The sequence below is a fragment of the Nostoc sp. genome, assembly GCF_036916655.1.
Lineage (GTDB): Bacteria > Cyanobacteriota > Cyanobacteriia > Cyanobacteriales > Nostocaceae > Nostoc.
In genome coordinates this window covers 1-57671 of the sequence record NZ_JBALFY010000011.1, presented here as the reverse complement: position 1 = coordinate 57671, position 57671 = coordinate 1, and the positions used below count along the sequence as shown (strand labels likewise).

The 57671-nt window shown below is 42.3% G+C and carries 47 protein-coding genes, 2 tRNA genes and 1 pseudogene; 18 read left to right on the top strand and 32 right to left on the bottom strand.

The annotated features are described in order from the left end of the window. Positions 1-289: 289 nt before the first annotated feature. Together V7L31_RS02855 and V7L31_RS02850 are read right to left on the bottom strand one after the other, a co-directional pair. Positions 290-931, bottom strand: a pseudogene (locus V7L31_RS02855) (S-layer homology domain-containing protein); the annotation flags it as partial. A gap of 1654 nt (positions 932-2585) precedes the next feature. Then, a complete protein-coding gene (locus V7L31_RS02850) occupies positions 2586-3308 on the bottom strand; it encodes a conjugal transfer protein TrbI (protein WP_334694851.1) in 723 nt (240 codons plus the stop codon). 665 nt (positions 3309-3973) lie between these two features. Here V7L31_RS02850 and V7L31_RS02845 point away from each other — a divergent pair. Continuing rightward, entirely contained in the window at positions 3974-4195 is a 222-nt protein-coding gene (locus V7L31_RS02845; protein WP_334694850.1) for a hypothetical protein, read from the top strand. A gap of 653 nt (positions 4196-4848) precedes the next feature. Here V7L31_RS02845 and V7L31_RS02840 read toward each other — a convergent pair. From V7L31_RS02840 to V7L31_RS02810, 7 genes are all read right to left on the bottom strand, one after another. Further along, a complete protein-coding gene (locus tag V7L31_RS02840; protein WP_179063897.1) occupies positions 4849-5577 on the bottom strand; it encodes an ABC transporter ATP-binding protein in 729 nt (242 codons plus the stop codon). A 69-nt stretch (positions 5578-5646) separates the two neighbouring features. Beyond that, a complete protein-coding gene (locus tag V7L31_RS02835) occupies positions 5647-5874 on the bottom strand; it encodes an indolepyruvate ferredoxin oxidoreductase subunit alpha (RefSeq protein WP_292717925.1) in 228 nt (75 codons plus the stop codon). A 187-nt stretch (positions 5875-6061) separates the two neighbouring features. Further along, complete coding sequence (locus tag V7L31_RS02830; protein ID WP_334694849.1) at positions 6062-7276, bottom strand: ATP phosphoribosyltransferase regulatory subunit; 1215 nt, start codon at positions 7274-7276, stop codon at positions 6062-6064. Beyond that, complete coding sequence (locus V7L31_RS02825) at positions 7276-8238, bottom strand: J domain-containing protein (protein ID WP_334694848.1); 963 nt, start codon at positions 8236-8238, stop codon at positions 7276-7278. Before V7L31_RS02825 ends, V7L31_RS02830 begins: the two co-directional genes overlap by 1 nt. Before the next feature lie 74 nt (positions 8239-8312). After that, a complete protein-coding gene (locus tag V7L31_RS02820; protein WP_334694847.1) occupies positions 8313-9125 on the bottom strand; it encodes an inositol monophosphatase family protein in 813 nt (270 codons plus the stop codon). Between the two features lie 110 nt (positions 9126-9235). Then, positions 9236-9781 (bottom strand): thermonuclease family protein, encoded by a 546-nt coding sequence (locus tag V7L31_RS02815; RefSeq protein ID WP_334694901.1) that lies wholly within the window; start codon positions 9779-9781, stop codon positions 9236-9238. Positions 9782-9879: 98 nt separating this feature from the next. Then, a complete protein-coding gene (locus V7L31_RS02810) occupies positions 9880-10248 on the bottom strand; it encodes a 2Fe-2S iron-sulfur cluster-binding protein (RefSeq protein WP_334694846.1) in 369 nt (122 codons plus the stop codon). 106 nt (positions 10249-10354) lie between these two features. Between V7L31_RS02810 and V7L31_RS02805 the strand changes: the two genes are divergently transcribed. Next, positions 10355-10439: transfer RNA gene (locus V7L31_RS02805), tRNA-Ser, on the top strand. A 667-nt stretch (positions 10440-11106) separates the two neighbouring features. Here V7L31_RS02805 and V7L31_RS02800 read toward each other — a convergent pair. The 6 genes from V7L31_RS02800 to V7L31_RS02775 all read right to left on the bottom strand — a co-directional run bounded on the left by V7L31_RS02800 (position 11107) and on the right by V7L31_RS02775 (position 18976). Continuing rightward, entirely contained in the window at positions 11107-12585 is a 1479-nt protein-coding gene (locus V7L31_RS02800) for an alpha-amylase (protein ID WP_334694845.1), read from the bottom strand. Between the two features lie 113 nt (positions 12586-12698). Beyond that, entirely contained in the window at positions 12699-13325 is a 627-nt protein-coding gene (locus V7L31_RS02795) for a DUF1003 domain-containing protein (RefSeq protein ID WP_334694844.1), read from the bottom strand. A gap of 330 nt (positions 13326-13655) precedes the next feature. Beyond that, positions 13656-15890 carry a glycoside hydrolase gene (locus V7L31_RS02790; RefSeq protein ID WP_334694843.1) on the bottom strand — a complete coding sequence of 745 codons (2235 nt, stop codon included), beginning with the start codon at positions 15888-15890 and terminating at the stop codon, positions 13656-13658. 138 nt (positions 15891-16028) lie between these two features. Then, the gene (locus V7L31_RS02785) at positions 16029-16259 is read right to left on the bottom strand and encodes a NifU family protein (protein WP_012408256.1); all 231 of its coding nucleotides are present in this window, start codon (positions 16257-16259) and stop codon (positions 16029-16031) included. A gap of 544 nt (positions 16260-16803) precedes the next feature. Continuing rightward, the gene (locus V7L31_RS02780) at positions 16804-18567 is read right to left on the bottom strand and encodes a sensor histidine kinase (RefSeq protein WP_334694842.1); all 1764 of its coding nucleotides are present in this window, start codon (positions 18565-18567) and stop codon (positions 16804-16806) included. Positions 18568-18739: 172 nt separating this feature from the next. Beyond that, positions 18740-18976, bottom strand: coding sequence for a hypothetical protein (locus tag V7L31_RS02775; protein WP_334694841.1), 237 nt, complete (start codon positions 18974-18976; stop codon positions 18740-18742). Between the two features lie 602 nt (positions 18977-19578). Between V7L31_RS02775 and lepA the strand changes: the two genes are divergently transcribed. From lepA to V7L31_RS02730, 9 genes are all read left to right on the top strand, one after another. Further along, positions 19579-21390 (top strand): translation elongation factor 4, encoded by a 1812-nt coding sequence (gene lepA, locus V7L31_RS02770; protein WP_179068671.1) that lies wholly within the window; start codon positions 19579-19581, stop codon positions 21388-21390. Positions 21391-22037: 647 nt separating this feature from the next. Next, positions 22038-24704: a PAS domain S-box protein gene (locus V7L31_RS02765; protein ID WP_334694840.1), complete on the top strand. Its 2667-nt coding sequence runs from the start codon at positions 22038-22040 to the stop codon at positions 24702-24704. Positions 24705-24926: 222 nt separating this feature from the next. Then, positions 24927-26114, top strand: coding sequence for a glycosyltransferase family 4 protein (locus V7L31_RS02760; protein ID WP_334694839.1), 1188 nt, complete (start codon positions 24927-24929; stop codon positions 26112-26114). Positions 26115-27011: 897 nt separating this feature from the next. After that, a complete protein-coding gene (locus V7L31_RS02755) occupies positions 27012-27140 on the top strand; it encodes a hypothetical protein (protein WP_334694838.1) in 129 nt (42 codons plus the stop codon). Continuing rightward, entirely contained in the window at positions 27130-28203 is a 1074-nt protein-coding gene (locus V7L31_RS02750; RefSeq protein ID WP_334694837.1) for a gluconate 2-dehydrogenase subunit 3 family protein, read from the top strand. Before V7L31_RS02755 ends, V7L31_RS02750 begins: the two co-directional genes overlap by 11 nt. Positions 28204-28226: 23 nt before the next feature. Continuing rightward, complete coding sequence (locus V7L31_RS02745; RefSeq protein ID WP_334694836.1) at positions 28227-30068, top strand: GMC family oxidoreductase; 1842 nt, start codon at positions 28227-28229, stop codon at positions 30066-30068. A 4-nt stretch (positions 30069-30072) separates the two neighbouring features. Continuing rightward, positions 30073-31215: a cupin domain-containing protein gene (locus tag V7L31_RS02740; protein WP_334694835.1), complete on the top strand. Its 1143-nt coding sequence runs from the start codon at positions 30073-30075 to the stop codon at positions 31213-31215. Positions 31216-31381: 166 nt separating this feature from the next. Further along, positions 31382-32632 (top strand): cupin domain-containing protein, encoded by a 1251-nt coding sequence (locus V7L31_RS02735; RefSeq protein WP_334694834.1) that lies wholly within the window; start codon positions 31382-31384, stop codon positions 32630-32632. A 493-nt stretch (positions 32633-33125) separates the two neighbouring features. Continuing rightward, the gene (locus tag V7L31_RS02730; RefSeq protein ID WP_334694833.1) at positions 33126-34169 is read left to right on the top strand and encodes a cyanophycinase; all 1044 of its coding nucleotides are present in this window, start codon (positions 33126-33128) and stop codon (positions 34167-34169) included. A gap of 424 nt (positions 34170-34593) precedes the next feature. Here the strand turns inward: V7L31_RS02730 and V7L31_RS02725 are convergent, their stop codons facing one another. Next, positions 34594-35523, bottom strand: coding sequence for a M48 family peptidase (locus V7L31_RS02725; protein WP_334694832.1), 930 nt, complete (start codon positions 35521-35523; stop codon positions 34594-34596). A gap of 87 nt (positions 35524-35610) precedes the next feature. Beyond that, a complete protein-coding gene (locus tag V7L31_RS02720) occupies positions 35611-36549 on the bottom strand; it encodes a 1-aminocyclopropane-1-carboxylate deaminase/D-cysteine desulfhydrase (protein ID WP_334694831.1) in 939 nt (312 codons plus the stop codon). Between the two features lie 219 nt (positions 36550-36768). Between V7L31_RS02720 and V7L31_RS02715 the strand changes: the two genes are divergently transcribed. The 3 genes from V7L31_RS02715 (at position 36769) to V7L31_RS02705 (ending at position 40932) form a co-directional block, all read left to right on the top strand. Continuing rightward, positions 36769-38499, top strand: coding sequence for a diflavin flavoprotein (locus V7L31_RS02715; RefSeq protein WP_334694830.1), 1731 nt, complete (start codon positions 36769-36771; stop codon positions 38497-38499). Between the two features lie 76 nt (positions 38500-38575). Then, entirely contained in the window at positions 38576-39088 is a 513-nt protein-coding gene (locus V7L31_RS02710) for a phosphate-starvation-inducible PsiE family protein (protein WP_334694829.1), read from the top strand. A gap of 107 nt (positions 39089-39195) precedes the next feature. Then, on the top strand, positions 39196-40932 hold the full coding sequence (locus V7L31_RS02705; protein ID WP_334694828.1) for a diflavin flavoprotein: 1737 nt from the start codon (positions 39196-39198) through the stop codon (positions 40930-40932). A 305-nt stretch (positions 40933-41237) separates the two neighbouring features. Here V7L31_RS02705 and V7L31_RS02700 read toward each other — a convergent pair whose 3' ends face one another. The 7 genes from V7L31_RS02700 to V7L31_RS02670 form a co-directional block, all read right to left on the bottom strand. Further along, positions 41238-41840 (bottom strand): hypothetical protein, encoded by a 603-nt coding sequence (locus tag V7L31_RS02700; RefSeq protein WP_334694827.1) that lies wholly within the window; start codon positions 41838-41840, stop codon positions 41238-41240. 45 nt (positions 41841-41885) lie between these two features. Then, the gene (locus V7L31_RS02695; RefSeq protein ID WP_334694826.1) at positions 41886-42911 is read right to left on the bottom strand and encodes a glucokinase; all 1026 of its coding nucleotides are present in this window, start codon (positions 42909-42911) and stop codon (positions 41886-41888) included. A gap of 84 nt (positions 42912-42995) precedes the next feature. Next, positions 42996-43643 (bottom strand): histidine phosphatase family protein, encoded by a 648-nt coding sequence (locus tag V7L31_RS02690; RefSeq protein WP_334694825.1) that lies wholly within the window; start codon positions 43641-43643, stop codon positions 42996-42998. A 269-nt stretch (positions 43644-43912) separates the two neighbouring features. Then, entirely contained in the window at positions 43913-44476 is a 564-nt protein-coding gene (locus V7L31_RS02685; protein ID WP_334694824.1) for a Uma2 family endonuclease, read from the bottom strand. 38 nt (positions 44477-44514) lie between these two features. After that, positions 44515-44907: a type II toxin-antitoxin system VapC family toxin gene (locus V7L31_RS02680; RefSeq protein WP_334694823.1), complete on the bottom strand. Its 393-nt coding sequence runs from the start codon at positions 44905-44907 to the stop codon at positions 44515-44517. Then, the gene (locus tag V7L31_RS02675; RefSeq protein WP_118169736.1) at positions 44904-45143 is read right to left on the bottom strand and encodes a type II toxin-antitoxin system Phd/YefM family antitoxin; all 240 of its coding nucleotides are present in this window, start codon (positions 45141-45143) and stop codon (positions 44904-44906) included. The genes V7L31_RS02680 and V7L31_RS02675 overlap by 4 nt, the downstream gene beginning before the upstream one ends. 35 nt (positions 45144-45178) lie before the next feature. Continuing rightward, entirely contained in the window at positions 45179-45910 is a 732-nt protein-coding gene (locus tag V7L31_RS02670; RefSeq protein ID WP_334694822.1) for an ABC transporter ATP-binding protein, read from the bottom strand. 177 nt (positions 45911-46087) lie between these two features. Here V7L31_RS02670 and V7L31_RS02665 point away from each other — a divergent pair, with 177 nt between their 5' ends. Then, positions 46088-46963 carry an Rpn family recombination-promoting nuclease/putative transposase gene (locus V7L31_RS02665; RefSeq protein WP_334694821.1) on the top strand — a complete coding sequence of 292 codons (876 nt, stop codon included), beginning with the start codon at positions 46088-46090 and terminating at the stop codon, positions 46961-46963. A 2-nt stretch (positions 46964-46965) separates the two neighbouring features. Here the strand turns inward: V7L31_RS02665 and V7L31_RS02660 are convergent, their stop codons facing one another. The 7 genes from V7L31_RS02660 to V7L31_RS02630 all read right to left on the bottom strand — a co-directional run bounded on the left by V7L31_RS02660 (position 46966) and on the right by V7L31_RS02630 (position 52998). Further along, positions 46966-47757 (bottom strand): ABC transporter ATP-binding protein, encoded by a 792-nt coding sequence (locus V7L31_RS02660; RefSeq protein ID WP_334694820.1) that lies wholly within the window; start codon positions 47755-47757, stop codon positions 46966-46968. Positions 47758-47808: 51 nt separating this feature from the next. After that, on the bottom strand, positions 47809-48747 hold the full coding sequence (locus V7L31_RS02655; RefSeq protein ID WP_334694819.1) for a branched-chain amino acid ABC transporter permease: 939 nt from the start codon (positions 48745-48747) through the stop codon (positions 47809-47811). 54 nt (positions 48748-48801) lie between these two features. Then, positions 48802-49425 carry a Uma2 family endonuclease gene (locus tag V7L31_RS02650; RefSeq protein ID WP_334694818.1) on the bottom strand — a complete coding sequence of 208 codons (624 nt, stop codon included), beginning with the start codon at positions 49423-49425 and terminating at the stop codon, positions 48802-48804. Positions 49426-49439: 14 nt separating this feature from the next. After that, positions 49440-50390, bottom strand: a complete 951-nt coding sequence (locus V7L31_RS02645; RefSeq protein ID WP_334694817.1) for a branched-chain amino acid ABC transporter permease — start codon at positions 50388-50390, stop codon at positions 49440-49442. 7 nt (positions 50391-50397) lie between these two features. After that, on the bottom strand, positions 50398-51660 hold the full coding sequence (locus tag V7L31_RS02640; RefSeq protein ID WP_334694816.1) for an ABC transporter substrate-binding protein: 1263 nt from the start codon (positions 51658-51660) through the stop codon (positions 50398-50400). A 278-nt stretch (positions 51661-51938) separates the two neighbouring features. Beyond that, positions 51939-52262, bottom strand: coding sequence for a DUF6464 family protein (locus V7L31_RS02635; protein ID WP_334694815.1), 324 nt, complete (start codon positions 52260-52262; stop codon positions 51939-51941). Between the two features lie 229 nt (positions 52263-52491). Continuing rightward, positions 52492-52998, bottom strand: coding sequence for a hypothetical protein (locus tag V7L31_RS02630; protein ID WP_334694814.1), 507 nt, complete (start codon positions 52996-52998; stop codon positions 52492-52494). A gap of 202 nt (positions 52999-53200) precedes the next feature. Here V7L31_RS02630 and trmFO point away from each other — a divergent pair, with 202 nt between their 5' ends. Next, on the top strand, positions 53201-54517 hold the full coding sequence (gene trmFO, locus V7L31_RS02625) for an FADH(2)-oxidizing methylenetetrahydrofolate--tRNA-(uracil(54)-C(5))-methyltransferase TrmFO (protein ID WP_334694900.1): 1317 nt from the start codon (positions 53201-53203) through the stop codon (positions 54515-54517). 67 nt (positions 54518-54584) lie between these two features. Here the strand turns inward: trmFO and V7L31_RS02620 are convergent, their stop codons facing one another. Further along, entirely contained in the window at positions 54585-55226 is a 642-nt protein-coding gene (locus V7L31_RS02620; protein ID WP_334694813.1) for a ferritin-like domain-containing protein, read from the bottom strand. A 552-nt stretch (positions 55227-55778) separates the two neighbouring features. On the opposite strand from V7L31_RS02620, the gene V7L31_RS02615 reads away from it, so the two are divergent. Both V7L31_RS02615 and V7L31_RS02610 read left to right on the top strand, forming a co-directional pair. Continuing rightward, positions 55779-56984 (top strand): murein hydrolase activator EnvC family protein, encoded by a 1206-nt coding sequence (locus V7L31_RS02615; RefSeq protein WP_334694812.1) that lies wholly within the window; start codon positions 55779-55781, stop codon positions 56982-56984. Positions 56985-57042: 58 nt separating this feature from the next. Beyond that, positions 57043-57115, top strand: a tRNA-Arg gene (locus V7L31_RS02610). Positions 57116-57671 lie beyond the last annotated feature (556 nt).

Sequence of the window (57671 nt, the reverse complement as noted above, 5' to 3'; positions counted from 1 at the left end):
CTCCATGAGCCAGAGTAGATAATAGAAGTAGTATCATCACCCTATTACCTCTTGACAAAATTAGTATTCCAAATATTTATACTTAGTAAAGACGATACAGAGATAGAATAGTTGCCGAAAAATGGATTTTTTAGGGTTAAAAATTTAGGCGATCGCACACTATATTTAAAGTGGCGATCGCCTATTGAATAGCTATCTAAGTCAAGAGATTCTAATTGTGACCGATACAGGTGTTGAAGTAGTAGACCCAACACCCACTATATACAGCGAGTTAATTGCTGAGTCTTAACACAACATAAGGCGAGTTAATTGCTGAAGCTTGATTAGAACTGACTAATGCTTGGTAGATAAAAGCTGCTACTTGCGCCCGTGTAGCATTTGCAGTTGGCTTCAGTAACTTCACATCAGGATAGTTGACCACAATTTGCTTTTCGGTTGCGGCTGCGATCGGGCTACGGGCATAGCTAGCAATGTTAGAGGCATCGTTGAAATATTGCAGAGTACTTTTAGTATTGCCGCCAGGAGTATATCCCAAACCATTAGCGAGAGAAACTAAAACCTGTTCGCGGGGAATAGCTTGGTTAGGCTGAAAGCGATTACCAGGATATCCTGATAAGAAACTAATCGCATAAGCTTGCTGAATGGCACTAGATGCCCAATAGTTGCTAGGCACATCAGTAAAATTGATTGCCTGCCGTTGCTGTGCTTTTTGGAAAGCTTTATCGATCATCGCGGCAAATTGAGCGCGTGTCACCGGGTCTTCTGGGCGGAAAGTGCCATCAGGAAATCCAGCAATTACACCTCGCTGAGATAATTGCTGAATAAATTGTGCTGCCCAATAGTCAGATGAAACATCAGAAAAAGCAGTTTGAGCTAAAGATAGCGGGGAACATCCCACTTTGGTAACTTTCTCTTGTGAAGGATAAGTCACTGGTTCACAAACAAAACTTGCCAACTTAGGCTCTACATCAGTCCGTGTAGGCGGATTTTGTTTATCTAGTTGCGATTTCCAATCACCAGATATTTTTTCTATAGTGGGATGCTTACTTAAAAAGTCTGAGTCTGCAACAATATCGTGAGGCCCTTTAACACTGATATTAGAACTATTTAGGTAGATATTATAATCATAAACAACGTTTTGATTTTTAGTGTTGTTATTAATATCCTTCCCAGGAAAAGCATAGAGAATGTTCCTGAGAATTCTGACATCAGATGATGTATGAGCAAATATTTGTCCACCTTTAATTTCTGGACTCTGATTATTTAAAACCGCTGTGTTATTTACAATATCAACATGATCGCTGAAAAAGGCATGAATACCCGATCCACCATTGTTAAATGCAAGATTATTTTGAACTAAAGTACGTCCTTTATATTCACCTAATTTGGGGTTGCCATCATTTCTTGTACTATCAATAATAATGCCATTCCCGTCTGTGATCTTTCCAACTGCAATCCAAGGGATGTACATACGATTGTTGTAAGTCTTATTGTTAGTAACAAACATTTTGTATCCTTGGTTGTTGTCAAAATTCCAATTGCTCAACATCGAAATGCCACTGCAACCATAAACGCTATACCAGGCATTATTAAATACCACGTTATTATCTACTGTCACATAATCTGATTGAATCGCTGAAATACCTGCTCCTCCGCAGTCATGCACTTTGTTGTTGACAATACGGATGTGATGAACATGACCATTAGTTCGTCCATCAACGTTGATACAGTTTCCACTTGTCAGCGGATTTTGTTTGTTAGTCTTCTCACTCATCGCATAATCAAGGGTTATATTGGCATTGTTTCCAACTACTTCCAACCCGTTGATCTCGATATACGAAGCTCCACTTGAAATTAGGATACCGTTCCATGTATTGTGTTGGATTTTCGGGAAATGCCCAGGATATGCTTTATACCTAATCCAGGCATTTGCAGTTCCAGAACGTTTAATACTTATTACACTCCCATCTTTGGGTGAATTTTTGTATATTCCGTTCATAATCAAGACTGTATCGCCAGGGTTGGTAAGGTCTGCTGCCTTTTGAATTGTCCTAAAGGCGGATGATGTAGAGAGTCCGTTATTTTTGTCGTTTCCGTTACCACTAACATAGTATGTTTTTGGTGTTGAATTCGCGCTGATTAGCTCACGACTGGATAAGTTAATTTCCTTGTTAGTGGAAACCTGACGGTCGTTTTCAGCTAAAGATACTTTTATCCTTTCTCCTGGAGCTAAAATATTTAATACTATGGGAATTGCCAAATATGCACTTAAACCGAAACCTTGAAGTACCATAATCAAAGACTCCTTTATCGTCACTACTTAATAAAAGTACCAGGATATTTCGTAAGTTTGAATACTCTTTTGGATAGAGAATACAATAGAGTCAAATTTACTAGTTTTCCTATAACATACTTAAATAAGTATTCCAATAAATATTGATACTAAATTAAGACGATATAGAGGTAAAAGAGTTGCTGGTAAATATAATTTTTTAGGTTTAAAAATGAAGGCGATCGCACACTATAGTTAAAGTGGCGATCGCAGATAAGGGATGATTAAACTCACGACTTGAATGAAGCTAAATCTAGTAGCGAGATGATGGTACTAAATTCAAGTTAGAATTCAGTGTCAGTCTTAAATCCTGTGCAGGTCTAATGACAAAAACATTTGCTTCTTTTTTCCGCAATAGCACACTCGCACCAGCACCCGCAGCTGCACCGAGAACAGGTTTTAAATCGTCAATTCTGCGATTACCAGTAAGTAGCGAACCTAAAAGACCAGCACCCCCACCAATAGCTGCGTCAGTTAAAACCTGATTGGTGCTAGGCCCTTGTGTGACTTTTTGAGTTGTGGTGTATGTCCGAGAAGTTGCATTAATCGACTGACGCTGACCGTTAGAAAATTCTAATTCTTGAGCTACAAACCTTACGCCTTTTCCTTGGTTATCATCTGTATTTCTTGTATCTCTTGAATAACTATCTAAGTCAACAGATTCTAGCCGTCCATTAACTTTAGTACCAGCAGGAATTAAGACATTTCTATTTCTGTCGATAATGTCATTGGCTATTCTCAAGGTTATAGATTTACTTTCCCCAGGAGCAATAGTAATTGTCTCTTTTTCGTAGGTGACAGGAAAAGCAACCCCAGAAGGAATGGTCACGTTTCCGTATTGACTATTTCTGTTTTGCCCAATGTTGTATTGAGCATTAGCAGGAGCCAAGCTGAATAGAGGGCTAATGGTGCTTGTAGTAACGGCCATTGCCATAAATGCAGCGGTTCCATATTTCCATTGATGTAGGCGAGTCATAAGAGCATTATCCTTTGTGTATGTGATGTATTTAATGACGAGGATTCACTGAGTTTGTTTCTGACTGTTTTTAAACCTCTCTATAAGCGTATTCCGAAGATAAAAGTACTTATGATGATGGGAAGTCTGTGCGATCGCAATCACTCTTCAGAATTTTTATCCTGCTAATGTGCGTCATTCCAAATTAGAGGCGAGACACTTAGAAGCTGTTGTGATTATAGTTTGCACATTGTGGCAGCAGGGTGCAGGGAGCAAGGGAGAGGATTTAGAGGTTTTGTCTAATCATGCTTGTGATGCAATTTGCAGGCGCAACAGCTTAAAACGTAAATGAGTATCATTTTGTTCCCAAATACTGTTTTACTACTCATGTCCACATACCTAAGCCATTGAATAGAGGCGAATCGGCTGACTGCGAACTCTTATTTCAGGATAACTGAAACTTTTTGCAGCAGGGTGGACAAAACAAGTTTCTTCCTACCAATTTGAGTTCTGATATGAGGCTAATTTAGGTCAAGTTCAGGTTAGACGGCAAGCTGAGGCGGATGCCGTGGAGGCTTTGCCTGGAATTTCTCACTTGTGAGAAATCCAAGGGGTGTGGGAGGATGGGGAAGAAGTCTTACCCCCTACACCCCCCAACCCCCCACATTCCTCCGCCTACACTATGCGTGAGAAATCCGGGTTTGGAGGCAGCGCAACGAGAAATCAAAAGCTTGTCGGCTTCAATTCCTACGGATGCTGATGATGGAGAGCGCAATCGTGTGTTGAGTCAATTGCAAAGTATTATTAATCAATTAGAAAAGGTACAAAATGGCACAACAACCTATTTGAAAGCTCAAGAATTACTACTATCGGCAAATAATAAAATAAAGCGATTACAGATTAAATAAATGGTAGCGATCGCCTGAGTATGTTAATATCTCCGCCAAAAATATTTACAGCAGAATGAATCGACTGTAGGCCCCTACATCCATTTCAGGAAATACCTGATATGGCATAAGTCCATTTGTACTATGTGTTTTCTGTTTGATTTCTAGCCAGTTGTAGTGAAGCGGAGACGTTGGCGCTGCATCCACCTTAAGGTGGTTCGGAGAGCGTCAAGGTCAACAACTGGCCATTGGGTGGGGTTTTTGAGACGGGAATTAATCCCTTGTAGAATTTTCTCAATTTCCCTGTAACCCTGCTGATATATCAATTAAAACTGCAACAAAAAAATTTTGGATGCCAAATTGCCGAAAGCGCTCAACATAATTACAAATTGCTAATGAGGGTTCTGGCAAATAGGGTAATTTACGTTTTGGTCAATTTTTCCTCAATGAATGTCCTGTTTTGTCTTTTGACTAGCTGTAGATGTGATTAGAAACGCAAGGATTATTGGGGAGAATTCTTTGAGCATCGAAAACGACGGACGCGGCAGTGGCAGGATTTATATTAGTTATAGAATAGCGTAGGCGCAGCCTAAGCTAGGCATCGCTATCGCCTAGTGAAGCTCCTATCTTAAGCTGGTGTTATGTTGAATGGGGTCAAGAGTGATTAAGAAGGATTAATGTCTCTTACCCGCTCCCAGATATAGCTCACCCACTTTCGGGTCATTCAACAATTCTTCACCGGGGCCGGAGATCGCATCACGTCCCGACTCTAATACATATCCACGATTAGCCATCTCTAAAGCCTTACGGGCATTTTGTTCTACTAATACGATCGCAGTACCAGCCTGATTAATTTGTTTAATCTGCTCAAACACTTGTGTCACTAAAATCGGCGACAAGGCAGCAGATGGTTCATCTAAAATCAGCAAACCAGGTTCCAACATCAAAGCTTTGCCCATCGCTAACATCTGGCGTTCTCCTCCAGAGAGAGTACCAGCGCGTTGACGACGGCGATCGCTTAGTCTGGGGAACATGGTAAATATTTTATCTTTAATTGGCTTCAGGGGAACGTTAAGCACAAAAGCACCCATCTCCAAGTTCTCTTCAACACTGAGAGAGGGGAAAACATTGGCGATTTGCGGTACGTAGCACATTCCTCGCTGGACAATTTGATTAGACTTTAGCCCCACGATATTTTCACCTTTGAAGGTAATTGTGCCTGTGTGGGGAATCAAAAGCCCAAAAATTGCTTTTGCTAAAGTAGATTTCCCCGCACCGTTGGGGCCAATCACTGTCACCAATTCTCCTGGTGAAACCTGAAAATTCACACCTTGCAGGATATCTACATCTTTGATGTATCCAGCGTGGACATTTTGAACATCTAGTAAATAGTCATTTGTCATTGGTCATTTGTCATTGGTCATTTGTCATTGGTCAACAGTCAAACATAACTATTGACTGTTGACTATGGACTATTGTGGGGTTTTTTGCAACTCTGGTCGTTCTTCTGCAAGAATTGCCCCTTCTACTGGGCAAACTTGGAGACAGATACCACAGTCGATGCAAGTGGCAAAGTCAATCCAGTACCAATCAGTTCCCTTGGCGTTTTTGCCTGGACCATCATGAATACAAGCTACTGGACAGGCATCTACGCAGTCAGCAACGCCTTCACAGACTTCTGTAACAATTGTGTGCGGCATGTTCTCGATTCCCTCTTTTCTGTATCGGCTATTTCTAGCCTAGCAGGGAGGAGGGAGGAGAGAGCAGGGGAGCAGAGGGGCAGGGGAGACAAGGGGACAAGGGGGAATTATTGGACAAGTCTCTCCGTTGTCTCCCCTCTCTTCCTTGTCTACCTTGTCTCTTCTCGATGCCCAATGCCCAACTCACTTAACGCAATGATTCAATTTCTGGTGAGCCGTCAGCTTTGATCCAGGCAATTTGGGCTATGCTGCGATCGCCTGCATATTGACGAATAGCCTCAGCATCCCTTCCTCCTAAATCAATTTCTACCCGCACCAAATCAGTTGAATCTCTGAGTTTTTGCGCGTAGGCAAAAGCGGCGGCGTTAGCACTGGCTGTCTCTGGTGCTACTAACCAGTCACTCGCTGGAGTTACCTGTGGTAATTGCTGGGTAGATAATAAAACCTGGTATAAATCTTCGATATTCAGTCCAAAACCAATTCCGGGAATGTTTTCTCCTTGAGGATGATATAGACCCAAAAGCTGGTCATAGCGACCACCACGCCCTAAAACTCTGGCTTGGGATTCGGTATCGTTGACAACCTCAAAGACGATACCAGTGTAGTAATCTATAGTTTGGATGAGGCTGAGATCGAGGATTAACGGCAGTTTTTTCTCGGATTCTAGTAATTCTACTAGGGATTTGAGGTTATTCACTGCCTCTCGCTGTTCTTCATCGAGATCCAAACTACTGACTTTTTGCAACACGTCTGCACTTGACCCACGTAAATCCAAGATGATTTGGGCACGATCGCGTAGTTTGTCACTCAGAGGTAAATTATCTATGGCAATGCGATCTAGATGAGCGATCGCACTGCGAACTTGATGTTGGAGATTGTCAGGAAAGGCACTCAGGAGCGATCGCGTAATTCCCGCCTCACCTAAAATTAAATGCCATCCCTGTAAACCCAGTGCTTCTAAACAGTCTGCTACTAACAGCAAGACTTCGGCGTTTGCTAGCAATCCGCCAGCACCTAGCAACTCTACTCCAGCTTGATAAAACTCTTGTTGGCGATTGTGTCTACTTTCCCAAGTGCGGCGAAACACATTGGCATTGTAGTACAGCCGTTGTGGATAACGCAGACCTGCCATCCGAGTGACAACAGTACGAGCAATAGAGGCTGTTAATTCTGGACGTAGCCCTAACTCATCATCTTCGCCATTTTGCTGTAGTTGAATCACCATCTGACGCTGGATTGCTTCCCCCGCCATCAGGGTATCCATCCGTTCTAAAGTCGAGGTGATAATCCTGTGATATCCCCAACGATGAAACACTTGTTGTAACCGATCTTCAATCCAGCGTTTTTTCTCCACATCCAAGGGCAATAAATCCCTGGCTCCCGCTGCTGGTTGATACACCATTATTTTTTCTTCCCACCAAACAAACCACCGAACAAACCACCACTACCAGATTTATCTGGTTGCTTATCTCCATTATTGGGGGATGAAGTCACCTTATGATCGCTAATTTGTTGTCCTAAAGCCTTATCTATTTTAGGTTTCCATTGCAGAGCCGTTTCGTCACTAGGGTCTAGTTTTAAAGCATTGTCAAAGTGGATTTTGGCCATTTTTAGCTGATTTTGCCTCAAATACACCATTGCAATTAAGCTATGGCAGCGACTATTTTTAGGTTCTAGCTTTAGGGCCTCTTGCAACTCTACTTTGGCTTGGGCAAACTGGTTTTTCTCAATCAAAGATTGAGCGCGACGAACATACTGTTCTACAACCAAGCCATCTTTTGCTGGCGCTGCTGCTGGCGCTGGTAAGGGATTTTTTGGTGTATTTGGCTGAGGCGTAGCAGCTGATTGGACTTTGGATTGAGCCGATGGCGATGCTGTGGGTAATTTGCTCACGCTCCGCATTAAATATACTAAATTCAATTCGCTAGCTTGGGCAATGACTTGCAGCGCTTGTTCTAAAGAATCATATTGAGTTTGGGCTAGTTTTGCGATCGCAGTTTTATAGAAATGATCGGTATTAGCCGCCTCAACTAACTGTTTAGCCAAGTCGGTGTTGAGAGTTACCGAAGTAGACTCTTGTACCAGGCGCTTGCCAATTTGCGACAAAATTAGAATATATTCAGTGCGAGTGCGATCGCCGACAAGTTTTTCGTAAGCTGGGTTAACCAACTTTGATAACAATTCGTTACCTAGCTGTTTTTGAGCAGCCGTTTCAGTAAAACTACTATCTGGGTGCAAACGGCGGGCGACTTGGAGATAGCGTTTGCGAATCTCTTTGACATCCGCATCAACTGGAACGCACAATACTGCGTGATGATCTATGAAATCATATTTAAATAGTCCGCGGTCTATTTTAAAAGACATATAGAGGTTTTACACTAAAGGAGCAGTTAGATTGCTTTTAGTGTACCCAAAGTCGTAGAGAAAGCCCCCATCTGTTACACCCAGGCTGACAGTGGTGGAACCCGTAAAAGTTCGTTACTGAGGGAGTCGTGAATATAACTATTTGTGGCAAGAAGTCTACCTGACTCAATTTTGACAGGAGTACCATCGTAGGCGGTGATTTTGCCCCCACCTTCTTGTACCAAAATTATTCCGGCGGCAATATCCCAAGGGGAAAGCCCCCGTTCCCAGTAACCATCCACACGTCCACAGGCAACATACGCCAAATCTAACGATGCCGAACCACTGCGTCTGACTCCTTGGGTAAGATGGGTGAGATGACTAAATTCTGCGTAGTTGTTATCAGAGGTTTCACGGCGATCGTAGGCAAATCCTGTTACTAGTAGGCTTTTACCCAGTTCAGATGTTGCTGAAACCTTGATGGGCTGATGATTACGCGTTGCCCCTAAGCCAGCAGCAGCACTGAATAGCTCATTATGAAAGGGGTCATAAATGACACCAACTTGGGGAATGCCATTAATTAACAGCCCGATGGAAACAGCGAAAAATGGGTATTGATGAGCGTAGTTGGTTGTGCCATCTAAAGGATCTATTGCCCAGAGGTATTCATTTTCTTGATTACCTAATTTCCCTGATTCTTCAGCGAGGATAGAGTGCTGAGGAAAGTGACGACGCAAAATTTCTAAAATCAACTCCTCTGAGGCTTTATCAGCAGCAGTGACTAAATCACCAGGGCGTCCTTTTTCAATAATTGCGTCTTCTAACTTACCCAAGTAACCTTGCAAAATAGCACCAGCAGCTAAGGCTGCTTCTGTAGCAATATCTAGAAAAATTTGTAAATTTGTCATTAGTCATTGGTCATTAGTCATTGGTCATTGGTCATTGGGGCATCGGTTATTCTTCTTGTCTCCCTGCCTCCTGCGCCCTGCGCCCTTGCTTCTTCCCCAGTCCCCATTCTTCAAAGATTTTGGCGGCGAAACTCGGCGGGAGTGAGGCGCATGGGCTTTTCTGGGTTCCAGATTCCTTGCCCCATAAGTCTCGCCCATTGTTGGGCACGTTCTAAACGCTGATCGTACTTGTGGTTAGGCGATCGCCCCACAAACATTGCATTCCCTTGTTTGACTAGTTCTTCATTTAACAACACCTTATTTTTCCACACATAAGCTAGAGTTCGTCCGATTTTGTCTTTTGCTTCTAAATCAAACTCCAGCGTTACCAATTGTTCTACACCACCAATTAGATTCTCTAACTGTTCTTTTGCTGCTTCCCCCCAAGGGCGCTGTCGCAAATCTGGTGCATCAACACCCACTAACCGCACTTGGGAAATCAAATTTGGTTGTTCAGCCATACCTAACACTTCTAAGCTTTGCCCACTAACTACCCGTGCTACTTTCACCTGGGCTTCACTGTTCGGCAGTTGGTTTTTAGCTTGGCAACTCACCAAGAGCAATAAGCAAGCCAAAATCGCTATTTTTCGCACCCAGCCACCAAAATTTACAGGCATCAGAAATTCGGTGATTTTGAATTGTTTATCGAGACAGAATTCTGAATTCTGACTCCTGTTAGCGGTAGCGGGGCGTTTAGCCCATTCTGAATTCTTCTTCATTCCTCATCTAAGGGTAAACCCGCTTTAATTTTCCCCCTAGCAAAATAGCGTCCAAACTGGAGTTCGTAGACTTCATCTTCATCTTGTGTCTCCACTTCCAAGTCAGAACGGGGATAACTCACACACAACAAGGCATAACCTTGCTTACGTAAATCTGGCGACAACCCGATCGCCTCTGGTTGATAAATTTCTCCTGACAAAACTCTCACTGCACAAGCGGTGCAAGCCCCGTTGCGGCAGGAAAATGGTAGTTCTACCCCTTGTTTTTCGCCAGTGTGCAAGATGTAGCGGTCTTCTGGCACTTCTAAGGTGTATGTTTTATCAGTGGCGCGATCGCGAACTTTAATTGTGTATGTACGAGACATCTGGATTTGCGTTTTGGGATTAGGACTTTCAGATTCAATCTAGAATATCTTTCTTTATCTTTGCATTTTCTAGGATTCTATAGTATAATCGGAACTTGTGGCACCTGGAGAGGTGGCCGAGTGGTTTAAGGCGCAGACCTGGAAAGTCTGTTTAGGGAAACTTAACGGGGGTTCGAATCCCCCCCTCTCCGTTTTCAGACCTAATTCTAAATATATAGTTTGAACCATAGTTCTACAAATAGTCAGGTTCAGTAAGAAGCATATATGAAATTTAAACTAAACATTGCCTAAATTGAATCTTTTTAGGCAATGTTCAATTGCTTTATAACGGAATAATAAGGGTTGTGGCTTATCCACAAAATACTGCTTAATTTCTCTTTTAGGGAACTCCAAGAAATAGAATATCCAATATTGTGGGGTGGGCAACATGAGCATTGGTGTCAACTTAAGCTGGAAATAGCTTATCTGTTGGCTTCCATGCCCGCCCGGAAATAAATAAATGAGTAATGAGTAATAAGTAATAAGTAATAAGTGATACCCATTACTCATTACTTATTACTTATTACTTCAAAAATAAATTTTCGGGCTAATAGCTTAAGTCTACTGAAGTAGACTGGAGATTTTTGGCGATATTTAGTTATCTTCAGATGACTTTAGCTATTATACGGGAATTTCAATTTCCGGCGGACAAGCGGTTTCGCGTTAAGTTGACACGTATGGGAACATGAACGTCCTATGAACTGGGCGGGCGAGACGCCCACCCCACAAGAGTTATTGGATATTTTTTTATTTGGAAGTCCCTTAAGCAGTATTTTGTCCAGTGCGTAACTTTCTGCGCGAATGCAACTAAAACCTCGACTAAGACTGTGGAACCCACACAGAAACAGAACCAGCATCGCATCGAAAATCAGCCCAGCCCTCATCATTCGTTGTCACAGGTTCGCTGATATGTTCAGTAATATCAATGTAAGTGGTGTTGGGTTGCCCAACTTCCATCCACTTAGTTCCTTCTCCTCCATTACTCAGAACAACCGCGATACCGCCAGGATGTTCTTCATCTCCTAAGCGTGTCCAGCCGATTGTATTGGCGTGATCGAAATAATCGTATTGGTCGCCATAGGCATAGGTTTGACGAACGTGCAAAAATTTATCAATTAGCCATTTGTGACTATCGAGCCAAATCTCATGCTCATTGCCATCGCTGCCCGTATCCTTGTAATTAGCACCATAGTAATCCGCATAGAAGATACAGGGATAACCATCACTTCGCAGTAGAATCAACGCATAAGCTAACGGTTTAAACCAGCTTTCTACTACAGACTCCAACGACTGCAAGGGTTGAGAATCATGATTCTCTACTAAGGTGACGGCTAAAGCAGGTTGCTGTTGCACCAAGGTGTTATCAAATATCTGCCGCAGATCGTAGTCATTGCCTTGTTTGCTGGCAGCGCTAAAGTTATAGTGCAATGGCGCATCAAACAGCAACACATCGCCACCGGTGATGCTAATGAAATGGTGCAGCGCTTCAACTTCATAAGACCAATATTCACCGACGGCAAAAAGATCGCGACCAGCCTTTTGGCGACAGTGTTGCAGCCATTCTGGGAAAAAGCCTGCTCTGACGTGTTTAACCGCATCAAAACGAAAGCCATCTACATCAGTGGTTTCTACAAACCACTCACCCCAGCGATTCAACTCCTCGCGCACTTCTGGACTTTCCATATCCAGATCGCATCCCATGAGATAGTCGAAAGCGCCTTTTTCCAGGTCAACGTTATCATCAAATTTTTTATCTTTGAATAGATAAATTGCGTTCTCACCTTCGTTGTAAACGTTGTAATCAACCGCATCGAAGTGCCACCAGTGCCATTCCAGATCGGAGTATTTGCCTTGGCGACCTGGAAAGGTAAAGTGAGTCCACACTTTAATTGTTTGCATCTCACCGATGGGCTGGGTGCGATCGTCTGGACTATAGGGCGTTGCTTCCACTTCTTCTTCTTTGTCTGCACCTAACTTGTGGTTAAGCACAACATCAGCATATACTCGAATGCCAGCAGCTTTAGCCGCTTTAACAGCAGCGATATACTCGTCTTTTGTGCCGTACTTTGTCCGAACCGAGCCTTTCTGGTCAAACTCGCCTAGATCGTATATATCATAGACTCCATAGCCGACATCGTAGCCACCCCCTGTTCCTTTGTAAGCTGGGGGTAGCCAAACAGATGTAACACCTGCATCAGCTAACTCTTTGACTTTATCTTTAAATTCATTCCAAAGATTGCCATCTGGAGGGATATACCAATGGAAGTACTGCATCATTACACCATTCAGTTGAGCCATATCTATCCCTCTAATAAAATTTACGATAAATTGTGATTTGCGACACAATGACTGTACATTAAGTTTTATTTTTTGTCTTTTAATAGAAACAAAAATCTACTAAAAAACTGCGCTCAACTCATATTGTTTTCTTCTGTGGGTGAGAGTTCTTCAGCCAGGTTTTTCTGGAGTGCTTCCAATACTGCGATCGGGTCAGCCGGTTCCTGCATCGATTTCGCTTCCGAATCAAGCCGATTTATCACATCAGGTAAATCGGTACGGAGTTCTTCTAATAGAGCAATAATCTTGGCAATTTTTTGCTCGGAGAGCAGGTTAAGCTGTAGCATCAATTGCGCCCGTTGTTCGGCAAAGTTTTCCTGGCGAGTTTGTCGTACCAGTACTCCGGTTGAGATTACCAATGACGCTGCGTCTAAGCCTTGACCTGACCAGCTAAAGGAGGGGAGATTGAATGGCAAAAAGCGATCAAAAAAACTGCTAAAAATCCAGATGGCCAGTATGATTAGCAAACTATACATAAATATCGATCGCCCAAAGAATGTTGCGATCGCTTCTAGTATCCGCTGGTGGACGGGAATATCTCGAACTTCCTGGTTATGAAGTGAAATAATCGCTTCAATATTTTTTGCAATCGGGTCTGGTAATGGAGCCGTGATCACTTGATTTCGAGAAGCTTTGTCTTTGATTTTTTTAGTACCTGAACTGAAGTGTCTATTCGCTGTACTATCTGCGTTATCGGTCATGCACCAACTCCTGAATCTGGATGTTACTCGATTATTGCTTATCTTCCACCAAGGATGACGTTTTACCCCACCGTAGCCTGGATTTCTCACAGGTGAGAAATCCAAGGGGTGTGGGAGGATGGGGAAGAAGTCTTACTCCCCACACTCCTCTTCCCCTGAGGCCTACACTATGCGTGAGAAATCTGGGCGTAGGCGATCGCATCCCAATACTGCTCGATTATTTAGATATAGAACTAGAAAAATTAAATATGATTTCCAAATAAATCAACTTTAGGGGTATACATCTGTATGCCCCTAAAAGGTATTTCGTAAAACCAAGGGTATTGAGTTCTAAGGCACCTCAATGTGAATCAAAGCATTTTCTGGCAAGTAGTTGGAAAAACGCCCTTCATCAGCAAGCACTAAAATCAGGCGCAGAGGATAATCTGGCGGCACTTGCAAATCTGCCCACGGCACCGCCAACTCTAAACAATTATTTAAAGCTACTTGAGCGCGACTAAAACGGGGCTGCCATTGATAATTGTCTCCAGCTTCCCGAAACTGAATCGATTGCGTCAGCAAGTTAACTTCCAGAAGATGGTGGAAATGGTAATTAAGTGGGGCTGCATCTGGTACATCTGCCAAGGGAATTGGGCTATTGACCATTGTTTTTTCTGGATAGAACCACAGCAAATTTAACTCTGCTGGCAAATCTTGTCCTGGTGCAACGCCACCTTTAAAGTCCAGTCGCAAATAAAAATTTAAGTGATCGACTCCATACCAAAGTCGCTGGATGACGCTGCTATTGTGCATTGTCCCCCGCGCCCCGCCGATTTCTATACGCCCAGCTTTATCCCAATCTTGCTCATCACCCTTACCATCAATGACGGGATGAATAAATCCTTGTGGTGTCTGGTTTCCCTGTGCTTCGTGGTTTTCCACTGGTTGCTTAAGATAGGGTGGTACAGGTTCATTCAATGCTTTGTAAATACCAAACAGATGTTCTCGAAACAACCGATCAAAGATGGCATCCTGATTTGACGAGTGTCCTGCACCAAACCACCAGAACCAGTCGGAACCCTCGGCGGCATACAATGCTTCCCACGCTTCCGGGTTGTTTTCTTCCGTCGCTTCGGGATGACTTGCCAGCAGTTTTCTTGCTTCTGTTAAATAATCCCAAGCACGATTTTTGGCGGGATCGCCGATCCAAGTTGTGAAGCTGCCATCTACCCAAGAACCGCTATGTAGTTGTCCTCCGGGGATGGTGGCTGTAGCTGGAAATTCTTCGAGGAATTCGGAGACAGTGACGAGTTTGAGGTGGGGTTCATCGCTCAAGCTTTGATATAAAGCTTCTAGAAAGGGTTTGCCATCTTGGGGATAAAATTCCCAGCAATTCTCCCCATCTAAGGCGATGGTAACTAACCAAGGTTGTTCGCTTTGACTATCTCTTTGCATTTTAGCGATCGCTTGCAAATGTCCCACTAAATCCGCGGCTGCCTGTTTTGCAGGCATTGCACCATAAGTAAAACCAATCAAGTCTGATAATCTGTGGTCGCGAAACACAATTGACAAGTCACCCTCGGCGGTTTGTAGGCGATAGGGTCGATACAACAATTCTGGTTGCTCCACATTCCCCGCCCCATCCCGATGAAAAAGGTGTTTCAGCGTCCACCCTAAGACAGCTTCATCTGAGCATATCCACTTAAAACCTTGGTTAATAATATGTGGAAGAACCGCCGGACTTACTGATTGTTCCGAAGGCCACAAACCACGAGGTATCTGTCCAAAGCGCTCTTTATATAAGTCCCAAGCTTTTCGCAAGTGGCGGGGAATATCTTCTGCCCACTCAAAACGTTGCTTTGGTAGTGTCATATTGGGCACAGCTACCCGACCGGAGTTAGTATCAGCTAGCAAGGGTAAAATCGGGTGAGTGTAAGGCGTGGTAGTAACTTCTAGCTGCCCCGCCTCCTGCATTTTCCGATGTTGGGGGATAATCCGACTGAGAATTTCTCGCTGTTTGGAATAAATGCGCTGGCGATCGCTTAAAGTAAAATTCCATCCCTGTTTTAACCAAGCAGCAATTTCTGGGTCATCCCAAAACAGAGGATCGATCCAAGCCAAATTGTGCCAAGCTAGCAAATCGCCATAATCTGGCAATTCCCAATTTGCTAAACACCAAGCTTGCCCTTTTTCCTGCCTTTGCTGGTACAACTCGGCATAGCGGGGATGAGGGTCAATCAGCGTATGGTGATTGGCATCGAAAAAGTGTTGGATGATGAATTCCCGCTGTTGGTAGGTAAGTTGCTCATCCGGTGTCAAACTGGCTGTGAGGTAAGGGTCAAAAGCAGTGCCAGCAATATAATCTTCGAGTTGCAATATCAACGATGGAACTAAATTCACCGTTTGGTGTAACTTAGGATATCGCTCTAACAGCAATACCAAATCCAAATAATCTTTAGTGCCATGCAAACGTACCCACGGTAGACGGTACTGCTGACTCTGAGATAGCGAAACACCGCTGCCAGGAGATTTGTACAGCGGTTGATGTTGATGCCAGATAAAAGCAATGTAGAGAGGATGGGACATAGCAAGTGATTAGGAGTTAGGGATTGGGGATTACAAATTAGGGATTAGGTATTAATGATAAATTATGAATGAAAAAATCCATTCTTCCCCAATCCCCAGTCCCCATTACCCCAGAGGGGGCCCCACCTTCCCCAATCCCTAGACTACTTGCTCAATTTCTGCAATTTCGGGAATCATTTCCTTAAGACGGCGCTCAATACCCATTCTTAGGGTCATTGCAGAACTGGGGCAAGAACCACAAGCACCTTGCAGCCGCAGTTTTACAACAGGCCCATCGAGTTCTACGAGTTCTACATTGCCGCCATCAGACATAAGATAAGGGCGCATTTCATCTAAAACTGTTTCAACGTTGTCAATTGTGAGTTCCATAGTTTAGACCTGCTAAGTTAAGGATGGGCATTGGGGAGGCAGTGCGGTCTTGGGCATTGGGCATTGAATAATCATGATCCCTTGACCAAATGCGCCATTACTCATTTACCATTATCCAAAATTTTATTTTTCAGCTTTGTTAAATCGCTCCTAAATCTAATTGCCGCTAGATTGTCAGGTGTCAGTTTTTAATGACTTTTGACTCAACCACTGCTGATTTTAGCAATTTGATATTAGATTAGCTGAACAATTTGTAGTGCAAGCCCTCCTACTCTACTTTAGCGTTTAAAGTACTGAAGAGAACGCCAGGAGGTGAGGACAAGGAAGGTTTTTTCCCAATACCCCTCAAGAGTGCTGAGTAATGAGTGCTAAGTAATGAGTAATGAGTGCTGAGTTTGGATACTTGGTAATACTGGGTTTTGAGTTTTAAACTTTAAAGTTTTTTAGTAATTATTATTTAATAACCATACTAGGCATGGGGCAAAACAGTTCCGAGTTGTGAGTAAGGAATTCTACTCATTACTCATTACTCATTACTCATTACTCAACATTCAGCACCACTTGTTGAGTCGCTATCATTAGACGAAACCATAACTGGTTGTTGATATAGTGGCACGGTGAATGTGACTGTTGAGCCAAGTCCTTCGCCCAGACTGTAAAAATGTACCTCGCCACCCATTGCCTCTACTAGCTTCTGGGATATTGCCAGTCCTAAACCTGTGCCGCCGTACTGGCGAGTGCGGGAACCATCCACCTGAGAGAATAATTGAAATAGTTTATCTTGTTTGTCTAAAGAAACACCGATGCCGGTGTCTGCTACACGTACTCTCACCATGCCAGGAAATTGCTGATCTTGAAAGTTCGCCTTTTTGAGTACTAAATCGGCGCTGACGGTGACACCACCCTCATGGGTAAATTTGATGGCATTACCTACTAAATTGATCATCACTTGTAGCAACCGTTGATAGTTGCTTTGGACAATGATTTCATCAGAGGTAGCAGGCATTTGCATCCGAAAACTGAGGTTTCTCGCTTCTGCTTGGGGACGCATAAAACCTTCTACATGACTGAATAGCTCATCTAGCTTGACTGGAGCGTAAGCTAGCTCCATTTTACCAGCTTCGATTTTGGCAATGTCCAAAATGTCGTTGATGATATTGAGCAGATGTATCGATAATTGATGAGCTTCTGTCAAAAACTGGTTTTGTTCTTCTGGATCATCTGCCATACCTTCTAAAATCAGCTTCAAAAAGCCAATCATCCCGTTGAGGGGGGTACGAATTTCATGGGATACATTGGCTAGAAACTCACTTTTGAGGCGGGAAGCTTCTTCGGCTTTTTGACGCGCTATTTCTAATTCTTCATATAAAGTAGCATGTGCGATCGCAGTTCCCAATTGATCTGCTGCTTCTTTGGCTAGTTCTAATTCCGATTCTGTTAATGTGTAGCATTCATCTTGCCAATTCAAGGCAATCAATCCATTCGCTTGATCTTGATAGCAAGTAGCAACCACCAAAGTTTTCTGCCGCCCAGACCCCATATATCCAGCCACTTCCATCACAACTGGTTCTAGAGTTGCCAAGGCTTGAGCAAAGGCAGCCTCAGAAACGATATCTATGTCTGAGCCAAGCATTGATTTGAGGTCTGGTTGGCGATACTCAGCCTTCACCTGCACTTTTGAGCTTGAGGGCTGATAAGGACAAATAATGCAGCGTTCTAGTCGCAGTGCTTTCCCTAAACTGTCAACTGTTTGCTGCCAAATAATATTTAAATCTAATGTCCGACGAATATTTCTGGTAATGCGATTTACCAGTTTTTGGTGTTGCTGCGAACGTAGAGCCAACTCTATTTGTGTGGGCGTTTTTGATGCCACACGCGCTTGTTTTTTGTTGAGTGTCGCTTGCACTAAGCGTCCCATCACTAAAACTGTAGTGGCAGTGGTTCCCAAACTCGGCATAATTGGACTAATCACTAAGTCCAACTCAAATAATTCCTGGTGGTAGCTAAACCAGCACTGAAACCTTTCTGGCACTAAATTTGTCAAAATTCGGTGCAATCGTTCCAAATAACTAACCTTATCCACCGGGGCAAAGGTTTGAGTCTGGTTCAGATCGTCAACTATTTTTTCAGTATTTAACCCCAGAAGTTCGCTGTACTGCCAACAAAAGGTCAGATAGCGCCCTGCCCCATCTTGCGTATAAATCAACTCGGCTCCTAGAGTTGGTAATAAGCCGTCAGTCTTACTGGTAATAGATTCCAGATTTTGGGAAAATACATTCGGCAATTGGGAATTGGCAGTAATAGTCATTAATTGAGTTGGATAGACAAAGGGTGTCCGACCGTAATTTTACTAAAGCCGCTCAAATTTATACATAAATTTTTACAGCTTTTTTGTGTTTGATTGGGTATTTTTTGGCGTTCTGGAAACCAGATTGGCAAACTTTACTTTTTTGACTTGCATTGACAGTTGACTAATGGCGTCAATCGTTCCATTCACCGCGAGGAGGAACAGGAGTACGCACAGGTGTGCGCGTTAGTTCGTCATCTCTGAGGATTTCACCCCGCAACCACTGGCGAATTGCCACTTCAATCACCTTACTTGGATCATTCGTAAGATGCTGGATTTGCTCTAGTAACTCTGAGTCCAAGCGGACAGCAATTTCTACCTTATCGGTTTGTGTGTTTCCCGCTTCGGTAGTTTTTCCTTGCATATTCATAGGTTTATATACTCTGAATTCTCTGAATTGGTTTGGTCTAAAGTTTTGTAAAGTAGTTATATTCATTATTTGGGCTAATTTACGGAGAAATCTTTAAGGGCACAGTTAAATAGTTCCCTGAAATAGCACCAAAGTAACAGCTTAAAGTTTCAAATCGCATTTTTCATATAACTGACTAGACAATGACTTTAGATGTTTTGCCGATCAATCAGTGATTCTGAGCAATTACAGGTTGCAATTGCTCGCGATCGCTACACGATCCCTACATGTACTTATTTACATTTATTGTACGCTCCTAGCTGTTGAATACTAGCAACGACAAATAGACTTTCATAATATTCTTAAAAGTCCACCTATTGAGATCGAAAGTTAAAGATGGGGTGAAGGGAGTGCTGAGTAATGAGTGCTGAGTAATGAGTAATGAGTAATGAGTTAAGGGTTATTTCCCCTCTGCCCCACTCAGCACGGGTTGAACGCCCCGCTACTGCTAACGTAACTCCTAACTCAGCACTAAAAGCGGAGCGTCTTGGCTAAGAAAGCATTAAAATACATTAAGTAAATTGCCCTTTTAACTTTGGTTGCTGCTAAGGCAAAGATAGTATATGACTGACGTTCCCGCAGTTCGCATTCGCAATTTTTGTATTATTGCTCACATCGACCACGGGAAATCAACCCTCGCCGATCGCTTGCTACAAGCTACTGGCACTGTTGAAGACCGACAGATGAAGGAACAGTTTCTCGATAACATGGATCTGGAACGGGAGCGCGGCATTACGATTAAGCTGCAAGCTGCCCGGATGAATTACACAGCTAAGGATGGCCAGCAGTATGTACTGAATTTAATTGACACTCCAGGGCATGTGGATTTCTCGTATGAAGTTTCTCGCTCTCTTGTTGCTTGCGAAGGAGCGCTATTGGTAGTAGATGCATCCCAAGGTGTGGAAGCACAAACTTTGGCGAATGTATATTTAGCGTTAGAGAGTAACCTGGAAATTATTCCGGTTTTGAATAAAATCGATTTGCCGGGGGCTGAACCAGAACGGGTAATTGGCGAAATTGAAGAAATTATCGGTCTAGATTGTAGTGGTGCAATTCTGGCTTCTGCTAAAGAAGGAATTGGAATTGATGAGATTTTAGAAGCAGTTGTGGAACGGATACCGCCACCGCCCAATACCATAAATGAGCGCTTACGAGCGTTAATTTTTGATAGCTATTACGACAGTTACCGGGGAGTGATTGTCTATTTCCGGGTGATGGATGGCACAGTGAAAAAAGGCGATCGCATCCATTTAATGGCATCTGGTAAAGAATTTGAAATTGATGAGTTGGGTGTCCTTTCTCCGACTCAAAAGCAAGTTGATGAACTGCACGCTGGCGAAGTAGGCTATTTGGGTGCGGCAATTAAAGCTGTCGCTGATGCACGGGTAGGAGACACAATTACCTTAAGTAAGGCGAAAGCAGAGTCACCCTTACCAGGTTACGCAGAAGCGAACCCGATGGTTTTTTGTGGGATGTTCCCCATTGATGCCGATCAATTTGAAGATTTGCGGGAAGCTTTGGAAAAGCTGGAACTCAATGATGCAGCGCTGCACTATGAACCAGAAACTTCCAGCGCGATGGGTTTTGGCTTCCGTTGTGGGTTCTTGGGTTTGCTGCACATGGAAATCGTTCAGGAACGCCTAGAGCGAGAGTATAACCTAGATTTAATCATTACAGCCCCATCGGTGGTTTATAAGGTGATTACCCTCAAAGGTGAGGAACTGTACATCGATAATCCTAGCCGTTTACCTTCTCCCAACGATCGCGAAAGAATTGAAGAACCCTACGTCCAAGTAGAGATGATTACGCCAGAAACTTATGTTGGCAGCTTGATGGAGTTGTCACAAAATCGCCGTGGCATCTTCAAAGATATGAAATATCTCACTCAAGGACGAACCACCCTTACTTATGAGTTACCTTTAGCGGAAGTTGTAACTGACTTTTTTGACCAGATGAAATCGCGATCGCGCGGTTATGCCAGTATGGAATATCACATCATCGGCTACCGTGAAAATCCTTTGGTGAAGCTGGATATCATGATTAACGGCGATCCTGTGGATTCCTTGGCGATGATTGTGCATCGAGATAAAGCTTACAACGTCGGGCGGGCAATGGCAGAAAAACTTAAGGAACTAATTCCCCGTCATCAATTCAAAGTGCCAATTCAGGCATCTATCGGTAGTAAAGTTATTGCCAGCGAACATATCCCGGCTTTGCGGAAAGATGTGTTAGCCAAATGCTACGGTGGTGACATCAGTCGGAAGAAAAAACTTTTACAGAAGCAAGCAAAAGGTAAAAAGCGGATGAAATCTGTAGGGACTGTAGATGTACCCCAGGAAGCCTTTATGGCAGTACTGCGGTTAGATCAAAACTAATAGGAGTCAGAATTCAGGAGTCAGAATTCAGGAGTCAGAATTCAGGAGTCAGAACGAATTTGAGTCCGAGTGGCGGATATCGCTACGCAAAGCGAGTCCGCGTACTCCTGCAAAGAAGCAAGCTAGTACCGCAAGGCGGAAGTCAGCGAAGAGGAAAGGGGGCAGGGAGCAGGGGGGAGAACCCCATAAATAAATTTATGGGCTTGAAAACGGACGCATTATTTCTCGTCCTACGCATCTCGAAATAAATATTTTAGATGAGGGCATAAATAAATTTAGGGGCTTGAAACCCTTTGAGCAGGGGGCTTGGAGAATCTTTCTCCCCTGCCTACTGCTCCCTGCTCCCCTGCCTCTTGGTCAAAAGAATTGTATTCCAAGCTCTTACACTATTTGAAATGGTCTGTTTATTTACGCCGTACTGTACTAGCAATGTCTAAATCTACTATTTTCAGTCCCCCACCAAATTTCTTATTCTGAATTCTGAATTCTGAATTCTGTATTCTTCTTCAACATTCATTAATTTTCGTTACAAAAGCCTCAAATGAGTTCCAGCCTGCTGTTGGCAGGTTTAACTATTCTTAAGTGTGTCTCTCGTGCAGGATTTCTAACAGAAAAAATGATAATTTATTTTAGAAATTCAAAACATCATGAGTCGCAAGCAAGCCCAAGAACAACTCTCTGAGGCAGAACAAAAGTATCGCACTCTGGTAGAACGAATTCCCGGTGTTGTTTATGTCTCACCCATTAATGACACAACTAAAGAAGCTTATATTAGTCCACAACTGCAACAATTATTAGGCATTGCCCCCGAAGACTGGAATTCTGGTTTATTCAAAAGTTGGTTAGATTTCACTCATCCAGACGATCGCGATCGCTTTTGGCAAGCTGTAAATACTACAATTGACACCGGAGAGCTTTTGAGTGTCGAGTATCGGATGATCAGGCGCGATGGCAGAACAATTTGGGTACGAAACCAAGCCAATCTCGTTTTATGTGCCGATGGAGAAACTCAGGTACTTCAGGGTTTAGTGTTTGATATTAGCGAACGCAAACAGGTAGAAGCCTCACTGCAAGAAAGCGAAGCGCGTTATCGTGCCATACTTGAAGACCAAACAGAACTGATTGCTAGATGCTTGCCCGATGGCATTTTTACCTACGTTAATGAAGCTTTTTGTCGATTTTTTGGACTGAAGCAAGAAGAGATTATCGCCCAGCACTACGAACCGATTGTGTTTGAAGAAGATCGGGAACGTGTGTTTAGTCTGGTAAATTCCATTAGTTTAGAAAATCCCATGACTACCCTGGAAAATCGGGCCATAACTTGCCAAGGGATACGGTGGACACAGTGGATTGTTCGTGGGATATTTGATGACCAGGGAACAATTGTAGAACTTCAATCTGTTGGACGAGATGTTACTGACCTCAAATTGGTAGAACAAGCTTTAAGTGAAAATGAGCAAAAATTCCGGGCGATCTTCAATCAAACCATTCAATTTATCGGATTGCTTCAGCCGGATGGTATTGTATTAGAAGCTAACCAAACAGCGCTAGATTTTGCTGGAATCGATCGAGAAGAAGTAGTTGGCAAGCTATTTTGGGAAGCAAAGTGGTGGATAAATTCTCCAAATACCCAAGCGCAATTAAAAGCTGCGATCGCATCTGCTGCTAATGGTGAATCGGTTCGCTATGAAGTTGAAGTTTTCGGTCGAGATCGGGAAGCGATCGCAATTGATTTTTCAGTACGTCCGATACTCGATGAAACTGGGCGTGTGACATTACTCATCTCAGAGGGACGAGATATTACTGAATATCAAGCCGCCCTGCACGAACGCTACCAAGCTGAAGAAGCATTGCGCTCAAGCCAAGACTTTCTGCAAAAGGTTGCTGATAGCGTACCGCATATTTTGTATGTGTTTGACCTTTTAAAAGGAACAAGTGTTTATCTGAACGAGAAGAGTGTGACAGTTTTAGGCTACTCTCCAGAGGAATTTTGTAACGCCGATCCCCAGTGGATTATAAATTGCTTTCATCCAGACGATCAACACCTCTGCCATAGCTTATCAAATCGCTTCGTCCACCTTCAAGACAATGAAGTACTTTCTACCGAATACCGATTCCGACACAAAAATGGAGAGTGGCGTTGGCTGAATACACGAGAAGTAGTATTTGCCAGAGATGCTAACGGCACTCCAACGCAGATTCTTGGTTCGGTAGAAGATATTAGTACTCGCAAAGAAGCTGAAGTGATGTTGCGACAGCAGGCTGAGGGAGAACGGCTAATTACTGAAGTAACTCAACAGATTCGACAATCGCTGAATTTGGAAGAAGTTCTGAATACAACAGTCAACAGTATTCGCCAGTGCTTGGGTTCAGATTCGGTAGCTATCTACCAGTTAGAATCTGACGGAAGTGGACATTTTGCGGCCGAATCAGTTCGTGATGACTATCCTCAAAGATTAGAACTGACAATGCACCCATTTTCGCTCAACCGAGATTTTAGCGACTATTACCAGGGATTACCGAAAGTCTTCCATGAGATTCAGGAGTCTGATTTTTCAGCCAATCTTTTTGAGTTATTACAACTCTATCAGATTAAAGCTGCTATAATAACCCCTATTTTGAATAGAGACCATCTATGGGGCTTACTCATTGTTCACCAGTGTGTAGCACCTCGTTACTGGCAAGAATTTGAAGTTAATTTATTGCAGCAGTTAGCAAGTCAGGTAGCGATCGCGATTCATCAATCAGTACTCTACCAGCAAGTGCAAGCTGCCAATGAAGAATTGCAAAGATTAGCTACCCTAGATGGCTTGACTCAAATAGCCAATCGCCGCCGATTTGATGAGTATCTGGAAGCTGAGTGGCATCGACTCAAACGCGAACAAGTGTCACTGTCTTTAATTTTGTTCGATGTCGATTTTTTTAAACTCTACAATGATACTTATGGTCATTTAGCGGGGGACGATTGTTTGCGGCAATTAGCAAGTGCCCTGAAAAATATTGTCAAGCGTCCAGCCGATTTAGTCGCCCGTTACGGTGGGGAAGAATTTGCGGTCATTCTGCCTAATACAAATATTCAAGGAGCAATCTGTGTAGCTCAAATTATTGGACAAACAATCCGCGACTTAGCCATTCCCCATGCTCAGTCTCGCGTGTGCGATCGCGTTACCGTTAGTCTAGGCGTTGTCAGCATTGTACCAAATTCCGAAATTTCGCCGCCAGACTTGATTAATGCAGCAGATAAAGCACTTTATATCGCTAAACAGCAAGGGCGCGATCGATTTCATGCTGTTTCCGTCGTTACTCCTTCTTAAAGCCTAAGTTGCAAAACAGACAATAGTCCTAATTACGAATTACGAATTAGTAGCATATTACTTCCTATCCTTAGCCTACGGTTGATAACCTTTAATGAAATCACTGTTAAAAAATCTAAAAATTTTAGTAAAAGTACTCACTACATTCGCTAGACCTGTATTTTTAGGTAAATGTAGTTGTTTAGATATTAGATATTTGTAATGCGTCGGGGAGTCTAGTAGATGAAGATACTGGTATTGAGTTGGGAATTTCCACCAAGGATTATTGGGGGAATTGCGCGGCATGTAGCGGAATTGTACCCGGAATTGGTAAAGCTAGGACATGAAATCCACCTGATTACAGCGGAGTTTGGTCAAGCGTCGATGTATGAGGTAGTTGAGGGAGTAAAAGTACATCGAGTACCAGTAGCACATAGTAACGACTTTTTCCACTGGGTAGTCAATCTCAACCTGAGTATGGGAGATCATGGTGGGAAGTTGATTTTGGAGGAAGGGCCCTTTGATTTAATTCATGGCCATGATTGGTTAGTCGGAGACGCTGCGATCGCTCTGAAGCATAATTTTAAAATACCACTAATCGCCACAATTCACGCTACAGAATACGGACGCTACAACGGTATTCACACAGACATCCAAGGCTATATAAATGGCAAAGAAACCTTGCTGGCTTACAATGCTTGGCGGATTATTGTTTGTAGCGACTATATGCGCCAAGAAGTAGAACGAGCGCTACATAGTCCTTGGGATAAAATCGATGTTATTTATAACGGTATCCGTGCCGAAAAGAAACAGCATCATATAGATTTCCATGCTCTAGATTTTCGTCGCCAATTTGCCGCAGACGAAGAGAAAATCGTTTACTACCTCGGTCGCATGACCTACGAAAAAGGTGTACCTGTATTGCTCAATGCCGCACCTAAGATACTTTCAGAAATGGAAGGTAATGTTAAATTTGTGATCGTTGGTGGCGGCAATACTGACCATCTCAAACGTCAAGCCTGGGATTTGGGAATTTGGCATCATTGCTATTTTACCGGTTTTCTCTCCGATGAATACTTAGATAAATTTCAAACTGTCGCTGACTGCGCGGTTTTTCCAAGTCTTTACGAACCCTTTGGAATTGTGGCTTTAGAAAGCTTTGCTTCTCGTGTTCCTGTCGTAGTTTCTGATACTGGTGGTTTTCCTGAAGTCGTGCAACATACCAAAACAGGTATTGTAACTTGGGTGAACAATCCCGATTCTTTAGCTTGGGGAATTTTGGAAGTGTTGAAAAATCCAGGTTATCGCCAATGGCTGGTAGATAACGCTTATGAAGATTTAGAACGGCGCTTTAGCTGGCCAAAGTTAGCCAAGCAAACCGATCGAGTTTATCAGCAAGTTGTGCAAGAGCGATCGCAAATTGCGTGGTAGTCAATCAAGTACAGCAGTTTTCTTTTGCATGAAGGACAAAAGCTACTGGTTTTGAGTCAGGAGACAGGGGATTGAAACCGTTTATATCTCAATACAGTTCAGATCAACCCAAAACACTTGTAGAGAGGGCGATTTATCGCGTCTCGAAAACCCAAAATTGTTGCCAGTAGCCCTTAACCCAAGCATATTGGTTTATATCTGAATCTGGAGTCCAGCATTTTGTACCTCATTTACTTGCAAACTGCTGTAAGTGAATAAATGTAAACTTTGTTAAAGCCTGCATAAATTCTTAATCAGCTTTTGATAATTCTACAAGAGGCACTGCTGTAATTTTTTCAGCAGTACAAATTTCACCTGGTTTTGACGTTGCTCAATTGCAGTATGAATCTACATATAAAAATGTGATATGGGACTCCTATTTAATTTTTGAACAAGACTCACTATTCGTAATATTTACGGCAAGAACAACGAGCCTGAAAATAATATTCCTGAAGGCTGGAGTTTGATGCAATCGATCAATCTGGTTATGATCCCTTTGCAGATCGCAGCAATCCCAATGATTCCGATGGTATGCCCTTCCGTGCCAATGTTGGGATTGGGGCTTATGGCGTCTTGATTTTCTCTTAACCATCGGACTGACGCAAAATTATGAAAAACATAGATGCGTTAGCGTAGATATCCGAAAGAGAAAGCTACCGCAAAAGGCACATATATAGCGGTTCTCATTCACGTGAAATACACCCGTAGTGGCAATACCCTGCGGTCAGCCACAATTCGACGCACTCGCGTTCGCGTCTACATGAATTGCCCCTACACCTTGCGATATAATTTTGTACCGCATTTGAGTGGGAACCGCTATATACAAAAAAATCAGAGTTTCAGAAAGTTCTTGTGTAAGTGAGTAGTACACTCATAAAAGCGATCGCCATAGATGAAATAGGGGGTGTAAAAGGACTACACTACAAAACTTTTCTGACGCCAAAACCCATTGATAAATATCTACCACGAAAAAATAATGGCTATTGAAATTCTCCAAACAGATGACCAATACGTACTTAACCACTGCACTAAATTTATCGCCAGAGATAATAAAGATCCCCGTCATAATTTTGGACAATTGACTGACGATGATCCCCGTTCTCGGATTGCCGAAAATTGGCGATTTCCGATTATCGATAGTTACAGCGATGGCAAAGATTTTGTTAAAAGTTATTCTTCCAACGTAGTAACTTTCGTATATCAGCAACTAGGAGCAACACCACCAAAAGATGTTGCTGTAATCGGTACTTTTGCCAACCTTTACGAGCCAATTCCACTTAAGCCTGTTAACTTTGTTGGGGAACCTACAGGATATTATGCTTTATCGATTGTCGTACCGAAAGCACAATTTCACACCTATAAATTTATCGTTGATGGGCAGGCGATTATAGACCCAATCAATCCCCAGCGCGCCCAGCTTGATAACGGTCAATCATGGTCACGGTTTTTTACCCAATTATGCACTGAACCATTGAACTTTGAAGATTGGGAATTTGACATTGTAGCTCGATTAGTAGATCATATTTTACCTTTCCGAACCAAGGAAGGGGAAAACTTTTTGAACCGTTATTATAATTTTTTGGGTAAACAAGATAAACAAGTGCAATATGCCTATGCTTATCGTCTAGATGAATCTGTAGGAGCAGCAAACTTTATTGACAACATTTTAGCTAGAGAAGAAAATCATCATTTAATTGATTACAAAATTTGCTTAGGTCAAATTAACCAAATATTGAGACAGCGCAATCCCTACGTTGAACCAAAAGATGTCTCTAAAGAGTTGTACATCGATCTGTATAACGAAATGGCTAGTAACAACGTCAACGGTTGGAATTATCAGCAATACCAAGAACCCCGTTTCTTCCTCCAATTACTGCGCCGTCACACATTTACAGGTGCATTTTCTCATCCGAAATATGGCGGAAATGTGGGAGGAACAGGTTGGGCTTATCTCTCAGAAAGATATACAGATCAGAACGGCAAAACCTTATTTGATTGGCGCAGGGCGATAGAAGCGCCCCTTGGACTTAACAGCGATTATCGGGGCTAATTGATTTCCTCAGGAGAAGATATATGCAAACTGAATTTGATGTAGTGATCGTTGGTAGTGGCGCTGGGGGTTCGCCCATAGCCTACACTTTAGCCAAGGCTGGGAAATCAGTGCTGATCCTGGAAAAAGGCCCGCTATTTAGACCCCAATATCAGAGTCCTCAGGGGTTAAGTGACTTTAAGCGGGACGAATTGTTTGCTGATGGCCCAGAAAAGCGCATCCGCATTCCGGGAGTTGCTAACTTCAATGAAGCCTTTTATTCTAGCCACGTTGAACCAGATATTAACGACGAACCGCATATTTACCGCGATCCCAATGGACAAGATAGAGCCACAATCGAAGGCTATACAGCCCAAGTAGTAGGCGGTGGTACTCAACTTTATGGTGGTGTTTCCCTGCGATTTACGCCTACCGATTTACGCCTACAAAGCTTTAATGCTGGACGTAATGACTTAAAAAATGACCCGAATGGCGATGTCCAGAGAGAAGCGCGTGATTGGCCTGTTAGTTACGACGAATTAGAACCGTACTATGTGAAAGCTGAATTCCTTGTAGGTCTTAACGGCACTGCTGACAACCAACTCAAGCCTTTTAGTAAAGATAGCTATCAACCGCCCCTAGAACCTAACCCAATTAGTAACTATGCCAAAGCGGGTATGGACAAGCTAGGTGAACAATTGGGTGCTGGTAAGCCGATTAAGCCCTACCGCACACCCCTGGCGGTGATTACCCGCGACCATGAGCCCAGTGGGCGCAAAGTTCCCAAAGACCCCGAAACCCTCAAAACCAGTTATGTGAACCGCTTTGGCTGTCCTTTGGGTGTGAAATCGAGTACTTGGGTATCTTTACTCAGCCCGATCGCTAATTTACCAAACTTTGAAATTCGCACAAACTGCGTAGTTACCCATTTAGAAAGTGAGGGAGCGAAAATCAGCCGAGTCGTGTACCGCGATCCTAGTGGCAAAACCCGGTTTGTTCAAGGAAAGTTGGTAATCGTAGCCTGTTCTGCCATTGAATCGATTCGCTTGCTGAAACTGTCAGCCCAGCTAAGTTCCGAATTCAATAAACGCATCAACCAAAATGATTTACTGGGTAAATACTTCCTTACCCACTGTTTTGGAGGTGCTAGCGCCCTCATGCCCACCCGTAGCGATAAAACTTTAGCTCTCGATGCTGATTGGGCAACCGATGCTTGCGCCACTGACGACTTTCTCAAAAGCAGAGGACTTTGGGCAGGTGGAGCAGTCTATAACAATACTTCCGATCAAGCCTTGCCTATTTCCCTCGGACGTACCCACGGTAGTCGAGATTTAGACACGCTTTGGAAAGGCTTTATTGAGGATACCAGTTTAGCGGCTCAAGGGTTGACTGACTTTTTGGACAACAACATAGGTAGGGGTTTATCCGTCAGCTTTATGGCCAATCAAGTACCCCTAAAGACCAATAGGATTGAACTCCATCCCACAATTCAAGATAAATGGGGTCGTCCTGTAGCTCACATCATCAAACAATGGCACAGTCACGACAGATATCTCATGGACACCTTGGCTGAAATATGTGGCCAGATTTTGAAATTGGGTGGTAATACAATTCCCGGCGAATTCAAATTTGAATTTCAAGGTCAGGGTGGCGTGTACCTGGCAGAAAATGCCTTGGCACGGATTGCTAACCATATTCTTGGAGGAGCAAGGTTTGGTAATGACCGTAATGATTCTGTGCTAGACCGCAATTGCAAAGCTTGGGACTTTGATAACCTCTATGTCACCGATGGCTCATTTATGCCCACTTCAGGAGGCGCGAATCCCACCTTGACAATTCAGGCCAATTCTTTTCGGGTAGCTGACGAATTACTTAAGAGGCTTTAACTTTATGGACCCAGCATTTAACGATATTCAAACTAATCCGTGGAACGAGATTTTTAAAGTCGTCTTTTTTCCCGATCGCATTTACCATGCTGAATACCTCAACGCTACCCGCAGTCCCCGCTACCGTTACAATGTGCGCGAGGTTCGTAGCTACCTGGGTATCAATGCCCTGAAGGGAGAAGTATATCTCGATGGCAAGTTTATCAGTAATTTTCTGCGACTGGAATACAGAGGCAGTCGTTTAGTAGAGCAAGTACGCGAGAAAAAGCGGTTACTCAGTAGTGGTGTAATTGCTTGGGTGAGGCTGTTACCGGAAGATCAAAGCAAAAAAGCAGAATCTAGGGTCAAGCTGCACTATTGCCCGTGGATTGATGCTTATGAGGTGGAGATTTGGGAAACCCTAGAAGCTCCCGCCACCAGCTACCACGATTTTCAGATTTTGGATCAGATGGGGCGTAACGGGCCAATTACGCGAGTCAAAGCATTTAACCCAGCTTTACAAGATATCAAAGCACTGACGCAGATAGAATTGGCATTTCGGGAAAACGATCGCAATTTACCCACTGGCTACCAAATTAGTGATGCTGATACAGCTTGGGATAATGACTATTCGCGATCGCACCAAGAACCCCGCACCCAAGAACCTAGTTCACCACAAAATACGATCTCGGATCAAAATTACCTGATCAACTTCCAGCGCGGTTGGTTTTTGCAAGCACCTGACATTCAGCCTGTGCGCTATCGCAATGCCATGATGGATGCCGACAATCCAGATCGAGGAGACGACAACATTATTGATATGCGCTGGATTGTGCAACGAGAACTAGGTGGTTCCAACATCTTCTTCCACGAAGTAACAATTCCTCCCGGCAAAGTCGAAGGCACTCACCAACATATTGGTACGGAAGAATTGTATTACATCACCGAGGGAGAGGGCATCGCTTATATGCGCGTCGGTGACGATCCCGCAACCGACAAATACCCAACTGTAGAACGTCAAGTGATGGGACTGGGGAAACGCGAATTTAAAGAACTGCCGGTGAAATCAGGTAGCATCATTTTTACCAAAAGCGGGGGGATGCATGGCATTCGTAACCCTGGTACACAACCTCTAAAATTCGTTGCTTTCTTGTATCACACAATCTAAACCGAATTTTAGATTTGGGATTTGTTATTTTTAAATTTTGAATTTCCAATCCAAAATTTAAAATCTAAAATCTAAAATCTAAAATTCTTTACGTCCCTACTTTCAAGTATGGGGTCAATCTAAAATCCAAAATCCAAAATCCAAAATCCTTTGACCCATCTTTGTCATGTTTATCCTTCATTCTGACAGTGTTTTTAAAGTTGATCCCAATACCCCACCTGAGTATAGTCGGGGTAATCCGCTGCTGAAGTTGTTAAACTTTCTCGAACGTTCCCAACTAGCGGCTGAACGTGATTTTTATTTGAGTGGGGAGTTCCAGTATTTATTTCCCTATGAATCCCTAGTTTTATATGGGCCTCAGGGAAATGATGCGAATATTCTCGATCCAACTCAGCAGGACAATAAAACAGATTTCCAAAAGCAAAATGTCAAGGATTTCGTTAGTACCGATACCTTTTTAATTCGGGGTTTGGTGACAGTGGGAGACTGGACAGGGCCATTTTTGCGAGTTTCTTACCGTGGCGGCCCTGATACTAAATTATCCGTTGCTACCAATCATAAACTAGGAGAAAAAATTAAACTCTGGATTAATGTTGCAGGTGTAGCAACTCCGACTTTGCTTGTAGTGCCGTATAATCCACTGAGCGATCGCTATGAAATTGAGTTTTGGGGTTATCCAGGTAACGATCTACGAAGTCAGCTAGACGACAAGGGACGCAATGCCTTTGAGCGCGGCGAACTCCAGGTACGGACTGACTTAGTACATGGCAGCATCGCAGACTTTAATCGGGAAGTATTAAGCGATCGCTATATACTGGACGTTGCCCCCACAAACACAATGCATCCTGTGTTACCCCTCCACGTGGAACTTGCTTGGGCAGATTTTAGCGAAAAAATTTGGGACTCCCAAAATGGGGCAAACTACCACTACGAATTCAACATGATCCTCCGGGGATGGGATCACTTTTTGGGAACAGGTATCAGTCCTAACCCTCACGGTGGTGTTGGCTTTTTGGAATATCGTAATTTGATGTCTAATTATGGGCGCTACTCCAGTAAACCCGAATTAGGACGCCAGTTAGAATCATGGAACTTTAACGCCTTTGGTACTAAAAATCATGGCAACGGTTTTGAACGATTCTTTGCCGTAGATTACATAGATTTACACGTTCTCAATCCTAGCTGTGGCATTGGTTTACATCGCCATCGTGATAATCAGGAAGTTTTTCTGATGATGGATGGCCAAGGCTTTATGGTAGTAGGTGATTGGTGTAAAATGCCAGAGCGAGAACGCTGCTTTGAAATCCGTACACTACAATCTGGACACTTTGCCATGCTCAAAGGTGGTAATCTCCACGCTTTAATGAATGCTACTGATGAACAAGTTTCTCTGTTTATGTTTGGGGGTTATGATTAATACAAGTTTGGTAGCATGACTAGTAGTCTATTTTAGATTTCATCTGGCTGGAATTAAACGCTACAAGCAATGTGGAGATTTTCACACAGTAGCGCAAAGAATAAATGATTACTCTGCGCTATTTTGCGTTAAAAAACAGTACAAGACCTGTACGCTGGAAATTTTACCCTCACTAGTGCGACAGTTAAGCTAAGGCGCGTCTAGATTGCACATTTTTCGTCAAGACTGTCATTTGTTATTGATTATTTACAAAAGGTGACTGATATAGCAAGGGACTTGGAGGTTAGGACATTAACTGATGATAAAACCTATATACAAACAGACTTTCAACCCAGTCCCTAGTCCCCATTACCCCTTATCCCCAGAGGGGGCCCCACCTTCCCCAGTCCCCTGCTATAAATGACTAATAACAAAGGACTAATTTCACGAATAAATAAGCCATCAAAATGCGTCACAGCCTAGCAATAATTGCAGTTTGCTCTAGAAGCTTAGTATGACAAAGGCATTCCCAAGCATAGCAAGGCGCTTGAAAAATATAGGAATCAAGTTGTTGAAGATGGGAACCTTCCTAATAACCCGTTTTATTGAAAACTGGAAACGCTACTTCCTGGGTGACACTGTTGATGTCCACCCCTCTCCCTCCAATGATATCCGTCCTTCCTTAGGGGGGCCAGTTCTGAGTTTGGGCGGGGGTGGCCCTGATGTCGACGATGCTATTCAGTGGATGATTAACCAAGTTCGGGGAAGTAGTAACTCTAACAGCAAAGTTAATGTTGTAGTTATCCGCACGAGTGGTAATCACGATTACAATCGGCTAATTTATGCCATGAAGGGCGTAAACTTTGTAGAAACTCTTGTGGTTAGCAGTAGAGAAGAAGCAAACAAATCCGAGATTTTTGAAAAAGTCCGAAATGCTGATGTAGTTTTCTTTGCTGGCGGCGACCAATGTCAGTATATCCGCAACTGGAAAGATACCAAGCTTGAAACCGCCGTTAAGTCAGTTTACCTGAAGGGAGGTGGTGTCGGTGGCACTAGTGCGGGTGCAATGATTCAAAGTGATTGTGTATATGATGCTTGCGCTTCTTCCGAAAAAGGCATCGAAACTAGAGACGCACTCGAAGATCCTTACCGAGATATTACTTTTACTTACAACTTTTTTAATTGGAGTAATTTGAAGGGAACTATTGTAGACACACACTTTGACAGGCGAGAAAGAATGGGTAGAATTATGACTTTTATTGCCCGTCAAATTAAGGATGGTGTATCTAGCAGTGTTTTAGGCATAGCGGTTAGTGAAAGTACATCGGTTCTTGTGGATAAAAACGGTTTGGTGAAAGTTATGGGTAGGGGGGCGGCGTATTTTGTACTTGGCAATCATCAGCCGGAAGTATGCGAACCCCGAAAGCCTTTGACCTTTTCTAATTACAAAATTTGGAAAGTTCGCAGTGGCGACACCTTTAACTTGAGAAACAGACCAACCTCTGGGTACTATCTCAGGAGTGTTAAAAGGGGACGGATTGATTCAAATCCTTATTGAGTGCGGTGGAAGGGAGAAGGGCCAATTTTTCTAAAGGAACTCCAAGAAATAAATTATCGAATATTGTGGGGTGGGCAACATGAGCGCCCAGTTGATATGGCGCTCATGTTGCCATTGGTGTCAACTTAACGCGAAACCGCTTGTCCGCCGGGAATTGAAATTCCCGTATAATAGCTAAAGTCATCTGAAGATGACTAAATATCGCCAAAAATCTCCAGTCTACTTCAGTAGACTTAAGCTATTAGCCCGAAAATTTATTTTTGAAGTAATAAGTAATGAGTAATGGGTATTACTTATTACTTATTACTTATTACTCATTTATTTATTTCCGGGCGGGCATGGAAGCCAACAGATAAGCTATTTCCAGCTTAAGTTGGCACCAATGGCAAGATGCCCACCCCACAAGAGTTAATTGGATATTTTTTTATTTGTCAGCCCCTAACCATCTCGATGCTTCCTTGTAGGATTTGAACTGGCTTTCACTAACACGAAACTCTTTAGTGTGAACCATTCTTTTTCCTTGAACCCACTTTATACCGTGGTACTTGTGCAGCAATTCGTGATACAACACAAACTCAACTACAAACCCAGGTACTTTAGGATCATCAAGGGTTAAACTCATCACTACTCTATCTCTTGCTGATTCGTAGTGTCCAAATTTACGGTAAGTGTTAATTCGACTCCATGCTAGGCGTGGTTTAGCAAGACTTGCCGCGAAATATTCACGGTTTACTTTATCAAATAAATCATTTAGGTTATAAAATTTGCCTTGGGGGTTTTCTGCCACTACCTCGGCAATCAAATCAAGCTCTAATAAAATATTGGTATATTCTCCTGTACTGGCAAATGACCTGATAAGTTGTGTATTATCTTGACTCTTGCCAACAAGAGCAGATTCTACTAACGCTTGCAAAACTGCTTTTGGCGCATTGATAAATCCCTCATTAATCATGATATTCGCTGCACTCGCAGACCTTTTACCCTGATATAGTCCAGCTAAATTAGTTATTTCAATCATTAGCTGGACTGAGTTTTGACGATGTATATTCAGAAGTTGTTTAGCACTTTCTAACATACAGACAGTAGCTTTCAAGTGAAGTTGTAGATACTGTTCATCTGTCAAAAATTTAATCCATGAATAAATTTTACGGGATGCAGGAGTCAGATTTGCTGGCGTTGCTTGTTTGTTGGAACATATTGTTTCAATGGTTGCTGCTGTGTTAATTAAAGTTTGATTTAAATGTCGGATTTGGATGGAATCATAATTAGAATTTGAGGCTAAATGAAAAATTCTTTGTAGTATACTATTTTGTTGTACTTTGATGTTTTTTAGACGAATACTCTCAATATTCATTTACAGCAGTTTTATTTTGCATGAAGTACAAAGTTACAGGTTTTGAGGCACGAGGTAGAAACTCTTTATATATGGTTTTTGGCTTAACTAAACTGTATTGCGATCGCTCCATCGCTCCTGTATACCGATATTACCCTGTAAACCTCCTGTATGTACCAGCAGCAAGCGATCGCCTCTACAAAAAAATCCCTGCTTTAGTAAATCCATCACTCCGTAAAACATTTTAGCGGTATATACATAATCAAGGGGTATGCCATGCTCCTGTGTAAACTGCTGGCTGAACAGCCGCAACTCGTTGTTAACCTTTGCATAGCCGCCAAAATGGTAATCACACACCAGTTCCCAGGAAGCTGGAGAACTATATGGTGCGGGTAAACCAGAGGCGAGGTAATTTGTCAACAGACTTTCTATTTCTTGTGCAAGAAAAGCCCCATTTTTCAGAACGGGAAAAGCGATCGCTTTTTGTCCTTGATGTAAGGAAAGAGCAATCCCAGCCAGTGTAGTAGCTGTACCGCAGGCGACGCATATATAATCAAAGGCGATTGCTTCGTTAACAATCTCTGTGCAGCCGCGCACACCATTTAAATTACTACCACCTTCGGGAATGATAAACACCTTACCGAAACGTTGTTGCAGATATTCATGTAGCGCTGGTGTATTGCGCTGTCGATACGTCTCCCGATTTAGGTACACAAGCTCCATACCCTGCTGTACAGCAAAACTCAGTGTCGGATTCAGGGGTAGCCTTTCCTCTCCACGAATTACGCCAATGGTACGGAATCCGAACAGATTACCAGCCGCCGCAGTTGCATAGATGTGATTAGAATAAGCGCCGCCAAAAGTCAGCAGCGTTGTGAAATTTTTCTCCTTAGCCTCCAAAAGGTTGTATTTCAGCTTGAACCACTTATTGCCGTTAACCCACGGGTGCATGAGATCGAGGCGTAGCACATATAAATCAACACCAGCGTAACGGGCAATTTCGCTGGTGTTGAGTTGTAGAGGAGGAGCAATAAAGATTAACGACATCTGTCAGCATTCTAACTTAGATTTTACATTCTCTCACGTTCATCATCGAATATAAAAGTAATGATAAACATTGATAAATTCAATGGTAGATCAATCAAAACAAAGAATAAATCTTTCTGATGATTAGCTTTAGAAATTAGCATTTTACTAATTGAGTATTTCAGGTAAATATAAGAAACAGAACATTCGCTCCAGACAATATTTTTTTGGGGAAAAATTATGGTTGCACTCACACAGCTTACTCAAGTTATTCCCAATCCCGGACGTTTGACGATTCAAACTGTTGAAATTGCTCCTCAAACCACAGCTATTCGTTGTCTTGACTGGGATAGAGAACGTTTTGATATCGAGTTTGGTTTAAGGAATGGGACGACCTATAATTCTTTCTTAATCCAGGGAGAAAAGATTGCTTTAGTCGATACATCTCACCGCAAGTTTGAGCAGCAATATCTTGAGATACTGCTGGGATTAATAGATCCGGCAAAAATAGATTACTTGATTATTAGCCATACAGAACCCGACCACAGTGGCTTAGTGAAAAATATTTTACAATTAGCGCCTGCGATTACTGTTGTTGGTGCGAAGGTAGCTATTCAATTTCTAGAAAATATGGTTCACCAGCCTTTTAAATCAATGCAGGTGAAAAGTGGAGAGCGATTAGATTTAGGCAACGGACACGAATTAGAATTTATCTCTGCACCTAACTTACATTGGCCTGATACAATCTTGACTTATGACCACAAAACTTGCACTCTCTACACCTGTGATGTGTTTGGGATGCACTACTGTGATGACCACACCTATGATGAAAATATTAGCTTAATAGAAGAAGATTTTCATTACTACTATGATTGTCTCATGGGCCCCAATGCCCGGTCTGTTTTGGCAGCTTTAAAAAGGATTGAAAAGTTAGAAATAGTCACAGTTGCGACCGGACACGGCCCTTTATTACAAAACTATGTTTCCGAATGGCTTGGACGGTATCAAAACTGGAGTTTAGAACAAGCCAAAACAGAGACATTAGTGGCTCTATTTTATGTTGAAGATTACGGGTATAGCGAGCATTTAATCCGTACTATAGCTCATGGATGTGCAAAAACAGGTGCAGCAGTAGAATTAGTAGACCTCAATAGTGCTGAACCTCAAGAAGTTCGAGAATTAGTTGCACAAGCTTCTGGTTTAGTAATTGGAATGCCAAATCAATCTTCGGGAGTGGCTCAAGCTGCTTTAAGTACCATTTTAGCTGCTGTTCATAAGAAACAGGCAATTGGTTTATTAGAGTCAGGAGGTGGAGAAGATGAACCGGTTTACCCCTTACGCAATAAATTTCAAGAATTGGGATTAATTGAAGCCTTTGCACCGATTTTAGTTAAGGAAATTCCTACCCAAGCAACGGAACAACTTTGTGATGAAGCGGGTACAGATATGGGTCAATGGTTGAACCGCGATCGCACCATTAAACAAATTAAATCCATCAATACCGAGCTAGAAAAAGCTTTAGGGCGTATTAGCACAGGATTATACATTATCACCGCCAAAAAAGGAGAAGTTCAGAGTGCAATGCTGGCTTCGTGGGTGACCCAGGCGAGTCTTGAGCCTTTAGGAGTAGCGATCGCAGTATCCAAAGATCGGGCAATCGAATCCTTGATGCACGTTGGCGATCGCTTCGTTTTAAACGTTTTAGAAGAAGGCAAATATCAAGGATTAATGAAACATTTCCTGAAGCGTTTTGCTCCTGGTGCAGATCGTTTTGCTGGAGTGAAAACATATCCAGCTAACAATCAATCGCCAGTTTTAGCTGAAGCTTTAGCTTACATGGAATGTGAAATTACTAGCCGTATGGATTGTGGAGATCATTGGGTAATTTATAGCACAGTCCAAACTGGAAGAGTTGCCAAGTTAAATGCACTTACTGCCGCCCATCACCGCAAAATGGGCAATCATTATTAATTGGTCATTTGTCATTGGTCATTGGTCATCCATAGACGCGATGAATCGCGTCTCTACAATACACTCCTAAAAAACTATGTATAAATCTGCTGAAAATAACTCAATTGATATGTACGAAATCAATCGAGGGCGCGTTGTGCGAACCTTGGAATTTATCCAAGATGTGATTGTGATTTGTTTGTGTATCGGTTTATTTAGCTTTATGGTGCTTCAGGTGAAAGATATGTTTCTTTCCCTGCTTCCACCTCTAGATTTTCATGCTGTTACTGCCGATATTCTCTTTTTACTCATCTTAGTTGAGTTATTCCGACTGCTGATTATTTATCTACAGGAACATCGAGTATCTATTGGGGTAGCTGTTGAAGTTTCTATCGTTTCTGCCTTGCGAGAAGTCATTGTTAAAGGTGTTCTAGAAACAAGTTGGAGTCAAGTTTTAGCAACTTGCGCCTTTTTATTAGTACTAGGAGTACTACAGTTCCTCCGAGTTTGGCTACCCCCAACCTTTGAAGGTATCGATCCTGAACAAGAAATATCTAAACGTTATAGGAATCGAGCCAAGTCTGAATTAATACAAACCAATGGTCATTAAAAATAGGGAGTAGGGAGAGACGCGATTAATCGCGTCTGTACTAAGAGTAGAATCTTTTGCCATATACAATGCCCAATGCCCAATGCCCATTATTACCAGAGGTTATTATGTCTGCAAATACTTTAACTACCAGCCATCCTAGAGATGTACAAGTTGCTGAAATTGGTAAAAATACTCTGATTCTGCGATCGCGGACTTGGGACAGACTAAAATTTGAGGTGGAGTATTCCCGCCAAAAAGGAACTACGGCCAATTCTTATCTGATTCAAGCCGATAAAAACGCTTTAATTGACCCTCCTGGCGAATCTTTTACCGAAATTTACCTTGAGCAACTAGCACAACATCTAGACTTTATTACCCTAGATTACATTGTTCTCAGTCATGTCAACCCCAACCGCAGAGCCACCTTACAAGTATTGCTCTCTCTGGTTCCTCAAGCCACGATAATTTGTTCTCGTCCCGCCGCCAATGCTCTTAAAACTGCCTTTCCCGAATTTGAATCACCTATTCAAGCGATGCGATCGCAAGATACTTTAGATTTAGGACAAGGACACAATCTATCATTTATTACCGTACCAACTCCCCGTTGGGTAGATGGACTTTGTACTTACGATCCCGCTACCAAAATCCTCTACACAGATAAACTTTTTGGCGCTCATATTTGCGAAGATACCTTGTTTGATGAAGATTGGAAGGGATTAGATGCAGAACGCCGTTACTATTTTGAATGTCTCCATGCGCCCCAAGCTAAACAAGTTGAAGCAGCATTAGATAAAATATCAGTTTTGGGAGCTAGATGTTATGCCCCTGCACACGGCCCAATTGTTCGTTACAGCCTGAGTCGTTTTACTTATGATTACCGTCAATGGTGTCAAGGGCAAAAATCTCAGGAGTTGAGTGTTGCTTTGCTTTATGCTTCTGCTTATGGAAATACAGCAATTTTGGCAAATGCGATCGCTCAAGGTTTGATTCAAAATGGAATTAATGTAGAATCAATCAACTGTGAACTAGCAGACTCGGCAGAAATTACCCGCATTGTCGAAACCTGTGATGGTTTGATTATCGGTTCACCCACTTTAGGCGGACATGCACCAACTCAAATTCAAACAGCTTTAGGAATAGTCCTCTCGGTGACAGCTAAAACTAAGTTAGCAGGGGTGTTTGGTTCTTACGGTTGGAGTGGAGAAGCAATCGATTTAATCGAAAGCAAGCTCAAAGATGCAAATTATCAACTAGGATTTGAAACAATTCGGGTGCGTTTTAGTCCTACTCCTGAGATTCTCCAGCAGTGTCAAGAAGCAGGCGCTTCCTTTGCCCAAAACTTGAAGAAAACCAAAAAGCTGCGTACTTCCCGCCAGATTGTCACAGAAACCCATGTAGATCGCACAGAACAAGCTGTGGGGCGAATTATTGGTTCTTTATGTGTTGTGACAACTCGTGATGAAGAAACTCACAAAGGGGTTTTAACTTCTTGGATATCTCAGGCAACTTTTAACCCACCAGGAATTATGATTGCGATCGCTAACGAGCAAAATGCAGATTTAATGCATCATCCTGGTGATAAATTTGTGCTGAATATCCTCAAAGAAGGAAAAAATTTGCGACGCTATTTTTCTCGTCATAGCACTTTAGGAGATAATCCCTTTGCAAATCTTGCCACAAAAACTGCTCTTAATGGTTGTCTGATTCTAAATGAGGCATTAGCTTATTTAGAATGTACGGTGCAAAATCAGCTGGAATGTGGCGATCGATGGTTAATTTATGCTGTCATCAATCACGGTGAGGTATTGGAAAATGATGGTATCACTGCTTTAGAACATCGGAAATCTGGCAGTTATTATTAATTGACCACTTGCATAAATCACAGTCGAAAAAGCTTGATTTCCTATTGTTATTTCCTCGTTCTCAGTCGGAGACTGGGAATGCATTCATTGAGTCTCTAACTCAATCTTTGACTGGAGGCGGAGCCTCTAATAGGCATTCCCATGCTCTGCATGGGAACGAGAGATTTCCCATTGTTATTTCCTCGTTCCCAGTCGGAGACTGGGAATGCATTCATTGAGTCTCTGACTCAATCTTTGACTGGAGGCAGAGCCTCTAATAGGCAACGAGAGATAAGCTATTTCAGACTAATGATATTTGAATTATTTTACTTTTTCAAAACTACATGGAAGGAATTTAAATACCCATTAATAGTTTTAGCTAATGTCTTCTGCTGTTTTTTTGTAGTTATTGCCATTACTTGATATAATCTACCTTCGGCAACATACATTCTACTTCTAGTGATTTTTCCTCCAGCATTGATATACTCAATTTCTTTGCCAGGATGATTATTGGAACTACGAATGTTTCGTTGACTAATTAAATTACTTTTCGTAGTCTTTAAAGCCATATCCCGTGCATTATTAAGTACAACTTGGGGGTCAGCCATTTGACCATAACTATAAGGAAAATCATTGTAAGCAACGATGTATGCTACTTGCTGTTTTGGTGGTTGGGCGACAAATATTTCTAAGGTAATTTCCCCCATGTAAGTTTTTTGGTATTCGGTATTTCTGTTTGGGTTTCCTGGCATCAAAATACTAAAGCGTCCATCGGGAGCGTTGTACAATTTCCATTGTGGCTGCACGGGTTGAGAAACTGTTGGTTTGACAACAGCCACCGGAGGTTTGACTGGACGCGCTTCCACGAGAACAGAGCCACCACAGACTATGGTGGCGGCGATTAGTGGCAACAGACTTTTAACTGTCATAACTTTTACCTTTTGAGATGCCGCTCTCACTGATGATGCCAGCTGTTATAACCTAGCAGCACATAAAGCAGCACCAATTAGGCCGACTTGCGAGTTAAGGATTACATACACGGGGATTTCTTCCAGGAGGCGGCGCATTCTACCTTTTTGGGTGAAATTTAATAAGAAACCACTGTTTTGGATTAAGGGCAGGATTTTGGGTGCAATTCCGCCAGCGATGTATAAACCGCCGTAAGGTAGGAGTTTCAAGGCAAGATTTCCGGCTTCTGCACCATAAGCGTCTATAAATAATTGCAAAGTTTGTTCCGAGAGGCGATCGCTACCTTGCAGTGCAGCCGTACCAATAGCAGCACCAGGATCGACGCTTTTCTCTTCTTGTCCCGCTTCTTGTTCCCAAGTTCTGACGATTTGGGCAATCTCTGGTGATTCGGTGGCAAATTTGCGATCGCGCAGAAATTGGTAAATTGCTACAATTCCCATTCCAGAAACCACGCGTTCTACAGAAATGCGCTGGATATCATGTTTACCCAGCAGGTATTTCAACAGTTGAAACTCGATTTCGTTCCGAGGGGCAAAGTCAGCGTGTCCACCTTCTGAGGGAAAGACTTGATAGTTGTTTCCTTGTTTAATTAAAAATCCTTGCCCTAAGCCAGTACCAGCACCAATAATGCCAATGGGGGCTTCGGGTTGAGATTTGCCAACTTGTAACGTGTGCAAGTCTTGTGTTTGTAAACCTAAAATGCCGTAGCCAACGGCGGCGAAGTCGTTAATCAAAGAAATATGCGGGATACCCAATTCTTGTTGTAGACGTTCGGTATCTAGGAACCAGATTAAATTGGTCAGTTTTGCAGTATTTTTGACAATGGGACCGGCGATCGCAAAACAAGCCTTTTCTGGTATTGGTGTATTAGCTTTGGCCAAAAACTGCTGCACTATGGGTACTAAATCGGGAAAATCAGCACTGTGGTAACTTTCCTGATAAATAGTACGTAAAGCTGGTGAATCTGATGTTTCAACCAATCGCAGAATAGTTTTCGTACCGCCGATGTCTCCTGCTAGTAACAAAGTCATAGAATTTATTCGTGAATTAATTACTTTTTTTGTAGGATATACCCAACGTACCAGAAGCCATGAATGCAAATCTCTATCAAAGGTTTAAGCAAATCGAATAACTTCTTCTATGTGGGTTAAATGCGAAGTATCTCCCGTTAGTTCTAATAACCATTCTGGTTCCTGGCGTACCACTTTTACCAGAGAACACAAGGAAGCTTTAACTTCTGTTTTGGCAATTTCCCCCACTAGCCCCATTGCCCCACCCAACACAGATGCGCCATGCGCCACTAGCAGGATATCCTCTGGAAAGAACTCAGTAGCTAAACATCTAGCAGTTTGCCCAGAACGTTCTCGCACTTTTTCGTGAGTTTCAGGATATTTAGCAGCGATGCGCGAGGTATAGCTGGTGTCAATTCTGGGGAATAACTCTGCTAAGGCTCGAGTTGAGAGTCTTTCGGGTTCTTCCGTCATCCAAACTGGATTTAGCCATTCACTCAAGCCTGTTTCGAGTTTGATTGGCAATTTGAGTATTTCTGCAACTGCATTTGCAGTTTGCACGGTTCGCAAGAAAGGGGAAGCGAAAATATGGCCAATATTTTCTTTTTTCAAACGTCTAGCTAACTGCTGTGCCTGAAGCATACCATCATCAGATAAGGGTGGATCGTAGCGTCGTTCGGCAGTGAGAAACCAATCGGGGTTTACGAAGTCGAGGCGGTTAGCGTGTCTTGCTATCCAGACTATTTGACTCATAGGTTTAATGATTCCGGTGAATAGAATTCGCCGCTAAACAAATAATAGATATCTGCAAGGAGGGCTACAAATATTAATATAGTATGACAAAAACGTAATAATATTTAATAATACTAATGATTAGGAAAAGTTATAAGTACTGTCAATTTAGTTTTATTTAAAGCTTTTTTAGCCAAGTTTCTAAAGCAATATCGACTAAAATCTCTAGAGAGTTAGTTCCACTGAGAATAAGTTTTTCGTATTTTTCATATATGAATATATACAATTACTTATAATTTTAACCATTCAAATAGTTGCCCTACAGTTAATTTAAAATCGCTAACTAAATCGAGAACTGGTAATATTTCTTGTTCTTCTTGTAAAAGTTCTGGTTGCTGCTTTGGCGGATAAACTAAAACAGAGCGATCGCCTGGATCGATTAACCAACCTAAACTACTACCATACTTTAAACAGTGTAGAATATTTCCGGTTACTTTAGTCTGGCTTTGATCTGGCGAAAGAATCTCAATCGTCCAGTCTGGATACGTGTGAAAAACATTTGCTACCTCTCCATTTTCATCTAAAGGAATCCGTTCCCAAGCAAACACAGCGACATCAGGGACAATTGAACGTCCGCCAAAAGTACATCGCAATTCTGGAAAACTAAGGGCAATCTTTCGATTCTCAACTATTTCATTGATAGCACTAAGTAGCTCACCCCGTAATTTGCTATGCTTTCCCTGTGACATTGGCTTTTGAATAATTTGACCGTTAATGTACTCTGAGCTAGGCTTTGTTTCTGGTAGTTTCAAAAACTCTTCTAAAGTTAGGGGTTTAGTTGGTGATTTTACCATCTGCTTAGATTTCCTAAGTTTTTACATACAACAATAAATTATGTATCGTTTAAAATTTTAACTGGGTAAGCACGAATTGCATCATCGACAGTCACAATAGTAAGGTCATGCTGCAAAGCTTTACAAATTAGCATTCGATCAAACGGATCGCGATGGATATTAGGAAGCTTGCTAAGTTGTACAACACTATCCTCTGTTAAAGGAAGACTAGTAATCAAATGCCGCTCACGCTGTATCGGCAGATAAATCTCAGGTGATTGAGGCAAAGGTAATTTGCCTAATTGATACTTAACGGTTGCTTCCCAAATAGAAATTATACTTAGATATACATCATTATCAGCATTACGAATAATCTCTATAAACGTATTAGACAAACGGCGATCACTACTAATAAACCAGAGGAAAATATGGGTATCTAGTAGGAGTTTCATTTACCCTCAAACTCACTTATAATATTCTCTGGCAGTGGTTCATCAAAATCATCGGGTACAATAAACTCTCCTGCACAGAGTCCGAATGGTCTAGAGAGATCGGGTGCTTTTACCGTCGGTTTAATTTCAGCAATTGGCTTTCCACCACGTATAATTACAAGAGTTTCCCCAGCTTCAACGCGCTGAAGGTAGCCTAATAAGTCACGTTTTATTTCATCGACACTAATCCAGTTCATAAGAAATTTATTGGATTATTACTCTACTATAATCATCACCCTAAATAAGCTTTTTTAACCCGCTCATCACTAATCAATTCTGATGCTGCACCTGTTAAAGTTATAGAACCAGCTTCTAGAACGTAACCGCGATCGGCAATTTGTAGTGCTAAATTCGCGTTTTGTTCAACTAACAAAATAGTCACACCTGTAGCACGGAGATTTTCAATAATTGAGAAGATTTCTCGGACGATCGCAGGTGCTAAACCTAAGCTAGGCTCATCTAAAAGTAAGAGTTGTGGTTTACTCATGACAGCACGTGCGATCGCTAACATTTGTTGTTCACCACCGCTAAGAGTTCCTGCTAATTGATTGCGTCTTTGTGACAAGCGGGGAAATAGCTCAAATTGGCGCTGAATATCTGCTTTGATCTCGGCTTGATTGGAGCGAATATAAGCACCCAAAAGTAAATTATCAAATACTGTTTGCCGCGCTAACACTCTGCGTCCTTCTGGACAATGGGCAATACCAAGTTGTACAACCTCATGAGTTTGGCGGCGGGTAATATTATGTCCATTATAGATAATTAGACCATTTTTAGGATTAACTACTTTACTTATGGCGCGGAGTGTAGTGGTTTTACCAGCACCATTAGCACCAATTAAAGTAACTACTTCGCCTTTTTGAATAATTAAATTAATCTTTTTGAGGGCTTGGATACCGCCATAATTTACATCAAGTTCTTGAACTTCTAAAATTGTATAGTTTGGCTTACTATCGGCTTTCATCGGCAGTTTACATCCAGAAATGTTGATTCAAAACCTAACATACATCAATCGTACATTTCTTAAAACAGTGCGTAGGCGTACCCCATCCGAGAAATTGCTTCAACTTAGAAATAAAGACCAGAATACTGCAATCTTTATGATGTACCATTAATTACTGATAAAGATATCAAGCGTCCCGTGGCAAAAGTAGCAGATATTGGTAGCAAGCGACTAATTAATTTAGCTCCAGATGCATGGGTACAATGGGTGACACAGCGTCCTGAAGTCGTGGCGAAAGAAATTCTCGGTTCTGAATTTCAGTGGATTAGCCGGGAAACAGATGTGTTGGTGAAGGCATACAGTGCCACTCACGGCGATTTTCTCGTACTCAACGAACTACAACTGCGTTACACTGCACAGATGCCTCTACGGATGAGAGCTTATGCTGCTTTGGCACAAAAACGGTATCGATTGCCAACTTACCCAGTACTGATCAACATTTTACCGCCTCCACCTACGTTAACTATTGTTAATAGTTACGAGCAGGAATTTTTAGGATTACGTGCCATCCAAGATTATCGCGTGATCAATTTATGGGAAATCGATGCTGAAATAGTCTTTCAGCAACCGCTACCATCGTTGTTACCCTTTGTGCCAATCTTGCGGGGAGGGGGAGAAGTATCAGTTGTGCAACGCGCATTACAGACGCTAAGAGCAGATGAACAACTGAACCAATTAGAATCATTGCTAGCATTTTTTGCTAGCTTTGTGTTAGACACGCCTTTAGTGCAACAAATCATGAGGTGGGATATGGCAGTATTGCGAGAATCGCCTTGGTATCAGGAAATTGAGCAAAGAGGTATTCAGCTAGGTCTTCAGCAGGGTATTCAGCAAGGCGTTCAACAGGGTGCGCGACAGCAGTTAATCCGAGTATTGCGACGACGCTTTGGTGAAATTTCCCAAGAGGTAGAAGCAAGGCTTGAGAGCGAAAGTGTGGAGCAATTAGAAAATTTAATGGATAGCGCGATCGCTGTGAGTTCTTTAGAAGAATTTGTGGTAATTTTGTCTACGTAAATTCATTCATTTCCCAAATAAGCTTCAATTACAGCCGGATCATTTCTAACTATAGATGGTTCACCCAAAGCGATTAATTGACCAAAATCTAATACAGCAATGCGATCGCACAAACCCATAACCAATGGTACATGGTGTTCTATAAGGATAATCGTCAAATTGAAGCGATCGCGCAGGCTGCGGATAAATTCACTCAATTGCTGCTTTTCGTTGGGGTTCATCCCTGCCGCCGGTTCGTCGAGAAGTAAGATTTGCGGTTGTAATGCTAAAGCACGGGCAATTTCTAGCCGTCGCTGATCGCCGTAGGCAAAGTTTTTGGCTTTTTCGTCAGCGCGATCGCTTAATCCCACCAATTCCAATAAATCTAAAGCTTTTTGCTTGGTTTTCAATTCTTCACGAGGCGCTGGTGGTAATCCTAAAACACCTGTAATCATATTACTTTTAGTGTGTAAATGTCGGGCAATTATCACATTTTCCAACGCTGATAATTCCCCAAACAACCGAATATTTTGGAAGGTGCGGGCGATACCTAAAGCCGCAATTTGATGGGGACGCAGTTGAGAAACTTCTGCACCTTGATAAATTAATTTACCGCTAGAAGGTGGAATAAAGGCAGTAATCAAATTAAACAGTGTTGTTTTGCCAGCACCATTAGGGCCAATTAATCCAAAAATCTCATATTTGTTAACACTAAAAGACACATTATTTACCGCCACCAAACCACCGAAGCGGCGAGTTAATGCTCTTGATTCTAAAACGATATTGCTGTTATTTATTGGAATACTATGTGACATTTTTGCATATTATTATGAATATAAGACTTACGCAATAACTCTCTAAAAATCTTACTCCTTTGCGCCCTTTGCGGTTCGTTTTTTTCTTTGAAAAATATCTGGAGTAATTAGACCTTGAGGAAAAAAGATTGTACCTATTACTATAAGTAAGCCAAAAATAATTAATCTCCCATCTCGCAAAAACTGCGCTAACCAATTAGGTAAACCACCAGTATCAGCAAGGCTTCGCAGAATCTCTGGTAAAGCTGTAAATACCATACCACCAACTACCGGCCCTAAAAAAGTTCTCGAACCACCAATTAAAACAAAAGTTAAATATATAATACTCGCATCAAAAGTACCTTGACGAGCATTCCAGGTATTGAGAAAGTGGGCACTAATAGCACCTACAACCCCTGCAAGTATAGCCCCTAGTGTAAATGCTAAAACTTTGTAATAAGTGGGATCAATTCCCATTGCACCCGCAGCTAATTCATCTTCGCGGATAGCGATAAAAGCTCTTCCCACGCGAATACGTTCTAAACGGTAAAGCAGCACCATACTAATTAATAGTAATGGCAAAGCAATCCATAAATATTCAAGTTGTGTTTGGAAAGGTTGAGGAACGCCAAAGATTCCGACAGCGCCGCCTGTAATATCCAGATTGAGGGAGATGACGCGCAGAACTTCCACAAAAGCGATAGTTGCGATCGCTAAATAAATTCCTCGCAATCTCAACGCCGGAATTCCCACTATTACACCCAATACACCAGAAATTATACCCGCAATCAACATCTCCAATAACAACAATGGAATAGGAAATAAACCACTGCTAGGAGTTAAAACTTTTGTGGATAAAATTGCTGCAATATACCCACCTAAAGCATAAAATCCTGGACTAGCTAAAGACAATTGCCCTGTCATTAGCGGTAAGTAAAGTGACAGTCCTAAGAGCGCCCCCAATACCATAGAGACAATTAAAGAAGCGTAAGTAGCGAAAAAATCAGCCATTTATTTTAAAGTATTTCCATATAAGCTCAATTAAACTATCGCTTTTATCAACTCTTAAGCTGTTAATATTTGCTCTGCTGTCAGCGTCAGTTCAGGAAAAGTTCGTGACACAATTCGTTCTGAACCTCTAAAATGCGTACATTGATATTTTCCCTCAGCATCTAATAGAAAAATAAACACAGCCGGTAGAAAAATAAACACAGCCGGAACTTTTGGATTTCCTAAATACTCTCTTAGCCCAATTGCTAAATAATCTACAATCCAATATTCTGTAATACCTAAGCGTTGATATTCATCTAACTTATCAATGTAGTCATCTTCCCAATTAGTTGATGTTACTTCTACAGCTAACTGGATAGGTTCTTCAAGTGCAGCATAAGCAGAACGATTTGAGCGCCATTTATCTTTGTCTATGACACTTACATCAGGCTTGCGCCCTTGTTCTATGCCATTGGCAGTTATAGTTTTAAAGACTGCTGGATTTTTTACTACGTAATTTAGATTTAGACGTTTAATTTCATCTTTGAAAGAGTCAGCCGTAAAGTCAGCTACATCATCATGATTTCTAGTTACACGCACTTCTACAATTTCTCCATCGACAAGTTCATATAAACCTGACTCTAGACATTGTTCTAAAAATTGCTCAAAAGTTAACTTTTGTTTGGTGTATGTTTTCATTACACTATGTATATTTAAACTTTCTGAATAAACCGCCGCCCTAGCAAACCTTGGGGTCTAATTAATAACATGATAAACAAAATTCCAAAGGCTACTGCGTCTTTATATCCAGAGTATTCGGTGGGTACAAACGCCTCCACTAATCCAATTACTAAGCCTCCCACCACTGCACCAGGAATACTACCTAAACCACCTAAGACAATTACCGCTAAACCCCGCAAACCAAAAGCAATACCGAAATATGGCCCTGCAATACTAACACTAGAAGCAACTAAAGTTCCGGCTAATCCTGCTAAAAAACTGCTGATGAAGAATGTTAGGATGATAAAGCGATCGCTATTAATTCCTAACAAACTAGCTGTAGTTGGATCTTCTGCGATCGCTTGCATTGCTTTACCATATTTAGTCCGATTGATAAAATAGGTAAGAATTGCCACAATCACCACTGATACAGTAAAAATTACCACCTGAACACTGCGAATCGGAATTGGGTTTTCTGGACTACCAAAATTAATCGCTGGTGGCAAATTACCGTAAGTATTTGCGGGGTATGTATAACTTTCTGCACCTACTAAATACTGGATTAAATTCACAATTACCACTGCTACCCCCAAGCTGGAAACAACAGTTAGTAAAGGATCAGATCCTTGACGGCGCAGAGGTTGAAAAGCAACGCGTTCCATCACTACCCCTACCAATCCCGCCAAAGTACTTCCTAAAATCAAGGCGATCGCAAATGGTAATTTTATCGGCAGGGCTGCATTAGCTAACAAGCCATTAAATCCAAAGTTGCCACCCATAAGTGCGTAAGTGAAATATGCACCCAAGGTAAAAATTGCGCCATGAGCTAAATTAATGATGCCTAAAATAGAATAAACCAAGGTATATCCTAAGGCAAAAATTGCATAGACACTGCCGATGGACAACCCATTTAATAATTGCTGTAAAAATAGATTAATATTCATTTAGCAATTATTTTAGAAATGTAAATTTACCTTTGCTCCCGTCTTTTTCCATCTTGATTTGGGCAACATAGAAATCTTTTTGCACAACTTCACCTATGGGAGTAAAACCAATTTCACCTAGCGGTGTATTGTATGTTCCGGCAAGTATCTGTTTGTTCAATTCTGTCCGCAGTTCTGGTAGCTGTAATTTGTTGACTTTACTCTTTTTATCTAAAGCTTGGAGTGCTTCGACATAAACCTGTACTGCTGTAAAAGCTTGAGCGCTAAATTGGGGTGGTTCTTTTTTGTATTCGTCAGTATAGGCTTTACGAAACGCCGCGTTAACTTCACCTGGATGTTCTGGACTATAAGCTTGAGCAATCAATACACCATCACAAAGGGCCTTACAAACTGGCAATAAATTCGATGTATTTAAACCATTTCCACCGACAATTAAGCCTTTATAACCAAGTTCTCGCAATTGTCGGACTAAATTACCACCATCAGCAGCCAACCCAGAAATAACGATCAAATCTGGTTTGAGATTAATGGCATTGGTGGCTTGACTTTGAAAATCTGTATCACTAGTTTGGAACTTTTGGACTGTTATTAATTCCAGCCCTTGATCCTTAACTGTTTGTTGAAAAATTTCTGTTTCTGACTTGCTAAACGCATCATTTTGTGCAAAAAAAACTGCGACTTTTTTCAGTTGGGGATTTTGCTTAAGTGCAGCTTTCACCGAATTAGGGGCAACAACGGAAACTGGTGCGGAAACACGAGCAACGTAATCACCAATTTCGGGAATGCCTTTAGCAGTATTTGATGGCCCAAGAATTGGTACTTTTGCACGTTCGCCAATGGGGTCGGCACTAAAGGCTTGCTGTGATAAAGTTGGGCCTACAATACCGACAACTTTATCTTTGTTAATGAGAGTTTGAAAAGCGTTAATTGCCCCGGCTTCATCACCACTAGTATCTTGAAAAACTAATTTAATTGGTGTGCCATTAACCCCACCTTTACTATTAAAATACTTCTCGGCAAGTTTAGCTCCAGCAACTTCCTCTTGTCCTAGTAATGCCACATTGCTAGTTTGAGCAACAGCAATACCGATGGGAATAGCACCTGATAATGTGGCGGTATCGCTTGCAGTGTTACTTGGGGTACTTGAACTATTAGTTGGAGAACTTATCGGAGGGGTATTGCCACCACCACCATCACCACCACCACAGCCTGTTAGTAGTAAAGCACAAGTTGATAATAATGCTGTTGTCCGAGCGATCGCGTTATTCATCGTTAAACAATCATGTAGTTATGAGATATTCGTAAAAAGCTCCTAATCTGCAAATCAAGTGACGCAGATTTACACTTTTGCACGAATTCTATTAAATCATTCTTATTTCACCATGCAAAGAGAAATATTCAAAGTGTTTGTAAATACAAATTATTATAATTAGTAATGATTTTATCATTCCTCTCTTCTAGTGCTATGAAGTCGCTGACAAAATCTCCTGGTTAGAGCGTCTGTGTTAACCAGGAAATTTTAGCTTGTTGAGTATTCAGTCAGAAATTTTAAGTCTTTTTTTCACTACCAGCTAATTCCTTTGGTTCGTAGTGACGGCAACCATTACACGGGCCATCGGGATTGATGGCACAGCGAATGTAGCCAGATCGAGCATTAAACTTGCAGCTGATATCGCCAATTAGATAACCCACGCCTTCTAAATAATAGCGATCGCCTGCAATCGCTCTCAAATTTTGCCGTCCCTGCGCCACAGGAAAATTCGTCGCTGCTTGTCTCATCCGTAAGCGCGATCGCTGGGTTTTGCGGATCATCCACAGGGAAAACAGGGACGGTAAAAAACCAACGGCAATCACTAAAAGTGTCTTTAACACCTTCTTTTTACCTCTTCTGTGCGCTGATTGATTTTCCCTGATTGTTGCACTCTAGTTTTACGGAAGTGCAAATATTAGGGCAGCTTTGCCTTTTTGCTAGCAACTATGGTTGCAATTAGCAAGTGGCATTGTGGTGTCAAGCAATTTTGAAAAAGAAGTTCTTTCCACCACTTCAATCAGCATAACTGCTACAACCTCAAGGGTGAGATGCCGTTGAATGTCGATAATTTTAAGATTTGTTAACTAATACCCTTTTGAACAAGCATTTGGTATTAGCCTTAGCGCCACTCTTCTTTTTTCTATGTCGCTGCGATGCTAATCTTTTTTTGGTTTGCTGACGAAGTTGCTGTGCTAAGAGTGCGGCTTCCCTTTCGGCTCGGAATAAATCAACTCTTCGCGTTGTCAAAACAAATGATTCATCCGGCTTTCGTTTCACCCAAGGGACGCTAACTGCGAAATACTGACAAATATTTTTGTATGCGTCCTGAATTACTGCTGGGTAACGTTTTTGAGTATTTAGTGTGTTCGCGATCGCTTTCAACTCCAATATCGCTGCTTCTAACTCCGCTGCCATCTGATTAATGCGTTCGACTTGCGTGATTAAACGCTCCTGTTCACTGATGACTTTTTCCTCTTGGGGTTGCAATGGCACTATAGCAGTAGTTACAGATGTCGGCTGCAACAGCGAAACTTTCAACAAAATGGGCTTTTTGTCCGTGGTTTGAATTTTTTTCATACTACTACCTCAAGTAAGGCTAGCTGACTTGTAAGGCATTGTAGCAGTAATTTAGTACAAACGTACTAAATTACTGCTACACTCAGAATTCAGAATTCAGAACTCATTACTCATTACTCAGAACTCAGAACTCATTACTCATTACTCATCATTTCTGTGATGCTGATGGATACTTATATATATGGGAATTAAAAATTTAACTATGGAAAAACAGCCGATACAAGTAATTGGAGGTGGACTAGCTGGGACAGAAGCAGCGTGGCAAATAGCTCAAGCGGGAGTACCAGTAATTCTGCATGAAATGCGTCCAAAGCGATTTAGTCCTGCTCATCATACAGAACATTTAGCAGAACTAGTGTGTAGTAATTCCTTTGGGGCAATGGCAAGCGATCGCGCAGCAGGATTATTGCACGAAGAGTTACGCCAACTAGGTTCTATCGTCATCTCCAAAGCTGATGAACACGCCGTTCCAGCTGGTGGGGCGCTAGCTGTGGATCGGGGACAATTTGGCCAAGACTTGACTGAAACTTTAGCCAGCCATCCTTTAATTGAATTCCGTCGGGGTGAAGTGTCTGCGATTCCCGAAGGAATTGTGGTTTTAGCAACCGGGCCTTTAACTAGTCCCGACTTAGCAGAAGATTTGCTCCGCTTTACAGGTATGGAATACCTGAGCTTTTTTGATGCAGCGAGTCCGATTATTGTCGGAGAATCGATTAACCGTGACATTGCTTTTATGGCATCACGTTATGACAAAGGCGAAGCCGCTTATCTCAACTGCCCAATGAATAAAGAGCAGTACTTGCATTTTCGAGAAGAACTTTGTAAAGCTGAACAAATAGAACTCAAGGGTTTTGAACGGGAAACAGCGAAATTTTTTGAAGCCTGTTTACCCATAGAAGAATTAGCACATCGGGGGGAAGATACCATGCGTTACGGCCCCCTAAAGCCAGTAGGATTGTCAGATACTCGCACAGGGGAACGTCCTTATGCTGTGGTGCAGTTACGACAAGAAGACAAAGCCGGTCAACTGTGGAATATGGTAGGATTTCAAACTAATCTGCGTTGGGGCGAGCAAAAGCGCATATTTCAGTTAATTCCCAGTTTGGAAAAAGCGGAGTTTGTGAGGCTGGGAGTAATGCACCGCAACACTTTTATTAATGCTCCCCAGTTAATGCATTCTACCTTGCAATTTAAAGCGCGTCCGACATTATTAGCTGCTGGACAATTGATTGGTACTGAAGGCTACACCGCTGCGGCTGCGGGTGGCTGCTTGGCGGGAATTAATGCAGCACGGTTAGCTTTGGGTAAAGAAGCTTTGGTTTTACCACCAACAACAATGATGGGTGCGTTATTGGAATTTATTAGTTCTGCTTCGCCCAAGCATTTCCAACCAATGCCGCCCAACTTTGGGATTTTTCCCGATTTAGGAGTGAAAATCAAAAGTAAACCAGAGCGTTATGGACGTTACCGCGATCGCTCTTTAGCTGATTTGGCAAACTGGAAAGTTAATCGTAATTAATGGGCATTGGGCATGGGGCATGGGGCATTGGTTATTAACTTATCTCCCTCATCTCCCCACTCCCCATCTATACTTTCAGCACCCAAGCTTGACGATTCTCAGAGCTAACAAAAGGCGCTGGTACGATTTCGATATCCACTCCGAGGGCTTTGAAAGTGGCACGAATAGCAGCAGCATGAGCAGACTCAGTAGAGCCGATACTCGCCCCGATAGTAATCAATTTTGGAGTTTTCAACTTAGCAATTTCTTGGCTATAAGCGATCGCAGCATCTATCTCTAGAGCTAAAGCCAACTTGGCAATATTCACATCACTATCCAAGTTCCCCTCACCCCTTTTGATGTAAGATGAAACATCATAACTAGACCCTGTTTTTACTGGAGTTCCTCCCAAACTCTTGATCGTAGCTGTTAAAGCATCTCGATGGTTTTTATGATCCGCTTGGTTGCGGAGTGCCAAAGCTAAAACAGTTTTACCAACCTCAGTACTAGTTAGTTTGCCAGCAGCAGCACCATAAGCCCAAATTGCCTGGTGTTCGTAATAAAGAGCATTATTCAGAATTTTTATATCGTTTCGCCCAGCAGTTGTTAGAGCATCAGCCTTCTGGGCAATCAGCGGCAAACCTAACGCAGTCGCTATACCACCAACTGCTCCACTCACTATTACCCCACGGCGGGAGGATTTTTTGCTTAAAGGATTTTGAGAGTCCATGAGTTAGTGTCTCCTGAAGAAATCACGGTTTTACGATGCGGAGATGAAAATGAGGGCATACCCAGGGCACAAATAACCCTGCAAGTACTTTCTTGGGAAAACAATAATTTTTCCCAAGGAATAGTTCTAATGATGTTCACTTTCCAGGCCAATGACTGCTCATTTTTAACTCATTTTGGTGGCAATGGTGTCAGCAATTACACTACATTTGGATCAGTAAGAGGGCAAAAATAAATCAAACTATGTTTTCCCACCTCTACCAGGTTTTCTACATATCTTTCAGTTTTGATCGGTACTGCATAATCGAGATTAAACCAATACAAGGATACTCCCACCACCGCTAAACCTGGACACACCAAAGTGATTAAGAGAATTACTATCAGTGTATTTATATATACTACCTGCTAATATATCTGCTCAATGCTGACATAGCTGGAATCCTTGTGTTACAACTTGGCAGACCAATTTAATAATGCGTTGGAGTGGGTGAATCAGATTTTGGGAATAATCCTCATAGTGTTTGAAAGCATAGTTGTGGTGGGGCTTCGCACTATGAGAGCGCGATTTCTAGAAAAAAAGCAGATTTATTGCTGTTTCTCGATTGCATTTTGCTGCATCTTGTGGATTTGCTTGGCATTAATTCCAGCCTACGCAACATCCACAGGATCTATTGATAATTTGCGACAACAGCAACAACAGATGAACCAGCAGCATCAGAGTGTGGTTCAAGATCGCGATCGCTTAACAAATCTCCAACGAGAGGCTCAAAAAAACCTCACTGGCTTAAAGCAAAATGTGCAAACTACAGATAGCTACATTCAAGAGAGCGAATCACGATTACAACTCGCCGCCCAACGTCTCCAGAAGTTAGAAGCTGATTTAGATGTGGCGGAACGTTCATATCAGGAGCGTCAAGTAGCAACAGTAGCACGATTGCGTTATCTCCAGCGATCGCCTGCTTCTTTTGGATGGGCAGTTTTGCTTGAAAGTGAAAATATCAGCGACTTTTTCAGCCGCCGTCATCAGTTGAAGTTAGTCTATCAGGCAGACCAGAAAATTTTGCTAAAACTCAACACCCAAGCAAAGCTGATCGATCAACAAAAAACAGAAGTAGAACAGCAAAAAAATGAAATTGCCTTGATTCGTGAGCAACTGCTGGCACAAAAAGCCGATTATCAAACTCAGGCGCAATCGCAATCAGAATTGATTCAACGCCTCAATAGCGATCGGCTGGCCTTGGAAGCAGCACAAAATCAGCTAGAAAGGGAATCGAAAAATCTCGAAGTCTTGATTAAACAAAAAGTAGCAGAAGCCAGATCCTCAGAAGAAGCCCAAACAAAAACCAACAGCCGTACAAATATCATCATCCGGGGAACTGGTGTCATGACATATCCCAGCGATGCTCCTACTAGCAGTCCCTTTGGCTGGCGGATACACCCTATTCTTGGCTATCGTCGTTTTCACGCCGGCTTAGACTTTGCCGCTAGTTATGGCAGTAAAATTCGGGCAGCCGATTCAGGAAAAGTAATTTTTGCTGGGTGGTATGGTGGCTATGGCAGAGCAGTAATTATCGACCACGGCAATGGTCTGACGACACTCTACGGTCATACCAGCGAGTTGTATGTCACCGAAGGACAAGCAGTTGAACGCGGACAAGCGATCGGTGCTGTCGGTTCCACGGGTTTCTCAACTGGCCCCCACCTCCACTTTGAAGTTCGTCGCAATGGTACACCAGTCAACCCCACTGATTATCTTTAAGTCATTGCCAATTCAACTGCAAACTTGATCGCAGGCGTGCTATAATTAGAAATAATGAGGGCGCGTAGCTCAGTGGATAGAGCAACAGATTCCGGTTCTGTGGGTCGGGGGTTCAAATCCCTCCGCGCTCGTTACCTTTACAAAACTAACCACAAAATCGAGAGGTTATTTTCTCTCAGTTTTCTCTCACAGGATAAAACCAATCTACCCTATGAGACAGAATTGCAACGGATAGCTACAATAGATTTTCTGAGTGCGTTAGCTATCCCATCCATCGTAAAAGCGCAGTTACACGCTTTAGCTACACGCTTATCACCGAGTTTGAATTGTAGAAGGATATAAGTACCACTAGCTTTATTGTCTTTTTTGAGTCCTATTCCTTTGGCTAATTCTAATAGTTATCTGTCTCGCCCATCACTGCTTCCTAAATATTAGACTTGAATCCTTACCATTTATCTTCAAAGTTACCTGATAAATAAAGACATTTAGGATTTCAAACCCACATTCCGCTAATCAAGCAATGTCAGCCTCATGTCCTGACAATTTCTCACGATAAAGTAGAAGTCGAAATATCTAGTTTTTGAAGCCCGTCTGGCATCACCGTGCCAAAACGGGAAAATTGTACGCTAAGGCTAAAAGCCTTCCCCCATAAGCATCTTAGCCACCCATTTTTCAATAACATCCGTA

Bases quoted from the DNA above. Each gene is read 5' to 3' on its own strand.
- V7L31_RS02715 (WP_334694830.1), top strand. From the start codon at position 36,769: ATGGTTGCACTCACACAGCTTACTCAAGTTATTCCCAATCCCGGACGT.
- V7L31_RS02825 (WP_334694848.1), bottom strand. From the start codon at position 8,238: ATGTCTTTTAAAATAGACCGCGGACTATTTAAATATGATTTCATAGAT.
- V7L31_RS02620 (WP_334694813.1), bottom strand. From the start codon at position 55,226: ATGGACTCTCAAAATCCTTTAAGCAAAAAATCCTCCCGCCGTGGGGTA.
- V7L31_RS02645 (WP_334694817.1), bottom strand. From the start codon at position 50,390: ATGAATATTAATCTATTTTTACAGCAATTATTAAATGGGTTGTCCATC.
- V7L31_RS02745 (WP_334694836.1), top strand. From the start codon at position 28,227: ATGCAAACTGAATTTGATGTAGTGATCGTTGGTAGTGGCGCTGGGGGT.
- V7L31_RS02840 (WP_179063897.1), bottom strand. From the start codon at position 5,577: ATGACAAATGACTATTTACTAGATGTTCAAAATGTCCACGCTGGATAC.
- V7L31_RS02760 (WP_334694839.1), top strand. From the start codon at position 24,927: ATGAAGATACTGGTATTGAGTTGGGAATTTCCACCAAGGATTATTGGG.
- V7L31_RS02785 (WP_012408256.1), bottom strand. From the start codon at position 16,259: ATGGAACTCACAATTGACAACGTTGAAACAGTTTTAGATGAAATGCGC.
- V7L31_RS02720 (WP_334694831.1), bottom strand. From the start codon at position 36,549: ATGTCGTTAATCTTTATTGCTCCTCCTCTACAACTCAACACCAGCGAA.
- V7L31_RS02735 (WP_334694834.1), top strand. From the start codon at position 31,382: ATGTTTATCCTTCATTCTGACAGTGTTTTTAAAGTTGATCCCAATACC.
- V7L31_RS02750 (WP_334694837.1), top strand. From the start codon at position 27,130: ATGGCTATTGAAATTCTCCAAACAGATGACCAATACGTACTTAACCAC.
- V7L31_RS02830 (WP_334694849.1), bottom strand. From the start codon at position 7,276: ATGGTGTATCAACCAGCAGCGGGAGCCAGGGATTTATTGCCCTTGGAT.
- V7L31_RS02630 (WP_334694814.1), bottom strand. From the start codon at position 52,998: ATGAAAAAAATTCAAACCACGGACAAAAAGCCCATTTTGTTGAAAGTT.
- V7L31_RS02800 (WP_334694845.1), bottom strand. From the start codon at position 12,585: ATGGCTCAACTGAATGGTGTAATGATGCAGTACTTCCATTGGTATATC.
- V7L31_RS02780 (WP_334694842.1), bottom strand. From the start codon at position 18,567: ATGACTATTACTGCCAATTCCCAATTGCCGAATGTATTTTCCCAAAAT.
- V7L31_RS02835 (WP_292717925.1), bottom strand. From the start codon at position 5,874: ATGCCGCACACAATTGTTACAGAAGTCTGTGAAGGCGTTGCTGACTGC.
- V7L31_RS02660 (WP_334694820.1), bottom strand. From the start codon at position 47,757: ATGTCACATAGTATTCCAATAAATAACAGCAATATCGTTTTAGAATCA.
- V7L31_RS02765 (WP_334694840.1), top strand. From the start codon at position 22,038: ATGAGTCGCAAGCAAGCCCAAGAACAACTCTCTGAGGCAGAACAAAAG.
- V7L31_RS02690 (WP_334694825.1), bottom strand. From the start codon at position 43,643: ATGAGTCAAATAGTCTGGATAGCAAGACACGCTAACCGCCTCGACTTC.
- V7L31_RS02685 (WP_334694824.1), bottom strand. From the start codon at position 44,476: ATGGTAAAATCACCAACTAAACCCCTAACTTTAGAAGAGTTTTTGAAA.
- V7L31_RS02725 (WP_334694832.1), bottom strand. From the start codon at position 35,523: ATGAATATTGAGAGTATTCGTCTAAAAAACATCAAAGTACAACAAAAT.
- V7L31_RS02680 (WP_334694823.1), bottom strand. From the start codon at position 44,907: ATGAAACTCCTACTAGATACCCATATTTTCCTCTGGTTTATTAGTAGT.
- V7L31_RS02795 (WP_334694844.1), bottom strand. From the start codon at position 13,325: ATGACCGATAACGCAGATAGTACAGCGAATAGACACTTCAGTTCAGGT.
- V7L31_RS02815 (WP_334694901.1), bottom strand. From the start codon at position 9,781: ATGCCTGTAAATTTTGGTGGCTGGGTGCGAAAAATAGCGATTTTGGCT.
- lepA (WP_179068671.1), top strand. From the start codon at position 19,579: ATGACTGACGTTCCCGCAGTTCGCATTCGCAATTTTTGTATTATTGCT.
- V7L31_RS02850 (WP_334694851.1), bottom strand. From the start codon at position 3,308: ATGACTCGCCTACATCAATGGAAATATGGAACCGCTGCATTTATGGCA.
- V7L31_RS02695 (WP_334694826.1), bottom strand. From the start codon at position 42,911: ATGACTTTGTTACTAGCAGGAGACATCGGCGGTACGAAAACTATTCTG.
- V7L31_RS02820 (WP_334694847.1), bottom strand. From the start codon at position 9,125: ATGACAAATTTACAAATTTTTCTAGATATTGCTACAGAAGCAGCCTTA.
- V7L31_RS02730 (WP_334694833.1), top strand. From the start codon at position 33,126: ATGACAAAGGCATTCCCAAGCATAGCAAGGCGCTTGAAAAATATAGGA.
- V7L31_RS02700 (WP_334694827.1), bottom strand. From the start codon at position 41,840: ATGACAGTTAAAAGTCTGTTGCCACTAATCGCCGCCACCATAGTCTGT.
- V7L31_RS02775 (WP_334694841.1), bottom strand. From the start codon at position 18,976: ATGAATATGCAAGGAAAAACTACCGAAGCGGGAAACACACAAACCGAT.
- V7L31_RS02650 (WP_334694818.1), bottom strand. From the start codon at position 49,425: ATGAAAACATACACCAAACAAAAGTTAACTTTTGAGCAATTTTTAGAA.
- V7L31_RS02615 (WP_334694812.1), top strand. From the start codon at position 55,779: ATGAGAGCGCGATTTCTAGAAAAAAAGCAGATTTATTGCTGTTTCTCG.
- V7L31_RS02705 (WP_334694828.1), top strand. From the start codon at position 39,196: ATGTCTGCAAATACTTTAACTACCAGCCATCCTAGAGATGTACAAGTT.
- V7L31_RS02670 (WP_334694822.1), bottom strand. From the start codon at position 45,910: ATGAAAGCCGATAGTAAGCCAAACTATACAATTTTAGAAGTTCAAGAA.
- V7L31_RS02740 (WP_334694835.1), top strand. From the start codon at position 30,073: ATGGACCCAGCATTTAACGATATTCAAACTAATCCGTGGAACGAGATT.
- V7L31_RS02810 (WP_334694846.1), bottom strand. From the start codon at position 10,248: ATGTCTCGTACATACACAATTAAAGTTCGCGATCGCGCCACTGATAAA.
- V7L31_RS02655 (WP_334694819.1), bottom strand. From the start codon at position 48,747: ATGGCTGATTTTTTCGCTACTTACGCTTCTTTAATTGTCTCTATGGTA.
- V7L31_RS02675 (WP_118169736.1), bottom strand. From the start codon at position 45,143: ATGAACTGGATTAGTGTCGATGAAATAAAACGTGACTTATTAGGCTAC.
- V7L31_RS02710 (WP_334694829.1), top strand. From the start codon at position 38,576: ATGTATAAATCTGCTGAAAATAACTCAATTGATATGTACGAAATCAAT.
- V7L31_RS02640 (WP_334694816.1), bottom strand. From the start codon at position 51,660: ATGAATAACGCGATCGCTCGGACAACAGCATTATTATCAACTTGTGCT.
- V7L31_RS02790 (WP_334694843.1), bottom strand. From the start codon at position 15,890: ATGTCCCATCCTCTCTACATTGCTTTTATCTGGCATCAACATCAACCG.
- trmFO (WP_334694900.1), top strand. From the start codon at position 53,201: ATGGAAAAACAGCCGATACAAGTAATTGGAGGTGGACTAGCTGGGACA.